This window comes from Marinomonas ostreistagni (assembly GCF_016888445.1).
Lineage (GTDB): Bacteria > Pseudomonadota > Gammaproteobacteria > Pseudomonadales > Marinomonadaceae > Marinomonas > Marinomonas ostreistagni.
Genome location: NZ_JAFEKF010000001.1, coordinates 1,094,269 through 1,151,939, shown reverse-complemented (window position 1 = coordinate 1,151,939; position 57,671 = coordinate 1,094,269). Strand labels below are relative to the sequence as shown.

Sequence of the window (57,671 nt, the reverse complement as noted above, 5' to 3'; positions counted from 1 at the left end):
CTGCGTAAAATATCGACTATTATTGAGCAAAACCCTGCGATCGAGTTTGCCAGTCGTTTGATTGAAGGGCGCTTTTTGGTGATCTACAAAATTCCTGAAGAAGTGGATGTGCATGAGTATGTGCCAAGCCGGATTCAGCATTTAAGAAAGCTGCTCAATAATCAAGTAGTGATTAGCTCTGAGCTGGATGCGGGTTATACCTTATACGATCCGCAATACAGTTTTGATCACGGCGTTGTGCGCGCCAAAATGGCGCTTGCCTATGCTCGAGAAAATGAGTTGGCGTGCTGTTTTTATAATCAGGCTATCCAGCGTGACTATGATCGTCGCAAGCAAGTTGAGCGAGGCGTGGTCAGAGCCTTGGGTTACAAAGACATCGCAGTGCATTTTCAGCCCAAGATCAACCTGCAAACAGGTGAAGTGTGTGGTTATGAGTCCTTGATGCGTTGGCATAGCGAGCAACTAGGTTATGTCTCACCATTGGATATTATCAAAACAGTGTATGAGCTGGACTTGGTAATCGACTTAGATAAATACATTATTATTCAAACCCTAGACGCAATACAGCAGCACCGGGAAGTCTTCAGTGCATCAACCCCGGTATCGATCAATATGTCGGCTAAGAGCTTTGCGCGCCGTGATGTGATTGAATTTTTGATCTTGGCGCTGCAAGAGCGTGATTTACCGGCTGAGATTATTGAGGTGGAGGTGACAGAAGATGCCGTGCTTTCGATCGGCGATGTTGTCAAAGCCAATGCTGAGCTGCTGCAAAATCATCGTATCAATATTTGTTTAGACGATTTTGGTACGGGCTACTCGGCGTTAAGTTATTTGGGTAAGTTGCCTTTAGACAATTTGAAGATAGATCGTTTGTTTATCAACGAAATTAAAACCCATCGTGGCAGGGTGATGCTCGAAGCGATCATTTCGATCGCCAAATCCCTAAATCTTACGGTCACCGCCGAAGGGGTTGAGGACCAAGAGCAAGCGAAGCTGCTTCAAGAGCTTGGTTGTGATTATGCCCAAGGCTTTTTATATGCCAAAGCGCTGGCGCCTGAGACGCTCGAGTCTTTCTTGTTCGAGCGAGCTCAGATGGTGCCTAGAATGGGTGCTTCAAGATCGTTTTAGGCGGCTAATCAGTAGTAGCGCAATAAAATATCCACCGCCGATGATGGACACTAAAGTACCAGCTGCAACTTGGTCGGGATAGAGTATGGTTTGCCCCAGCCAATCTGCCCACAGCATCAAGGTTGTGCCGATCAGTGCAGCGATACAGAGCTGCGCGCGGCCAGACGTAGCGCCAAGCATGATGGCCAAATGCGGCGCAATTAACCCCACAAAGGCCACCGGTCCCATGGTGGCGGTGGCCATGGCGCACATCAATGCCACAATTAACAATAACACCAAGCTGACGCCACTGACGTTAATGCCGCGAGCTAGAGCAAACGCGCGCCCAATAGAAATAACATTGAGCCAGCGCGAGCAGATGAGTGCAACGCCAAGTAGTAGTAACACGCCAGTGGTAAGTGTCACACTTTGCTCCGCACTTGTACGATAAGTGGAACCTGATAACCAAAGCAAAATGCGATAGCTATCAGATGTTCCTTGAGCAAGGCAAAACTGAATCACGGCATCGATTAGAGCGGTGATGGCGATACCTGTTAGGATCAAACTTGAAGGGGTGTACTGGTGCTTACGTGCTAGCAGCAACAAACAAACCAAGACCACTAAGCTACCCGCAATGGCTGCAAGCCAGTTATAGGTCAAAGACGTTTGACCAAGCCAGACGGCTGAAGCCACCATGGCAAGTGTGGCGCCTGCCGAAACCCCCAAAATATCAGGGCTTGCCAGAGGGTTATAAATAAGGCGTTGCAAAATCACCCCTGCGACGGCCAAACCAAGCCCTGTCGCCGCTGCGGTAAGCAAGCGTGGCCAACGAATTTGCCATTGATAAGCGCTCGGCCAATGCCACTGCCAATTGCCTTGCGATAAGTCGATGAAGCCGTACGCCATGATGGCGATCAGTAGCATTGAGCTGATTGCGCCGAGACTTAAGGGGCTTAGATGTCGACGACCGCTGGGTAAAATGAGCGCGAGACTATCTTGCGCCTTTAGTTGGCGGCGACTAAACCAGATCAGCGCAGGAGCACCAATTAGGGCGGCGGTTATGCCGCTAGGGATCAGTTGATCGCTCCACTGGGTAGCAAAAAAGGCCAGTCGGTCTGTTAGCAGCAATAAGATTGCGCCGATGGCGACGCTGAATGTTAGTTCTTGGCGCGGGGTACGGGCCTCCCAAGCGCGAGCGATATTTGGGCTAATCAGGCCAATAAAGCCGATGACACCAACACTGGTGATTGCCGCTGATGCCAGCCAAATGCCGCTGATCATCAAGATAAAAAAGACTGGGATAACGGCTAAGCCACGGCTGCTGGCGCCGTCTTTGCCAAGCTTTAATAGAGCGAGTGCTCTCGGGGCAAACAGCATAAGCGGGATAAATAGCACGAGTTTAGGTAGTAGCCATGTGATCTGATCCCAGCCATTTTGCGCCAAATCGCCTGCGCCCCACATAAAAATATTTTGCGCGTATTGCTCGTTCAGCAAGATGATGCCAGTGGCAATAGCGCCCAGCAAAATATTGACCACCATACCGGCCACGACAATTGGAAGACCGCTTAGATTTTTTAAGCCAACAATGGCCACAATCAACATAAACGCTGAGAGCGCCCCCGCCATTGCAGCGATGGCGCTGTATTGGGCAACCCACTGTGTAAACCAAACATTCATAATGATCAGTGCTAGCCAAGCGCCTGAAGATGTGCCCAATGTAAGCGGCGAGGTCAAAGGGTTTTGAGTCAGTTGTTGCATTAAACTACCCACAAACCCTAAAGTGCCGCCGACAATAATGGCCATGATTAAGCGTGGTAAGTGGCCGTAAAAATAACTGTAGTCAGCGAAACTTTCGGGTGCTGTGCGCTGTAATATTAAATGCCATTGTTGGGGCACAGAGAGATCTGTGCCCAGCATTAAGGCTGCTGCCAAAGCGAGTGTGGTGATCCCAGCCAGGCTTAATGAGCGAAAATGGATCATTGATCGGCGATCTCTAGCAAGCTTTTGACGTACACATCGGCCATATATTTTAACGACATGGCGCCCCCATAACTCCACACAGGGTCAACTGAGTTAACATGATTCTGACGTACAAATGGCATGGCTTTCCAAAGGAAAGATTGTTTCAAATCTTCCTCTTCAGGGTACGGCAAGATATACAGTACGTAGGCTTGCTCAAGGTCTTTTAATGTTTCTAGACGCTTTTGCGTGACGCCCCAAGCTGCATAGGGCAGAAGGCGCGCATTAGGCAGACCTAATTGCTCTAACACCCAGTTTGACATTGAGTGCTCGGTATAGAGGTAAACCGACGTGTCGCTACCAAAGCGTACCGGTAGAACCTCTGGCAGCGTATCACCATAGTGCTGTTGGAGTTGTCCCTTAAGTGCTGCGATATGTTGTTGCAGTGAGTCTAATCTACTCTCGCCAAGCGCTTCTTTATCAAATAGCTTGGCCAGTGTACGAAAATGACGAATGGCATTATCGCCAGCGCTGCTGTCTGGTGAATAGTTTTCTAGTAGCACTACTGGAGCAATGGTAGAAAGCGAATCGACTAAATCACGTTGGCGGTCGCCAGCCAAAATTACGTCGGGCTTTAATGCGGCAATCTTTTCAAGGTTGGGCTCAGCACGGGTACCGATATTGGCGACTTCTTTAGGTGCCAAAGGTTGCGCTACCCAAGTGTTGTAAGCTTCTGGATTGGACGCGCCTACGGGGATGACATCTAATTCGAGGGCTTGCTCAATTAACGCCCAATTCAAGGCCACCACACGCTTAGGCGTATCTTGGAAAGTTTGACTGCCAAGACTGTCTTCAATAGTGATCTCGGCGTTGGCGGGCTGAGCCAGTAATAAGGCCATGCCGACGACAGCGATAAGTTGGCGAACAGAGGTTAAGGACATACGACAGCAACCTTTGGTTTAGAGTATTGAGGAGACATTGGATGTTCTACTAGGCGAACAGGGGTTTGGTAGAGCTCGCTAAGACGCTGCTCATCGAGCAGTAGATCTGCTTGGCCTGCAAACGCCACTTGGCCGTGATTCAGGGCGACAATATGATCGGCATACTGCAGTGCTAGGTTCAAATCATGCAAAATGACGATAATACCGCGTGAATCGTCTTGGCATAGTTCGCTAAGCAACGCCATCAGCTGGTATTGATGCTGAATGTCGAGCGCCGAGGTGGGCTCGTCTAAAATCAAAATAGGTGATTGCTGTGCCAGCAACATGGCAACCCATGCCCGTTGGCGTTCCCCCCCTGAGAGTGTATCTGCTTCAGCGCTAGCGAATTCGTTGATGCCAGTGCGAGCGATCGCTTGATCAATGATTTGTTCGTCTTCTTTGGTCCAGCGCCCTAATAGGCCGCGCCATGGGAAGCGCCCTAGGCGTACCACTTCACGAACATTAAGGCCTGCCGAGGAAGGCAGCTTTTGTGGCAAAAAGGCAATATTACGTGCCAACGTTTTGGCCTTCATATGTGACACGTCTTGATTATTAAGACTGACGCGGCCTTGATCGGGGGGCTGTTGGCCAGCTAATAAGCTCACCATGGTCGATTTGCCTGAGCCGTTATGACCTAAAACAACAGTCAAACCCTGGGTGGGGATTTCAAGTTCGGGAATGTCCAAAATGACCCGTTCAGAGCGGATCATTTTTATATCTTTGAGTGTAAACATGACGTTTGCTATCCATGACAGTCTCTTGCCGTGAATTTATGGTGGCTCTAAGAGACTGTTGTGCTGGCAGTTTCAAGGGGGGCGCGTACCTTACTGTGATAAGCGCCATGTAGTCCAACAAATGATACATAAATAAAATTGTTGTTGCTAATGGTAGCTGTTCGCATTCAATTTGTTTGGCGCTTTGACGTTTTTTTGAGCGCTTATGACAGTGCTGACATATATTTGTTGCCAAACTGTCATCGAATCATCATGCAACTGACATCGTGTGAGAGCTAAATAGATAAAGATTTTTAATAAAGAGGTCATCCCGTGGAAGGGCTGACCTTCAACTATATAAGCAAAATTTGAGGGAATTCAGATGTCAGTAAAGCAAGAGCCAATGCTAGGTTTTGACGAGCATGATGAGCGTGTACGCCCTGCGGTAGAAGTCGTTGAATTTGAAGAGTCAGCTAAGCGCATGGTATCGCGCCGTGGTTTTCTTTCGGGTGGCGCTGCCGTCGGTGCGACAGCATTTGTTATGGGTTCTACTACGTTTGCAGCAGGTAAGGCGCTAGCGGGTGAAGAGGCGAAATTGTCTCGTCTTGCTTTTGAAATGGTGAAAGCGAACACCAAGGATACGGTTACGGTGCCTGCAGGTTACAAGTGGGAAGTATTGGCATCATGGGGTGAGCCGCTGTTTTCTAACGCCCCTGCATTCGATCCAACAACGGGTGGTACAGGTGCTTCGCAAGAGCAAGCGTTTGGTGACCACAATGACGGCATGGCGGTATTTAGTCATAACGGCCGTCAGATCCTAGCGGTTAACAACGAGTACACCAACCTAAATACACTGCACGCTAACCGTGCCGATGGTAAACCTGCTAACGCTGACGACATTCGCAAGAGTAAAGCGGCGCACGGTGTTTCGATCGTAGAAATTGCGCGCCAAAATGGTCAGTGGGGCATCGTTAAAGACTCTGAGTTTAACCGCCGTATCACCGCGGATACCGAAATGGACATCACGGGTCCTGCACGTGGTCATGATTTGCTGAAAACCAAAGCCGATCCAAAGGGTGAAGTTGCCAAAGGGACTTGGAACAACTGTGGTAACGGCCAAACGCCTTGGGGTACTTATCTAACGTGTGAAGAGAACTTCAACGGTTACTTTTCTTCTAGCAATAAAAATATGCCACTCACGCCGCAAATGAAGCGCTACGGTATCAGCCATGATGACTGGGGTTACAACTGGGCGATGGCGGATGAGCGTTTTGATATTTCTAAAAACCCACAAGAACCAAACCGCTTTGGTTACATCGTTGAAATCGATCCAACCAATCCTGATGCTCGTCCGAAAAAACGCACCGCACTAGGTCGCTTCAAACATGAAAACGCGGAAGTGGAAGTGGCGGCAAATGGTCATGTCGTCGTGTACCTAGGTGACGACGAGCGTGGTGAGTTCTTATACCGCTTCGTATCTAAGAACAAATATGTGGTCGGCGGTGACAACACGGATCTACTAGAAGAAGGTACTTTGTATGTGGCCAAGTTTAACGACAATAACACTGGTCGTTGGATTGCGTTAACACCTGAAGCGACAGGTATGAGTGCAGCAGAAATTGCCATCTACACGCGTGAGGCAGCGTCGAAAGTGGGTGCAACCACTATGGACCGTCCTGAGTGGGTGGCATCGAATCCGCATAAAGCAGAAGTCTACTGTGCTCTGACCAACAACAAAAACCGAGGTGTTAAACCAAATGCGGGTGGCGATGAAACGCCAGCCACTGGGCCAAACCCTCGTGTGAAGAACAACTTTGGTCAGATTGTGCGCTGGCGCCCAGAAGGTCAGGATCATACTGCGCCTAACTTTAACTGGGATCTGTTTGTCTTGGCAGGTAACCCAGCGGTCTACGACGATGCGTACGCTGGCTCAAGCAATATCAATAAGGACAACATGTTTAACTCACCAGATGGCTTGCAGTTTGACTCGAAAGGTCTGTTGTGGATCCAGACAGATGGTAACTACTCAAACCAAGAAGGTTTTGCAGGCCAAGGTAACAACCAGATGCTGGTGGGTGATCCAGAAACGGGCGAAATTAAGCGCTTCTTGGTTGGGCCAAAAGAGTGTGAAATCACCGGTTCTGCTTGGAGTGCGGACCGCACGACCATGTTTATCAGTATCCAGCACCCGGGTGAAGACGGCAACTCGACTTGGCCAAACGGCGGAATGCCACGTTCAAGTGTGATCGCCATTTCCCGTGAAGACGGCGCGGTGATTGGCTAAATATAGGCGTTAGATGTTGACCTGCGGCGGTGCTTTCGAGCACCGCTTTTTTTTTGCTTAGCTGTCACGGTCGTGACAGACCTTGGTGACAAACCGTTGACAGCATAAACTAATATCGCCGGTGAAACTCAAAACGTCAGAAACAAAAAAGCCCCGAGGTCAGTAACCGCGGGGCTTTTCACATCTTTAGAAGATGGTACCAGTGGCCGGACTCGAACCGGCACGCTTTATAGGCAATGGATTTTGAATCCATCGTGTCTACCAATTCCACCACACTGGCTTTGAAAAAGGTGAGGCGTATTATGGTGATTTCTTAAAAGGTGTCAACGACTTTCGGTGATTTTTTTATAAAAAAAGCCAAACAAAACCAGATTGATTATAACTTGAACAGTACTAGAGATTTAACCAAGCAGTTAAATGGGAAATGCTCTTATATCGTACCCAAGCGCGTAGAAATTCGCTAAAATGCCGCATCATTTTTCTAGGTAAACAAGATAGCAAATATGCGCGTTTCTGATTATCGCTTTGAGCTACCGGAAGAACTCATTGCCCGCTACCCCATGCCAGAACGAACAGCAAGTCGCTTGCTGACGCTTGATGGCCCGTCAGGTGATTTGTCTCACCGCACCTTTAAGGACGTTTTAGACTTGGTCGAGCCAGGTGACTTGATGGTGTTTAACAACACTCGAGTGATACCGGCACGTTTGTACGGTCAAAAAGAGTCCGGTGGCAAGCTTGAGATTTTGGTTGAACGCTTGTTGTCTGAGCACGAAATTTTAGCCCATGTGCGCTGCAGTAAATCGCCCAAGGTTGGCAATCGCTTGGCGTTAGGCACCGATCGTGGCGCCTCCCATGGCGCTGAGATGATTGGCCGTGACGATACCTTGTTTCACTTGCGCTTTGATGAGCCAGTGCTTGAGGTGCTTGAAAAGGTCGGTCACATGCCTTTACCGCCCTATATCGAGCGCCCCGATGATGAGAGCGATCAAGAACGTTACCAGACGGTTTACAATAAAACCCCAGGCGCTGTCGCGGCGCCGACCGCAGGTTTGCATTTTGATGATGAACTTTTAGCGCAGCTGCAGGCCAAAGGTGTCGACACCGCGTTTGTGACCTTGCATGTTGGCGCTGGTACGTTCCAGCCAGTTCGTGTGGATGACATCAAAGATCACGTGATGCATTCAGAATACGCTGAAGTGTCGCAAGAAGTGGTTGATAAGGTGCGTGCCACGAAAGCTGCCGGTAAACGTGTCATCGCCGTCGGAACGACCAGTGTGCGCTCATTGGAGTCGGCGAGTCAGTCGGGGCAGATAGAGCCGTTTGCTGCAGACACCAGTATTTTTATTTACCCAGGGTATGAATTCAAAACGGTCGATGTGCTAGTGACCAACTTTCACTTGCCCGAGTCGACGCTCATTATGCTGATCAGCGCATTTGCTGGTTACGCCAATGTGATGAACGCCTATCGTGAGGCGGTTCAAGAGCAGTACCGTTTCTTTAGTTACGGCGATGCCATGTTTATTACTCGAAACCCACAGGCCGACGGCCCGATTGCTGAGGAATAAGACGAATGTCAGATAAACGTCCAGAATGTTTTATGGACTTTGAGGTACTTGCGACCTCAGGAAAAGCTCGCCGTGCGCGCTTGAGCTTTCCGCGTGGTGATATCGAAACACCCGCGTTCATGCCTGTAGGCACCTACGGGACGGTAAAGAGTATGTTGACCAAAGACATTGAAGCGATTGGCGCGGATATTATTTTGGGTAACACCTTCCACCTTTGGTTGCGCCCTGGCACCGAAGTCATTAAGGCGCATGGCGACTTGCATGATTTTACTCAATGGCAAAAGCCAATTTTGACCGACTCAGGCGGCTTCCAGGTGTTCTCACTTGGTGATATGCGCAAAATCACCGAAGAGGGTGTAAGCTTCCGCTCGCCGGTCAACGGCGACAAAGTTTTTTTAAGCCCTGAAATCTCGATGCAAGTGCAACGCGATTTAGGGTCTGACATTGTGATGATCTTCGACGAGTGTACGCCGTATCCAGCGACAGAAGATGAAGCGGCGAAATCTATGCGCATGAGTTTACGTTGGGCGCAGCGTTCTAAAGATGCTCACGGTGACAGTCCGTCAGCCTTGTTTGGTATTATCCAAGGCAGTATGTACGAACAACTGCGTGATGAGTCCTTAGAAGGTCTGACAGGCATCGGTTTTGATGGCTACGCTATTGGTGGTCTATCGGTCGGTGAGCCAAAAGAAGACATGGTGCGCATCTTGGATCACGTGGCGCATAAGATGCCACAGGACAAACCACGCTATTTGATGGGCGTCGGTAAGCCTGAGGATCTTGTCGAAGGCGTGCGCCGAGGCGTTGATATGTTCGACTGTGTGATGCCGACACGTAATGCTCGCAATGGTCACTTGTTTACCTCAGAGGGCATTGTACGTATTCGTAACGCGTTCCATCGTTATGACACAAGTCCTCTGGACAAAGAATGTGACTGTTACACTTGTAAAAACTTTTCTCGGTCATATCTACATCATCTAGACAAGTGTCAAGAAATGGTGGGCGCCCAGTTGAACACCATTCATAACTTGCGTTACTACCAGATCTTAATGGCAGGATTGCGTAAAGCGCTCGATGAAGGTAGATTTGATGCCTTCGTAGACGAGTTTTACGCGAAACGTGGTATGGAAACCCCACCTCTGAGCACGTAATTGTCGAAACTATAACCATTACTCGTGGACCGACTTCTACGCGTCGGTCGCGAACCGTTTTTTTAACCATTGGAGAGTAATCACCATGATCGCTTTGATCTCACCAGCTTACGCTGAAGGTGCTGCGCCAGCCGATGCCGGTATTTTTAACCTGGTATTGTTAGTTGGTTTTGTTGTTATCTTTTATTTCTTGATGTGGCGCCCACAAGCGAAACGCACCAAAGAGCATAAAAACTTGTTGGCTTCCCTAGCGAAAGGTACCGAAGTCGTAACTAACGGTGGTGTTCTAGGTAAAGTGACGAAGGTTGATGACAACTACGTTGTACTAGAAGTTGCCGATGACATTGAGATGAAATTCCAGAAGTCTGCTGTTGGCGCGGTATTGCCAAAAGGCACTCTGAAATCTATCTAATGTACCTAAGAAAAGCGCCAGTCGGCGCTTTTCTACTTTCTTGGTTATTTTTTTCTCTCGTTCCAAGGACAATTCATGCTTAACAAGTACCCCTTGTGGAAGTATTTGCTCATTTTGCTGGTAATCGCTTGCGGCGTCATTTATGCGTTACCAAATTTGTATCCTGATGATCCAGCACTTCAGCTATCCACGCAAAAAACCACGACTGTTGTTGACCAGCGCACTCTCGCTACGGCAGAACAAGCCTTAGAAGATGCTGGAATCGAATTAAAGCAAGCAGAGATGACTCCTGCTGGCGGTACCTTGCGCTTCCATAGCGGTGAGGACCAATTGGCGGCGAAGCCTGTGATCGCTGCTGCGTTGGGCGAAAATTACGTAGTCGCTTTAAACCTTGTACCGACAACACCTGAGTGGTTGTCATCGATCGGTGCAGGCCCTGCCAAGTTAGGTCTAGACTTACGCGGCGGTGTGCACTTCTTATTGGAAGTAGACACACCAGCAGCGTTAAAGCAGCGTTTAGATGTCGCTGCCAGCGAAATGAAAACGGCGCTACGCAGTGAGCGTATTCGTTATCGCAGTGTTGAGGTGGAAGACGGTGTACTTTCGGTGCGCTTCTTGCAGGCAGAGGATCAAGCCGCGGCGAGTGAGGTTTTAGAAGATCAGTTTTCTGAATACCTGTACAGCACCCGTGAAGAAGGCGGTGAGTACTTCGTCGATGTGCGCTTTACAGAAGCAGCACGCAACGAAGTGGAGGCTTATGCCTTACAGCAAAACTTGACCACTTTGCGTAACCGTGTCAACGAGCTGGGTGTCGCAGAGCCATTGGTTCAGCGTCAAGGTAGCAATCGCATCGTGGTTGAGCTGCCAGGTGTGCAAGATACGGCGTCAGCAAAACGTATCATCGGCGCTACAGCGAACCTTGAGTTTCGTCTTGAGGCAGGTATGGATGCTAATGCGGGTGATACGGAAACGTTGACGTTCCGCGATGGCAGTGGACGTACCGCTCGTCTTGAGCGCGATGTGATCATTACCGGTGACAGTGTGGCGGATGCCAATTCCTCGTTTGATGAAAACGGTCGCCCACAGGTTAACATCAGTCTTGATGGTCGTGGTGGTTCACAAATGGCGCGTGTTACGCGTACCTCTGTGGGTCGCAATATGGCCGTAGTGTTTATCGAACATAAGAGCCGTAGCCGTTTTGTCGAGGACGAAAATGGTGAGCTCGTTGAAGAGCGTCGCAGCTACAGTGAACGCGGCATTATTTCTTTGGCGACGATCCAGACGACACTAGGTAACTCGTTCCGTATTACGGGCCTTGATAGCCCACGTGAATCGTCTGAGCTAGCGCTACTGCTGCGTGCTGGTGCCTTGGCTGCGCCTATTTACTTTGTTGAAGAGCGTACCATTGGCCCAAGCCTAGGGGCTGAAAACATTCGCTTAGGTGTGCTGTCGGCGCAGATCGGTCTGCTGATCGTTATGGCCTTCATGTTGGTGTACTACAAAGTCTTTGGTATTTTTGCCAACGTTTCTCTAGCGCTTAATATTGTCTTGCTGATGGCGTGTATGTCGCTGCTGTCTGCCACCTTAACGCTTCCAGGTATTGCCGGTATTGTACTGACAATGGGTATGGCGGTGGACGCCAACGTGCTCATATTCTCGCGTATACGCGAGGAGCTCAAGGCAGGTTTGCCTAGCCAGCAAGCGATACATTCGGGCTTTAACCGTGCCTTCACTACGATTTTGGATGCCAATATCACCACTTTGTTGGTGGCAGTGATCCTGTTTGCGGTCGGTACTGGTCCGGTGAAAGGCTTTGCGGTGACGCTTTCTCTCGGTATTTTGACGTCGATGTTTACCGCGATTGTGGTAACACGTGCCCAAATTAATTTGGTGTACGGTGGACGCAAAAACAAACGTTTATTTATCTAGGGAGACAGTGTAACGATGAATATTCCATTTATGTCGATGCGCAAAATCGTGGCAATGTTCTCCATTGCCATGGTCTTGGTATCGCTGGGCTCGCTTGCGGTCAAAGGCTTACAGTTTGGTTTGGACTTTACTGGCGGAACCTTGATCGAGGTGCAATATGGTGAAGCGCCAGCACTAGACGATGTGCGCGCATTATTAGCAGAACAAGACTACACCGATGTCACGGTACAAAACTTTGGTTCGCCGACCGATGTGGTGGTGCGTATGGGCAATGCCTTTACGCCAACTCTAGGTGATGAGGTGCTATCAACGTTGCGTGACAACGGCAATGTGAGCGTAGAACTAATGCGCTCCGAATTTGTCGGTGGTCAAGTAGGTGAAGAGCTACGCGAGCAGGGCGGTCTAGGGATGCTACTGGCGCTGGCGATTGTCATGATTTACGTGGCGGTACGCTTCCAGTTTAAGTTCTCTGTGGCCTCTGTTGTGGCATTGGCGCACGATGTGATTATTACCTTGGGTATCTTCTCGTTGTTTGATTTCGAGTTTGATCTAACGGTATTAGCCGCGTTGTTAGCGGTGATTGGTTACTCCTTGAACGATACTATTGTTGTGTGTGACCGCATCCGTGAAAACTTCCGCATCATGCGCGATACCACGCCGACAGAGCTGATTAATGAGTCAATCAACCAAACTCTGGGTCGTACGATTATTACCTCGATGACTACTTTGTTTGTATTGTTGGTGTTGTTTTTCTTTGGTGGTGAGAGCATTCATAATTTCTCACTGGCGTTGTTGGTCGGTATCATTATCGGTACTTACTCGTCTATTTTTGTGGCCGCGAATTTGTTGTTGGCGCAGAATATTTCCCGCGAAGATTTGATTCCAGCGCCTAAAGAAGAGCTGGAAGATGAAATGCCCTAAGTACTAAAAAGTCTTAGGCTAATAAAAAGCCCCCAGCACTTGATGCTGGGGGCTTTTTTGTGTCTAAAAGTTGGTGCGCTAGAGGTAAGGATCTAAGCAAAAAAAAGCCTGCTAGATCGCTCTAGCAGGCTTTTTATCAAGAAGAGTCTCTAGATTAGCCACTGGTTTAGCTGGGCAATATCCTCTTCATTAAGCTCACCCGTTAGCTGCTGCAAGGTGATTTGCTGTAGCACAAAGTCGTAGCGTAGCTGCTCGTAGGTATTCTTGGCATCAAAGAAGATAGATTGAGCATCGAGTAGCTCAACAATGTTACGTGTACCGACATCGTATCCTGCTTGAGTGGCTTCTAGGGCACTTTCGGCAGAAGTGATGGCTTGTTTCTGAGCTTTCACCTGAGCGGCTAGAGTGCGAAGTTGAAGTACTGCGTTACGAATGCTTAGCTCAATGTCTTGGATCGAATCTGCACGTGTTTCCATGGCGGCTTCAGCGCTGGCGGCAGCTTGGCGAATCGAAGCGTTAATGGCACCACCACTGTACAGTGGGATAGCCACGCCTAAACCGATCGAAGAGGTATTGGTTGCACCATCACGACGGTTGGCGGTTTCACGATCGTAGTCGTTGTCGGTACGCGATACGGCACCTGTGATCGAGACCGTTGGCGTGCGACCGCTGGCTTTTTGGATATCGATATTGTTTTCAGCCAGTTCAACAGAAAGATCCAATGTTTGGATGTTTTTGTTGTTCATCATGGCAACACCCAATAGCTCGCGGGCATCTAAGTTTTCTGCCACCTTGATAGGGTAGTCTTCAGAGAGGCTAGGAATCATAGTGATGGTGCGGCCAGTACGCTGGCGCAATGTTTCAAGCGCGATCGTTAGCTGTGCTTCCGCGTTTAGTTCTGTCACCAAGATAGAGTCGTAAGCCGACTGAGCATCTTGCTGATCTGTGATGGACACTAGACCGACTTCGTATTGTTTTTTCACGCGGTCAAGCTGACCAGCATAGCTTTTTACCTGTGAGCGAATCGTATCAAGGGTCGCTTGTGCCGTCAGTACGGCAAAGTAATCAGATAGGGTTTCGTAGATCAGTGTTTCTTTGGCTTGCTCTAGGGCGACGCCTGAGCTCTTTAAAGAAATTTCTGTCGCATCGACACCGTAGTTCAGCGCTGGTGAGTAAATCGGGTAATCCAGATTTACAGCCAGCTGGTTCTGTGTGTTGTCAAAAGACTCAGCTTCTTCTGGGTCGGTTTTGGTGTAACCAAGGCTCCCGCTAAAGCTAATATTTGGGTACAAGTTACCACGAGTCACGTCGACTTGCTCTTTGTCGGCGCGGTAGGTCGCTGCCGCAGCACGCAAGCTTGGATCGTGATTCAGTGCTAGGTTGTAAACTTCAAGTAGTGTTTCTGAATGGGCTGGTACCGCTGCAGCGGCAGCCACTAACGATGCAATGATGTGCTTTCTCATGGAGTGTAATCTGGCCTTAATATGAAATAAATTTATATTACCCCACGCCGCAAGGCGTGGGTACCACCCATATCGGTATATCTTGTATGACTTAAGACAATATCATACAGATTCTCTAGGTGTACTAAAGCCATTGTGTAAATAAACAAGGTTGCGGACTAAGTCATGTGTCTTGAGCGTTAATCCGCAACTGAATTGGCTACTTTTCTAAGTCAACTGTATAGCGTATCTGGTAATCGCTGTTGGCTGCCAGTGTGCCAGATAGCGACACTTGATTGGCTGCCGTTTGCTCAAGGGAGCGTAATGAAACGTCTGTAATGGTGCCCTGAAGCTGATGGTTAATCTGATACGCTTGATTCTGGCGCGATAGGTTCTCTAGGTTAAGCTCCCACGTCTGAGTGATGTGGTCGCCCTGTTTTGATTCGGTTACTAGAGTAAGGTCACCTTTGATATCTAAGCTGCGATTTAGCTGTACAGTAATTTCGGCGTTTTCGCGGGTATGCTGCAGGCTCACGCGATTACCCTGTACATAGTAAGGTTCTTTATACCAAAGCGTCTGATAGTTGCCAGGGATCAGATCTTTGGGGCTTGAAAAGCGAATTTCCTGATGAAAACTCAGGGGCAATTTAGAGGCCGAAGCATAGCTGTAGACACTGGTGACATTACGGCTCTGTTCAATGCGGCTCGTGGTTTTGCCAAGATCCACTAGCGTTTCCGAGGCGGCAGGCAAGGCCAGCTGCTGCAGCTCTAGTGTGATTTCATTATTGCTGTAATCCGTGCTTGGTGCAGCGCCTTCAACGCGCATATCGCTGGCCATAGCATTTTTCATCATCGGACGGACATTGCGATTTTGACTGTAATGCAGCAAAACCTTGTCTAGCTCAAGATCACTAGAGGCTTGGTTATCGATACTGGCTTGCTGAATTAAGGTGACGTCTCGATCATTAATGATCATGGATAGCTCAGGCTGCCAAGTTAAATCGCCCGTCTGATAGGTTAGAGTGCCTTGATAATTGACTGAGCTGCGGCTGTTGGCCGCAGCAAGTTTGGGCACTAAGTAGAAGTCCGACAGTGGGTAGCTTGCGGCAACGCGTTTTACGCTCAAGGTAAAGCTGTTACCCGATACCGCATCCAAAGTGCCTTCAAGAGAAAAATCGCGCTGTTTGTGTTCTACGCGCACCGGTTGGCCAATGTGATCGGTCCAGTTGCGGCGCTCTGATGAGTCAAAGTTAGGTAATTGAAAAGGGCTGTAAGATTGCCCAACTGGCAGTAGGGTGCCACGCATGGGGGTAAAACTGAGTGTGTCTTGTTTGCCTAAGGTTTCTGTGACCTGACTGCTGTTTTGGTCAATGACGATCGCGTCGGGCGCGGCCATAGTATTTACTGATGTGAGGAGCAGTCCTGCGACTGTCGCGTGGGTCAGTGCCGTTTTAGTATCCATAACCTATTCACCTTATTCTCTATGGGCGACGAAGCTTTACCCTGTTACCAATTAGGCTTCAGAATAACGTAGAATAGAGACAACAGGTAGGATGCAAAGTGGAAGGTAACCGTGCGCCAAAGGCTTTTACTCATTGATGGCTTAAACTTGATACGACGCTTACATGCGGCACTAGAAAGTGAAGCGGATGCGACTAGACGCATTGAGCGCACGCAAGGGTTGTGTGTCGATGCGATGGCAAAACTGGTGCAACAGTTTGCGCCTATGTACGTGGCCATAGTGTTTGATTCGCCAGCCAAAACTTGGCGCCATGAGCTGTTTCCGGAATACAAGCTTGGTCGTGCGCCGATGGACGATCAACTGCTTGAGGCAATGCCAGATTTTGCCAAACTGTTTCGCTTCAATGGTTGGCCTTGTTTGCGGCTTAATGGCTGGGAAGCGGATGATCTAGTCGCCACATTAGCCTATAAGGCCAGTGAGCACGGTATTCAGAGCATGATTGTGTCCACTGATAAAGGCTACACGCAGTTACTTACTGAGCCAAATATCTTGCAATACGACTATTTTGCTAAGCAAGGTTACGATGTGGAGTGGGTAGAGCAGAAGTATGGCGTGCGGGTAGCTCAATTGCCGGACTATTGGGCACTCGTCGGTGATACGACCAATCATATTCCAGGTGTGAAAGGCGTTGGGCCGAAACTGGCGACGCAAGTGCTAGCGCAAGCGGACACGCTGGAGCAAGTTTATGCCGATTTATCACGTTATACACCACGTTTGCAGAATTTGTTGTCAGGCCACTTAGAGCACTGCTTGTTTGCTCGTCAAATGGTGACGTTGCGCACCGATGTCGATATTGGCATTCGTTTGTCACAGCTAAAACAGTCGGTATAAGCTGAGCGGTGCCCCATAATCCTTATTTCATGCATTTCCTCGCATAAAAGGTGTGAATTGACCCTTACTGATAGCGTCTAACAGGCATATAATAGCCCGCATCACTAACCCGATTAATGAGATAGGATATGTCTGAGGTAAGAACTCGTATTGCGCCTTCTCCAACTGGCGACCCTCACGTTGGTACTGCATACATCGCACTGTTTAATATGGCCTTTGCCAAAAAAATGGGCGGCGAATTTATTTTACGTATCGAAGATACTGACCAAACCCGCAGTACCCCAGAATCGGAGAAGATGATCCTTGATGCATTGCGTTGGTTAGGATTGGATTGGTCTGAAGGTCCTGACGTTGGCGGTCCACATGGTCCATACCGTCAAAGTGAGCGTGGTGATATTTATAAAGATTACGCCCTTGAGTTGGTGGAAAAAGGTCATGCGTTTTACGCGTTTGAAACCGCGGAAGAGCTAGATCAAATGCGTGCCGAGCAAAAAGAGCAAGGCTTGCCACAAAAATACGACGGCCGCGCTCTGAAGCTTAGTGCGGAAGAAGTGCAGGCGAAAATCGATGCGGGTGTACCGTACGTGATTCGCATGAAAGTGCCAGAAGAAGGTACTTGTGTCGTACAAGACATGCTGCGCGGTGAAATCGAAATCGATTGGGCGCAAATTGATCAGCAAGTACTGCTTAAAGCCGATGGTCTACCAACTTACCATTTAGCTAACGTAGTAGACGATCACCTGATGAAGATTACGCACGTAATCCGTGGTGAGGAGTGGATCAACTCAGCGCCGAAGCACATTTTGCTGTACCAATACTTTGGTTGGGACATGCCGACACTGTGCCACATGCCTTTGTTGCGTAACCCTGATAAATCGAAGTTGTCTAAGCGTAAAAACCCAACGTCTATCCTGTACTATCAGCGCATGGGATTCCTGCCAGAAGCCGTGATCAACTATCTAGGTCGTATGGGCTGGTCAATGCCAGATGAGAGCGAAAAATTTGCCCTAGCTGACATGATCGAGAACTTCGATATTCAGCGTGTTTCACTAGGTGGCCCAGTATTTGATGTTGAAAAACTGAAATGGCTAAACGGTCTATGGATTCGTGAAGATTTATCACCGGCTGATTTTGCGCAGAAATTTGCCGAGTGGGGTCTGAACAGTGAGTATGTTAATGCGATCTTACCGTTAATTATCCCGCGTATTGAGACATTCTCTGACGTCGCCGATGTCGCTGGTTTCTTCTTCAAAGGCCAGCTAGATGTGACGGCTGAGTCGTTTGCTGAGATCAAGATGGAGCAGGAGACCTTACGTAAGGCACTTCAGTTCGCTCTTTGGAAGCTGGAAGCACTACGCTCTTGGGAAAAAGATAAGATCTTTGCTGAAATGAAATCCCTAGCACAAGCTATGGAAGTGAAGCCCAAAGACTTCTTTGCGCCATTGTTTGTTGCCGTTGCTGGTACCACAGCGTCAGTGTCAGTGTTTGATTCCATGACGATCTTGGGGCCAGATATGACGCGCGCACGTCTGCGCCATGCAGTTAATGCTGTTGGCGGTCCTTCTAAGAAAGAAGCCAAACGTTGGGAAAAAGAGTTCGCTGAGCTATAAAAGCACAGTAAGCGCTACGAAAAAGGCCGATCACTTCATCAGTGATCGGCCTTTTTTTATGGTCCAAATACATCTTTAGGAGGTAGTGAACACCTTGGTTTTGTCGTCCAAGGCAGAAACCTGGTCATGGATATGACGTGTGCTGCTTTCAATGCTGCCAATGTCGCTGCTGTCACGTTGTAGTTGTTGCGCGATACGGTCCATCTCTTCGCTCATATGCACCGCCGTTTTCGCTACTTCTTGAATGGAGCGTGCCATATCGACAGAAGACAACGAACTGGTTTGTGCATGTTGCTCAATTTCGCGAATCGCATGGGAGGCTTTTTCGCTGTATTGCTCAATCGAATGCAGGTTATCTTGGCCGCTGGCCATGGTGTCGATTGCCGTTTGAGTAGAGCTTTGGATCGTGCCAACAATGTCAGTAATCTTCGCTGTGGCGTCCACAGTTTTCTCAGCGAGCGAGCGTACTTCATCGGCAACCACTGAGAAGCCACGACCCGCTTCGCCTGCACGAGCCGCTTCGATGGCAGCGTTTAAGGCAAGCAGATTGGTTTGATTGGCCAAGTCATTGATCATGCCAATCACATCATCAATGTCTTTTGATAGGCGGCCAAGTTCGTTTAATTGGCGACCTGTTTCATTGACTACTTCGATCGTCTGACCAAGATTGGACAGCGCACCATTAATAGTTTCTGCGCCAAGTTTGGCGGATTCGTAAGTGTGTTTGGATTGTTCACTCAGCTCTTCAGTCGTGCTGGAAATACTGCTGATGGTGGTAGAGATTTCCTCTGTCGCGGCTGCCAAAGAGTTTGTTTGCTCAGTCACCGAACGGTTACTGCTGGCAATATTAGCGACGGCACCATTTAGTTCACCCACGCGGCCACTGACATCACGAGTCGTGTGCACGACATCACCGATGACAGAACCCAAGCCAGAAGTCATTTCGTTAACCGAACTGCACAGTGAGTCGAATTCATCGTTGCGTTTATGATTGATGGCTAAACGAGCACTTAAATCGCCATCTTTCACTTTACCCAAGTCACGTATGATTTGGCTTAAGGAACGGTTTACGCTACGACCAATGGCCATCATCATTAGAGCGGCCAACACCGCAACAATCACACTGACGACGATGACGCTAATCGCGGCTTGATCGGATTGCGCTTCTGCCTGCTGTCGAGCATTGCGTACAGCTTGGCGAAGTTGTTCTTGCGCCTGATTAGTCGTGGCATTGTACTGATCACGAATGTTATCAAACTCGCGCTCCAGAGCCGTTAGGCGAGCGACGACCTGACCATAGTCTTGTACTTTAGCGTAGTAGGCTTGAATCACCTCACCAAAGCGCTCTTCGAGGCCGAAGTTAACGACGCGCTGGTAGAATTTCTCATAGCGGCTTTCGAAGGCTTCTTTGTTTGCCGGCGTTGGTTCAAATAAGAAGTTTTTTTCTGCTTCACGTACTGGTAAAAACTCTTGTTTGACTAAGCTTAGGAACGATACTTTTTCGACCACTTCATCGCCGAGGACTAATAGCTCGCCTTTCATGCCTGAGCTGGCGGTAAAGCCGATTTGCTGTTTAAGCGTGACTAGGTTTTTTAGGGTATTGGAATATGTGATCAGTTGTTCACGCAGTTGCGTCAGCAGTTTCTTAGTTTGAGGGTCTTGTGCCAGTTCGATATCCTTTTCGACAATGGTTTTATATTCTTCAGACGTGGCGGCAAGAGTGGTTAAAAAGTCTTGATAGCTTGTATCGTCTAGTTGATCCAGTTGCTCGTACAAAGACATATTGGAGATCACTAGGGTAGACAGATCATTTTGAACTTTTGCGGTTGCTTCGAAGCGCTCCGAAGCTGAGGTTTGTGCATTCATGCCGTTCAGTGCGACGACCGTGACAATGATGAAGCCGAGAATGGCGCCACCAAGAAGGATCATCAGCTTGGCTTTAAAACTTAGGTTTGCCAACATTACATTCACCTACTTACGTTTTTGTTTTTTATAGTAATGACTAGGTATTTCCGATGTTACTCCCTGAGTATTTAGTCTTATGTAAGTTTTGTAAATAGCTAAGCGTCAGAAATGTGTAAGTTTGTAAGTCGAATAACGGTTTAATCGATGCGGTGAGGATCGACGCTGATATGAGTTTGATGGCGGCCGATCATTTCTAACTCGCCGTGATAACGTTGCTCTCCGGTGGTGGTAAAAGTAAAGCGAAAGCGACGACGTATACGCGGTTGGCCTTTATAGAATACCGGGCGCCAGCTAATGCCATAGACGGCATCGTCTAATATTTGCAAGTCGAGTTTTTGACAATATTGCTTAGCTCGCGCTAACGCCAGCTCGCGAATTTTGAAGTTTTGCCAAAGTAGTAGTGCCAAGGCGATCAATGAAAAGCCAAGAGTAAGATCGGGTAAGGTTAGGTTCATAGCGCTTTGTCTAACAAAAAGAGTTAGCAAGAGTAACAAAAGGGCGGGAAAAAAAGAAACACGCTTCCCCAAAAGCAGGAGAGAGAAAGAGGAAGCGTGTTTTATGCAGAAATTAACCTTCGGTCAATCACTTATTTGCACGAATTTGGTCATTCGGGGCAGCGAATGAGTGGAAGCCAAACGAGTCGTGTGCAAAACCGTGAGCCAGTCTATCTAACCTTAGGCGGCTGCCAGTGCCTGCTCTGCATAAAGTTGTATGACCCACTGCTCAACACGTTGATCGGTTAGGTCAAATTGCTGGTCTTCGTCGATCGCAAGGCCGACAAACTCTGTTTTGTCGGCGTTTACGCCACGAGACGCTTCAAAATCATAACCTTCAGTCGACCATTGGCCGATGAAGGTTGCGCCGGTATTGGCGAGTTTTTCATGGAGCCAACCGATCGCATCAACAAAGTAATCGCCGTAACCGAATTGGTCGCCTAGGCCGTATAGGGCGATAATTTTGCCTGATAGGTCCAGCTCGGAAAGGGCGTCACCGACTTCCTCCCAATCTGCTTGGATACCACCAAAGTCCCATGTAGGAATTCCGAGGATTAAAAAATCGTACTCGAGTAGCTGGCTGATATCAGAGTCTTTGATATCGTGCATCTCGACGGCTTGATCCAGTTCGGCAAATTGTTGCTGGATCTTTTGGCCGACCATTTCGGTGTTAGAAGTATCGGTGCCGTAAAAAAGTCCGATGGTGTTCGTAGTGCTCATAGTGTCCTCAATGTTACTGCATACTGCCTAGTTGGTGGCTTAATACCCCAAAGCGCTTAAGGCAGGCCTTTTCAATGTCTTGTTTCGCAAGGCCAGTATCAGCGTTGATACGCTTTGCGAGTGAAACGCCTGAGCCTTGCTGACTCAGGGCTTTACGAATTGCAACTTCAATTTGGTATTCGGGTACTGTCATGTTGGCAATGATCGGGAAACCGAGTTCCAGTGCCGTAAGTGTTAAACCGACTTCTTTCGCCAGCTGCTGGGCACTGTATTTAGTATCTGATTCCAACAGGTTTTGGCTGTTAAATAACTTCTTTTGGCAGCCTTCGCATTTAGCAAGATGGCTACGAATCTGAATGTGTTCAATAAACTGAAAAATGACACTGTACAACTTGCCGATTAAAGCGAGCTGCTTGCCTTCTTGAGCGAGCAGATGATGCAGATCTTTGCTGAGCGCTTGAGTCTGAGGCAAGGCGAGGGAAGCGCCTGTTTCTTGGCCCACATGGCGAGCGAAGAAGCTTTGCGCTTGTGCCACCGGTTCGCCAGTGACAGTGGCTAATTGCTCCCAGCTAATGAATAGCTGAATCCAGGCGAAATTTTTTGGCTGTGCCACTTCCCAATCGACCACTGAGTCTTGAAACACAGGTTGCACTTGAATAGCGGTCACTTCATCGGTGTGATGTTCAGAGTGAGCAGTGTTAAACGTAAAGTAAACGCCTGCTGAAATATGCTCTTGTATGGTGACGGGTTGGCTGATTTGAAGGGTCTGCTGAATAAGCTTTAAACCACTTAAAGGCGCTTTGACACGCTGGTAACCGGACAGCCAGCGAGCACAGGTAGAAACAATAACGCCTGCCTCATCAAATAATTCACTCGCTTGTAAAATCATGTCTAATCATCCGTCAATCCTGAGAATGATTACTATTTAATAGCTTCTTAGATTTTAATGCAAGTGCTTCTCATTTAAATTTACAAAAAAATTTAAATCAGTTGTAACGAACGTAATAAGGTGACGCCAATACTGGTGCTCAGCAGCGATAATAAGGTGGTAAGCACAATGATGTTGGCCGCTAACACGGCGTTGCCATTCATGGCGCGCGCCATGATATAGCCTGCCGATGCAGAGGGTGAAGAAGAGAGCAGGAATAATACGCCAAGCTCAATGCCTCTAAAGCCAACTAAGTAACCGCCAAGTGTTAAGGCAACAGGCACTAAAGCTAACTTGCCAATAGTGGCATATAAAGAAGGCATTAGATCTTGCTTCAAAGCTTGGAAGCGCAGTGAGGCGCCAGCACATAACAGTGCTAATGGTAAGGTCATGCGCGCAAAATAATTGCCCGCTTGGGTGACTATCTCCGGGAGTTGCACATTTAGCTGATTTGCAAGAAACGCAGCAACAATGGCTAAAATAAGTGGGTTCTTGGCAATCGAGATTAGGGAATCACGAATGCTTTTGTTGGCGCTCATGGAGCGATTGATCGTGATGACAGACAGCACATTGTAAAGCACCATCACGCCGCCAAGATAAGCAGATGCCACCGCTAATGCTTCATCACCATAGGCATTCATGGCATAGGCCAAGCCAATAATGGCCATATTGGAGCGAAACGCGCCTTGCACAACAATACCGCGATCGGATTTGTTGCGGATGACTTTCGCTGCGACCAGTTCTAAAAATAGATAACTGATAAAGGTGGCAATGATACCGTAAACCATCAAGCCCACATGGCCATCAGGGTCGGTATTGTTTTGCGTAATACTGATAAATATTAAGGCAGGCATGGCGACGTTGAAGACAACTTTGGAAGCAACGCTAACGAAGTTGTCGTTAATCATGCCGACTCTTTCTAAAATGACCCCGACGATCAGTACTAAAAAGATTGGCGCCGTGATGGAGATCGAAAACTCCACCACCGATAAAAAGTCACCCATGTGTCTGCCTTAAATATTATATGAGCTAATTAATCGTTGTTTTCGAAACGGTAGCCCGCGCCGTAAACAGAGTGGATAACATTAAGCTCAGGTGCCACAACGGCGATTTTCTTACGTAGTTTCTTAATGTGACTATCGATCGTACGGTCACTCACCACACGGCTGTCGGTGTAGATGCTCTTCATGATCATGTCACGGCCAAATACACGGCCTGGCTCTTTGATCAAAAGTTGTAGCAATTGGAACTCAACAGTCGTTAGGTCGATTAGCTCACCTTTATAAGTGGCACGTAGGCGATCTGCATCCAAGTCAAAGCCATCTGTCTTAGGTGCTTCTGTCTGGTCAAGCTCGACACGACGTAGGTTAGCTTTAACACGCGCAACGATTTCACGTGGGCTGAAAGGCTTACAAACGTAATCATCGGCACCCATTTCTAGACCGATTAGACGGTCAATTTCTTCAGCTTTTGCTGTCACCATGATGATGGGCATGCCACTGAATTGACGTACTTGCTTACATACTTCGACACCATCAAGGCCTGGAAGCATTAGGTCGAGCAACATCAAGTCTGCTTGATTATTTTTTAGGTAATCGACAACTTGATCACCACGGTCGATGTGGTGATATTCATAGCCTGCTTGCTCAAGGTAAGCGGCCATCAATTCTGCCAATTTTGGTTCGTCTTCTACAATCAGTACTTTGCTCATAGTTTCAAGTCCATATTAATTTAGAGGGAATTCGACGCGTATCCCCAGACCACCATTAGGAGAATGGTAGGCGGAAATAGAGCCTTGATGTCCATCAACAATGCTCGTACAAATGGCAAGCCCTAGGCCGCGCCCACCTGTTGCACGATTACGTGAGTTTTCCACACGGAAAAACTGTTCAAAAATTTGTTTAATGTCTTCATCGCTTACACCAGGCGGTGTGTCTTCAAACAGCACGACCGCTTTTTTGCCTTCACGGGTGAGTGTGACGGTCAACTTGCCTGGGGCATTGGTGTATTTAAGTGTGTTATTCATTAGATTGGCAAACAATTGATGCAATCTGTCTTGGTCGCCAGTGATGTTAATTGGTGCTTTTTTGGCGAATACAAGTTCTAAATCTAACCCAGCTTCATCAAAGGGTAAACTCATTGATGATGCTGTTTGCTCAATAATATCGTTTAGGGTGACGTCTTCCATGGTGTAGTTCAAACTGCCCATGTCATGCATTGACAGTTGGTTTAAGTCGTCAATCAAGCGTGCAATGTGCACGGCCTCTTGTTGTAGCGAGCCTAATGAGTCTGGCGTGACCTTGATAATGCCATCTTGCATGGCTTCGATTTCGCCACGCAGAATCGCCACTGGCGTACGTAATTCGTGGGCGGTATCCGCCACCCACTTTTTGCGGGCCTCTCGCATGTGCTCAAGCGTCGAAGCCAAGTTGTTAAAATCTCTACCTAGGTCAGCTAATTCATCTGTCCCTTTGATTTTAATACGCGTATCAAATTGTCCCGCAGACAAGCGCTTGGTGGCTTGACGAACGGTACAGATAGGGCGACTCAGCCACTGCGCCAACGGCCACGTTAATAAGGCGGCAATGGTTAGCATAAAGGCTGAAATCAATAAGAAAGCCTCACCTTGTTGGCGCACGAAACTTAAAGTTTGATCCTGTACTAAAGCACGCATTGAGCGCAAGCCGACATAACCTACTAACTGATCGTCAACGCGTACTGGTTGGGTTTCCGCGTCAGTAAAAGGCACATCACCGATTAAATTTTGTTTGTCAGCGCCAAATAACAAAAAGCGCTGGCGGTAATATTGCGACGGATAGATAAGGTCAAGATTTGGGGTGCTCGGTGGTGGAATCAAGTCGCGAATATTTTCAAGCTTAGCCTGCTGCCAATCTTTTTCTAGGCGACTTTCTTGGACCAAAAAGTACCAATCGTCGTAATAAATGTATAGGTTGGCCGTACGGCTGGCCATTTGTTGTAAAAAGTCACGGTCGCGCTCGGTCGCGTAGGTAACAAAGCCACGGTCAAAACTCCATTGGAAAACTTGCCACATGGAGACAATCAAAAGAATGTTGCTCAGCACAAATACTAAAAACAGTTTGTGCCGAATCTGGAAGCTTTTTGAGCCAAACATATTGGTTATCGCTGTGCCTAAGTTATTGGTTGGAATAATTTTGATCGATCAATCAAACCATATTACAACGAACTTTCAAACAGCGGGAGAGCGAGTCTGTCACATTGTCAGCAAATAATGAGGAATCACTATCAACTCTGGTCGCTTGATAGTTGATCTATTGCGATCAGTGCTTGGCCTTTTTGCTTACGTGCTTGGCATTCCCAAAAAACGTTCTTATTACAACGAGCGCATTGACCTAAATCCATATCCTTTTCAATCTGCTTGATAGCGATGCCTTTGCCTGGGTAGGTGTGTGCTGCACCGATGTGATCAAGGACTCCAAAGCGCCTTAACTGCTCTAGTTGCCACAAGTAACGCACGACTAAATGTACTTCGGTGCCCATGGCACGACGTTGGTCCGTCAGTTGTTTTAAAAAGTGCGCACCCTGAATATCGATTGCCGACAAGCCGCGGCATAAAATGACCCAGTGGTCTTTGTGAGGCATGGAGTGCTCGATGTCTTGAAATTGTTTAGCCATCGAATCCACTGAACCAAAATAGAGTGGGCCATCTAAGCGAATGAAATGAATCTGAGGACAGGTCTCTAAATCGAAGTGCATGATGTTGTGAAAATAGCGCCCTTCATCCGTTTCCATTGGCGCCAAGATACGCACATTGGGTTTGGCTGTTTGATTTAAAAACAGCGCCAAGCTCAGCCCGACACCCACCAAAATGCCAAACTCTAGACTAATGCCAACCGTACCAACAAGCGTCACCAGTGCAATAACAAGCTCGCTACGACTGGTTTTGCCATAATGAATTAATTCTTTAAACTCAATTAAGCGCCAGCCTACCAGCATAATAATGCCTGCCATAGCGGGGATTGGTAGGTGTGAAAACAACGGCGCAATTAAACTTAGAATGAGCAGTAAAAATACACTGGAGAAAATAATCGCCAGCGGTGTTCTAGCGCCTGCTTCGACATTGATGCCGCTACGAGTAAACGAGCCGGAGCTCATGTAGTTAGAGAACAGACTGCCGACGATGTTGGACATGCCTTGGCCGACAAACTCGCGGTTGGTATCTACTTCTTGTTGGGTTTTAAGGGCAATGGCTTTTGAGATGGAAGCGGCTTCTAGCAAGCCAATTAATGCCAGCACAACCGCGCCAGGGGCCAGCTCACGCAAGGTGGCTGATGAAAATTCAATAAGCGCAAACGGGGGAATGGCTTCATTAAGCTCACCCACTAGAGGCACACCATGAGCGCCAGCATTCAAAAAATAGCCCGCCACACTGCCGATAATTAAAGCCAACAAATAATGCGGCAGCTTGGGCATAATCGCCCTGATGAGAATGGCCGAGCCTATGGTGACCAGCGTAATGGTGAGTGAATACATGTTGACTGCAGGTGTGACGCTAAAGAGTGCGCCAATGAACTTGGGCAGTTGCTCAGGTCTTGGCAGCTCTGCGGTCAGCGCATGTTGTACTTGGCTTAGCATGATTAAAAATGCTGCGCCGGTAATAAAACCTACCATTACCGCATGGGAAACAAAGTTAGTAAGATTACCAAGCTTGGCAAGACCCAGTGCCAGCTGAATTAAGCCAGCCAAGAAGGTGATGGCTAAGGCTGCCTGAATAAATTCTGCCGAGCCTGGTGCATAGAGGCCAGAGAGGGTTGAGAAAAGCAGTGCAGAAATAGCGGTCGCTGGGCCACAAACCATATGCCAAGACGAGCCAAATAGTACGGCAATGATGGGCGCCACCATGGCGCTGTAAAAGCCATACTCTGCTGGTAGGCCTGCAATCGCGGCAAAGGCGATCCCTTGTGGAATAGACATTGAGGCACATGTTATTCCTGCAATGACATCGGCTTTTACAGTTGCGCCATTAACGAACGTTAGCCAAGGTAGCCATCGGTGCAGGATGCGTGACATGAATGTCTCCTCAAGAGATAGGGTAAAATAGCATTATAATTAAACGTTCGTTTAATAAAAACCATTTAACCAAATTTAACAACTTCTGTGGTTCGCTGTGCGAAAGCGCAACAAAGGCCTGCATTGTAACGTGTTATAGCTAGCTCTGTATGAAAAGGGCGTCATTTGTTAATGAAAAAGTCACAAGGTTGTTTCCTAACATGGCACTTAGCGTTAGAATTTTGTTTTTTCTAAATGACCGAATAGTAGGAAGATGTAATGGGCAGAGCCTATCAGAACCGAAAAGAGTCCATGGCGAAAACCTCGGATCAAAAAGCCAAGGTTTACAGTAAGTACGGACGTGAAATTTATGTATGTGCGAAATCAGGCGGCATCGATCCAGATGGTAACCTTGCGCTACGTAGTTTGATTGACCGCGCCAAGAAGGATCAAGTACCGACCCACGTAATCGAAAAAGCACTCGACAAAGCCAAAGGTGGCGGCGGTGAAGATTTTGACACGGCTCGTTACGAAGGTTTTGGCCCTGGCAACACCATGGTCATCGTCGATTGTTTGTCGGATAACCCAAACCGTACCTTCGGTGATGTACGTACTTGCTTTAACAAAGTGAAAAGCAAGATCGGCACCCAAGGCAGTGTTTCGCACATGTTTGATCACTCTGCGATCTTTGTATTTGCTGCAGAAGACGAAGACACTGTGATGGAAGCTTTGCTGGAAGCAGACGTTGACGTTACTGACATTGAATACGATGAAGGTAAAGCAAGCGTATTTACGCCTAACACAGAGTACGGCAAAGCGCGCCAAGCCATCGTCGACAACTTCCCAGGCGTTGATTTTGATGTGGATGAGATTCAGTTCATCCCGCAAATGACGACTGAAATCTCAGGCGAAGATGTTGAGCAATTCGAGCGTTTCCTAGATCTATTAAACGATCTAGATGATGTTCAGCGTGTTTACCATAACGCTGAATACTAAGCGCTAAGAAATAATCCCTCTTTGATGGCGAGCTCATGTAAATGAATCGTGCTCAGGAGGGATTTTTTTATGTGAGGAAAATATGGATCAAAGGCCCGAGCCACCTGAAGATTGGGAATGCTGCGAAAGCGAGTGTTCACCCTGTGTTTGGGATACCTATTATGAAGAGCTGCGCGAGTGGAATGCTCAGCAAAAAGCCTTGAAGGAAGCCCAACAAGCTAACGCGTCAAAGGCTAATAATGAAAAATAAAAACCGCAAAAAAGCCTCAGCTAAACAAAAAGCCGTCCGTTCTCCGTGTATCAATATCTGCGAATTGAATGATGAGAACGTGTGTATTGGCTGCTACCGCACCGGCAAAGAGATTAGCCGCTGGGGCAAAATGACTCGCGATGAGCAGCTGGCCGTGGTAGAAAAAGCCCAACAACGGGAAGCGGCCAGCCCTTATGTCAATTAAGGTCTAAGAGTCACTTGGTTGTGCATTTTTCAGTGCAATCCATTGTGACATATACTGCGTGCTTTTCATCGAATGATGGCGCGCCAGTCGACCCAAAAAGAAATTGTTGCGCAAACGGTCTTTGAGCTGCAATTGAATCTTAAGTCGACCGATAAGGCTGTCTTGCCAAGTGCTTTGCTCGTAACGTTGCGTGATGATTTGATGGCCATTATGCTGCATGAGCGCGTAACTTTTGGTGTCTTGGTATAAGCTGACTGCGGCCGCAACAAATTCCTCTACATCGTCTGTTACTATACCGTTCCAAGGTAGTTTACCGGCCATCGCTTCAGCGCCGACCGTCGTAGTAATGCTTGGGGTGCCAACCTGCATTGCCTCCACCAATTTACCTTTAATGCCAGCACCGAAGCGTATCGGGCTTAGCATGATGCGTGCGTCTTCAATGACTTCAAGCGCATTATCAGCCCAGCCTTTTACTAAAAAACCTTCTTTTTCATTGTGTAACTGCGTTGCTTTAGGTGGTGGGTAAGCGCCATAAATATTCAGCTTAGCTTGCGGCAATTGCGCGCGGATCTTGGGCCAATACACTTGCTTTAGTTGTAGCACCGCATCCCAATTAGGTGCGTGGCGAAAGTTGCCGATAAATACAAAATCTTGGCGCTCAGCAAAGCTCTTTGCTCGCAGAGATTGCGTATCAAGCATAAAGGGTAAGTGCATAACGTGTGTGTCGGGGACTTGAAAGCTGTCTTTAAGTAGAGCGGTCTCGAACTCTGAAATCATCAAGGTTAAGTCGCTACGATAAATGGCCGCGATTTCGCGCACTCCCAAGTCACTGTGCATGTCACTCAGTTCAAACGCTCGATTTTGCTTGATAGCTGTATGACGTGCGTCACGTAACGAATGCAGGTCTTCGGTATTAAGTACGCGTAAGGCATTGGGTGCGTATTTTTCGACGCGCCAACCGAACTGCTCTTCCATCATGAAGCGATCAAACACGACGATGTCGGGATTGAGAGAGGCAATGTAGTCATTGAAACTGTCATGATTGAGTTCAATGGCTTGACTGGTGACGCCATAAAGCTTCAGGTCTTCCATGTGCTCGCCTGTCTGTGCGGGGGAGGCAAACTCCACGTCCCAATCTTGTGCGCGAAAGGTTTTGATCAGTTGCATCATGCGGCTGCCTGCAGCCGAGGAGTTGGGCTCTGGCCAGACATAGCCAATAATTAAAATTTTCATAAAGGAGGCGTAATTGATTTACCGAGCAAATAAAGAAAAGGGACAAGTATTGCTGGGTATTGTATCATGTGCGCCAACTTTGTGTTGTCGGCCTATGACGGGCCGAATGACATGTGATGGAAACATGACGTTGAGACTTAACTATGATCATTAAGCCGAAAATTCGTGGATTTATTTGTACAACGACACACCCAACCGGTTGTGAGCAAAATGTCCTAAACCAGATCGCTAAAACAAAAGCGAATGGCGAAATCAAAAATGGCCCTAAAAAAGTATTGGTAATCGGTTCATCAAGCGGTTACGGCCTATCTTCTCGAATCGCAGCAGCCTTCGGCTCTGGTGCGGCGACTATTGGTGTGTTCTTTGAAAAGCCAGCGACTGAGAAGAAACCTGGCACAGCGGGTTGGTACAACGCTGCAGCATTCGATAAAGCAGCTCACAAAGCAGGTTTGTACGCGAAAAGCATCAATGGTGATGCGTTTTCAAACGAAGCGCGCGAGAAAGCTATTGAATTGATTAAAGAAGATCTAGGTGAGATTGACCTAGTGGTTTACTCATTGGCATCACCCGTGCGTAAAATGCCTGAGTCAGGTGAAGTGATCCGTTCAGTACTTAAACCTATCGGCGAACCTTACCGTTCTACTGCCATCGATACCAACCGCGATGTCATCATCGACGCTGAAATCGAGCCTGCAACTCAGGAAGAAGTAGAACAAACTGTTACGGTTATGGGTGGCGAAGACTGGGAGCTTTGGATGTCGGCGCTGGCTGAAGCCGGTGTATTGGCCGAAGGTGCGCGTACCGTTGCTTACTCTTACATTGGCTCTGACATCACTTGGCCGATTTACTGGCACGGTGCCCTAGGTAAAGCCAAAGAAGACCTAGACCGCGCAGCAAAAGAAATCGATGCTAAGCTTGCTCTGCAGGGCGGTGGCGCCAACGTAGCCGTTCTTAAATCTGTTGTAACGCAAGCGTCTTCAGCGATTCCTGTGATGCCTCTATACCTATCTATGGTATTCAAGGTGATGCGCGAAAAAGGTCTGCACGAAGGTTGTATGGATCAAATCTACCGTATGTTTGCTGAGCGTTTATACAACGACAATAACCCAGCAGAATTAGTAGATGATAACAATCGTCTACGTCTTGATGATTGGGAATTGCGTGAAGACGTGCAGCAGGCGTGTCGCGACCTATGGCCACAAATTACCGACGCAAACCTATTCGCTGAAACCGATTACCAACTGTACAAGGATGAGTTCTTGAAGCTGTTTGGTTTTGGTGTTGAAGGCGTTGATTATGAAGCGGATGTGGATCCTCAAGTTCCGTTTGATGTGATTACACTTTAAGACATTTGCTTACATGCTTTTGTAAAAAGGAGACCTAGGTCTCCTTTTTTTTGTGTCAAGATTCTTCTATGATGGTGTAACGATTAGGAGAACAAACATGCCCTTAAAAAAGTTTATCATCGTGACGGCAACGTTCGCGTCACTGCCGGCATGGTCGCAAACCATTACCCGTGAACCGGTAGAAGTGCTCTACGGTAATCAGGTTTACAGCGGCACACACCAAGTCGTTCACAATACTCCAGAAGGTGTCACTGTCATTCCGCCAGAGCAGCCAAAGAACAATGTGCTAGCCAATATGGTGGTCTCCGCTAATCCCAGTCAATTGTCCTACCTAGAAGAGTCTAACATCGCTAAGCGTGAGCAAGAGATTTATCGAGAGGTCAATCAGCGTACTGAAGAGGCACCGTTTACGGTGTTGTTTACAGGTCATATTCCTGAAGAGATTCAACAGCGTCGTTTAAGTATGATGCCAGAAGTCGGTATTTTTGGTGATCAGCTTGAAAAGTTAGAAGCAGACCAAGCAGAGATTCATGGTACACCTGATGAAGGTGAGTTTACCGAAGTTATTCCAGGTAACCGTGTAATGGGAGAGGCACCGCAAGGCAGCACGCCAGTAACGCCTGAGAGAGAGCAAAATGCAGAGGCGGAGACGCTAAGCAATGAAGAAAAGCTTGAGCGTCTCATCGGTGGTTAATTATTGAATCGCCACCGATTGCCAAATATCTAAATCCTGCCATTTGTTGGTGATAAGAAGTCGAGCGGCTTGGTCTTGCTCGACTTTTTCATTTACGTAAGCCAAAAACGCCTCACGATCTAGCCCTTCTAGAGCAGCAATCCAGTTGTCACGATCGTCAAATTGATGTTCTGGTTCGACAATGTGAGGCCATTCACGTAGGGCTTCTTCTTTGAGGCTAGTGGGAGGTTTTTTGAACGCTGCCAGCAATGCCTCTCTTGCTTGATCAAAGTCTTGTTGGGAAATGTTGTCGCCCCATTCTTGCTCATCAATGAAGCGTTCAATTTCGTTGACCAGTTTCTGTGTGCTGATTTTGGGTGATTGCACCAAAAAACCAATGGCTGGCGTTTTTTCAATGGTCTGATTGGTGACCGCCACGATGTAGCCATACTGCTTTTCGGTGCGAAATTCATGATAGAAACGCGCACTGAGAAGTTGGCTTAAAATACGTACGTATGCACGCTCTTGGTAGCTGGCATCGTTGGTGTCTGCGGCAATTAAATTGTACAGCACTGTACTGTCGGAGCTGCTGGTCTCGAATGGGAAAATATAACGCTTAGAGGGCTCAAACTCATTTAGCTGGACGTATTGATAGGCGTGTTCCCCAAGTTTAGGTGCTAGGTTTGTCTGCATGGTTTGTGACAGCTGTTGCGCTTGTGTTGCGGTGAAGTTACCTGTCATGTAGCCAGTGAAGTGGAACGTTTGTAGCTGGCGCTCAATAAACTGGTTAATCTCTTCTAGACTGATGTCGGCCAACTGCTGTTGCATGAGCTCTATACTTGAGTTGCCCTTAACGGCCACTTGGCTGAAGTAATGACGCGCTAGCGCGTAGGGGGGTTGCGAATCCAGATTTCTTAGGCCTTTGGCAACTTCTTCGCGCGCCAGTTCTAAACGCTCAGGTGTGGCGCGAAATGCCATGAGTTTTTCAATCATCTGCTCAAAGAATTCGGCCTGTTTGTCACTGTAGCCATTGGTACGAAGTGTCAGACCGTTGCGATGGGGGTAAAGTTGGTAACCCAGTCCGGCCATAAACGGTTGATAGGTACTTTCACTGGTGGCATCGCTAAACAGTCGTGCCCACAGTTGTAAGGTTAGGCAGTCGCGGCGGCTGGGATCTTCAAGAAAACCAAAATAGCCAAAAATCATGCCGTTGGGGTTTTGGTATTGGCCATTAGCTCGGTACCAGAAGTCAAAACCAGATTGCTCGGTCAAACGTTGCGGTTGTGCATCGGTTTGGCCTAACAAGCTTAAATCTTTAGGTATAAAGGGATTGCTGTCAGGGAGTCCATATCGATCAGAAAGCGGCTCAGTGAGTTGGCGGTAGGGCCAGTCCTTGGTGAGAAGAGACTGGCGATACTGGCCATTATAAAGTGGCTCGGTGCGCCATTTACTTTCGTTTTGTGCCCAGTTATCTGGAAATAGGCGATCGCTTTGCCATTGGACAATGACTTGATCCGGATCGAGCTGCTGTAACAGTCTTTCAATGGCTGCGTCAGGGGCGTGCTGAGTGATATGAAAACTGTTAAGCAGTTCAGTGGCGCTGACGTCTAAGGCTCGGCTCGATAAAACTTGTGCTAAGCGCATTGGGGCAACGTAGTCGCGGTGCTCAAAATTGAGCGCGCTTAGGGTTTGAATTTCGTCTAAGTAGTCGCTGGAAATATCTGCTTGGCGTAGATTGTTAATGGCCTTGAAAAGTCTAGCGATGACTTGGTCGCGTTGTGTTACGCCGGCTTCGGTAAGGCTTAGCGTTATAGCAAACATGGCTTGCTGGCCATCGTCTTGCTTCAGGCTGACATGTAAAGATTGCGCCCAGCCATTACGTTTAAGATCAGCAAACACGGAATTTTGTGATTCGTCACCAAGTACGTACGACAAATAGCGCGTCGGCTGACTGGCGTAGTTTTGGGTTTGGCTATCGATGGGGAAGAGCAGTTTTACGACGTTCTTTTCGGTGTTGGTCTTAAAAAATTGGATGGTCTTAGGCTGCGTCACCAGTGTCGGGAGTGCTGCGGATGAGCTCGCTACGTGGTGGTTGGTGATGCCATCAAAATATTGTCGGGCGTAGCCTTCAAGTAACTCAAGCGGCTGTTTTGCGACCAGTGTCAGCACCATGTTATCAGGCGTGTAATGTGCCTGATAAAACTCCTTGAGGCTTTTTCTAAGCTCGCTGGTCTCTAGATTGCCTAGCGTGTCTAGATTGCCCACGGTAAAGCGGCTGGCAGGGTGTTTGGGATTGTATAGTTGCTTTAACGACTCATGACTACGGCGATTTTCATCGTTGAGTTTTGCACGATACTCCGCGTCGACGGCGTGAATTTCACGTTCAATGTACTGAGCATCGAGTGTCGGTGAGATGAAAAATTGCGCAAAGCGATCCAACGCCTCACTGTAGTGATCAGGCAATATGTCAAAGTAGTAATTGGTTAGCTGTGCACTGGTGTAGGCGTTGTGTGAGCCACCTTTGGCGCGGATGAAGGCTTGATAAGCGTCGGCTTCAGGGTATTTTTCGGTGCCTAAAAACAGCATGTGTTCTAGTAGGTGGGCAATGCCTGCGTGTTCGTTAGGGTCCTGATAATTGCCCGCGCCAACAGCTAACGAGGCGGCGGAGCGCTCAGCATTTGGATCGGACACTAAAATGACTGTTAGGCCGTTGTCGAGTGTTAGGGTGGCGTACTCATTAGAGTCGCTAAGGCTTTTACCATGAATGGTTTGCATAGATTTGGCTACGGCTGAAAAACTCACTAAAACTACGCTAGCGATGATGGCTAGCGAGACGAGAAGGGGGCTGAGTCGGCTAATAAATAAAGTCATGGCATCAGGCTAACCTGATGCCATGTAAGAGTGCAAGCTTGGTGCACAAAAAATAACCAATCGCTACTATTTGGGTTGGGCGTCGATGGATTGACCATTAACTTCTAGGCTGTCGTCGCCCATTAGATATAAATAGAGCGGCATGATGTCAGCCGGTGTTTTAAGGGTATTTGGGTCTTCGGCTGGATAAGCAAAGGCGCGCATGCTGGTTCGAGTCGCACCGGGGTTGATAGCGTTGACACGAATGTTGGAGATATTTTCCATTTCATCAGCAAGCAACTGCATCATGGCTTCGGTAGCAAACTTAGATACTGCATAGGCGCCCCAGTAGGCTTTGGCTTTGCGGCCGACACTTGAGCTGGTAAAGACGATAGAGGCGTGTGGTGCTTTTTGTAGCAGTGGCATCAATGCTTGGTTTAATAAAAACGGTGCGTTGACGTTGACGCGCATCACCTGCTCAAACGTGCTTGGCTCGAAGTTGGCAAGAGGGGTGCGTGCTCCGAGCAAACTGGCGTTGTGTAAAATACCGTCTAAGCGTCCAAATTCACTCTCGATGGTATTGGCGAGCTCGATGTAGTCATGTTCGGCTGCAGTGTCTAGATTCAGAGGAACGATGGCGGCTTGAGGGTACCCTTGGGCATCGATTTGGTCGTAAACCTGCTCAAGCTTTTTGGTGGTGCGCCCAAGTAAGATAACGGTGGCACCATGAGCGGCATATTGTAAGGCCGCTTCTTTACCAATGCCGTCACCAGCACCCGTTACCAGTATCACTTTATCCTGTAATAAGTCGTTTGCTGCTTGATAGTCTAGCATCACAGCCTCCTGAGCTTAGTTCGGTTTTTGGGTGTGCATCATGTAGTTTACAGATACATCTTTATCGTTCAGCTTGTATACTTTTGTCAGTGGATTGTAGGTCAATCCAGTCATATGGGTGACATCAAGGCCTGCTTTACGAGCAAATTGACTTAGCTCGGCGGGTTGGATGAATTTGGCGTAATCATGCGTGCCTTTAGGTAACATTTTTAGTACATATTCCGCCCCCACAATGGCAAATAGGTAAGCTTTAGGGTTGCGGTTAATGGTTGAGAAAAATACGTGGCCGCCAGGCTTGCAAAGCTTCATGCAGGCTTGAATCACTGAGGCTGGGTCGGGGACGTGCTCCAGCATTTCTAGGCAGGTAACCACGTCGTATTGCTCAGTTTCGCGCTCAGCAATTTCTTCGGCTGTGATGCGCTCGTAGTCGATCTCAAGACCGCTTTCTTCAAGGTGAAGCTTGGCGACAGCAAGTGGCGCTTCGCCCATATCAATGCCTTTCACTGTGGCGCCCATTTGCGCTAAAGCTTCGGACAAAATGCCACCGCCACAGCCAACGTCGATGGCTTTTTTGCCGTTTAGGTTGGCACGCTCATTGATGTAGTTGGCACGTAGAGGGTTGATGTCATGCAAAGGCTTAAATTCGCTGTTTTTGTCCCACCAGCGGCTTGCTAGGGCTTCGAATTTAGCAACTTCATCCAAGTCTACGTTGGTGGTTTTGTTTTGCTCTGAGGTCATCTCTCGTTCCTATTCTTGCGTGGCTACAGGCGAAAAATCTCTGCTTACACTGATTATTCGAGCGATTTGCCTGTTTGGATTACCGCATTATAGCGATTCTAGGGCAGGCAACAAACTAATGTATTGTCCTAAGTTACGGATTTTTCTTATATTGTGATGCTTGCCTGCGTGTGATTCTGCATTTTTTGCTGAATTAGGGCGTTTTATCTGACACGCATCTGAGGGTTTGCCTGATAAGTAAATAAAAGCACCATTGATGATGGGTGTTAATGAAATGCTTGTGTTATAATGCCGCGCTTACAAAAAGTGGGTCAAAGCGCTTGTTAAGCAGTGATTGCATGCTTGATCTACTCCAAACATAAGGAACGGTAGTATCTATGGGTGAATTAGCCAAAGAAATTATTCCCGTCAGTATCGAAAATGAGCTGAAAGGTTCTTATCTTGATTACGCCATGAGTGTAATCGTTGGGCGAGCACTTCCCGATGTGCGTGACGGCCTAAAACCGGTGCACCGTCGCGTACTTTACGCGATGAATGAGCTTAAGAATGATTGGAATAAGCCCTACAAAAAATCGGCGCGTATCGTCGGTGATGTCATCGGTAAATATCACCCACACGGTGATTCTGCTGTCTACGAGACCATTGTTCGTATGGCGCAGCCTTTCTCGATGCGTTACACGCTGGTAGACGGCCAGGGTAACTTCGGTTCTGTCGACGGTGATAGTGCGGCAGCCATGCGTTATACCGAAATTCGTATGGCGCGTATTTCGCACCATATGCTGATGGATCTAGAAAAAGAAACAGTGGATTTCGTACCTAACTACGACGGTACGGAATACATGCCAGAAGTACTGCCGACGCGTATTCCAGGGCTATTGGTTAATGGCTCAGCGGGTATTGCGGTCGGTATGGCGACCAACATTCCGCCGCATAACTTGGGTGAAGTCATCGATGGCTGCCTGAATGTCATTGATAATCCTGATGTCACCATTGATGAGTTGATGGAGCACATCCCAGGGCCAGATTTCCCAACGGGCGCCTTCATTAATGGTCGTGCAGGCATAGTTGAAGCCTACAAAACTGGTCGTGGCCGCATCTACATGCGTGCCCGTCATCATATTGAAGATATGGAAAAGGGTAATCGCCAAGCGATTATCTTTACTGAAATCCCTTACCAGCTTAACAAAGCCAAAGTGATCGAAAAAATCGCTGAGTTGGTTAAAGAGAAGAAGTTAGAAGGCATTAGCGAGCTGCGTGACGAATCCGATAAGGAAGGTATGCGTATCGTTATCGAGCTGCGTCGTGGTGAAAACCCAGATGTAGTGGTCAATAATATCTTCACCCAAACACAGCTACAGACGGTGTTTGGTATCAACATGGTGGCGCTGGTTGATGGGCGCCCTGAATTGTTGAACCTTAAGCAGGTGCTAGAGTGCTTTGTGAAGCACCGCCGTGAAGTAGTAACACGTCGTACCATTTACGAATTACGCAAAGCGCGTGAGCGCGGCCACGTATTAGAAGGTTTAGCGGTAGCGCTGGCTAATATCGATCGTGTTATCGAGCTGATTCGTCAGTCACCGACGTCAGCAGAAGCCAAAGAGAAGTTGATTTCTGAAACCTGGGAGCCAGGCAACGTTATGGCGATGCTTGAGCGCGCGGGTGCTGATGCATGTCGTCCAGACGATTTAGATGCTGCTTACGGCTTCAATGAAGGCGTTTACCGTTTGTCACCTGAGCAAGCGCAAGCGATTCTAGATTTGCGTCTACACCGTCTAACGGGGCTTGAGCACGAGAAGCTGCTGGGCGAATACAAATCATTGATCGATTTGATTGCTGATCTTTTAGACATATTGGCCAACCCAGATCGTTTGATGCAAGTGATTCGTGATGAGCTTGAAGATGCTCGTGACCAATTTGGTGATACGCGTCGTACTGAGATTCTTACGTCTAAGCAAGATTTGACCATCGCTGATTTGATTGATGAAGCGCCGATGGTGGTGACGATCTCGGATACTGGTTATGCCAAAACGCAGCCACTTGAAGAGTACAAAGCGCAGCGCCGTGGTGGTCGTGGTAAATCTTCGTCAGGCATGAAAGATGAAGACCACATTAGCCACCTGTTAGTTACCAGCAGTCACGATACTGTCATGCTGTTCAGTAACTTCGGTAAAGTGTACTGGTTGCGCGTATTTGAAATTCCAGTGGGCAGTCGAGCTTCTAAAGGTCGCCCGATTGTGAACTTGTTGCCGTTGGCTGAGGGTGAGCATATCTCCGCCTTGTTGCCATTGACTGCGCCAGAAAAAACAGATGCAGACAGCGATGTGGACACCGAAGTTGAAGACGGCGAAGACGTAGCGGCTAGTAGCTACATCTTTATGGCGACAGCGAACGGTACTGTGAAGAAAACGGCGATGGAGCACTTTGCTCGTCCACGTTCAAGCGGCTTGATTGCACTGAAATTGGATGAGACGGATGCCCTAGTGGGTGTTGCGCAAACCAGTGGCAATGATGACATTATGCTGGTTTCAAGTGCGGGTAAAACGATTCGCTTTAAAGAAACGGATGTGCGTGCTATGGGCCGTACTGCGTCTGGTGTACGTGGCATTAAGTTGGCGGATGACGCGAAAGTGGTGTCCCTGATCGTGCCAAGTGCCGAGACTGAAACAGCGGTGCTGATGGCTTGTGAAAACGGCTATGGCAAGCGCACTATGATCGATGAATTCCCCGTTTACGGTCGTGGTGGTCAAGGTGTTAAAGGTATTCAGGTGTCCGAGCGTAATGGCCCAGTAGTGGGTGCGACGCAAGTTGAAGAGTCGGACGAAGTGATCTTGATTACCGACATGGGTACGTTGGTGCGTACTCGCGTTTCTGAAATCTCATGCCAAGGGCGTAATACCCAAGGTGTGACACTGATTCGCTTATCTAACGATGAGAAATTAGTGGGTGTTGAGCGCGTGGTAGAGGATGATGATGCAGCGGTAGATCCAGACGAGGAGCTAGCTGATGATGCAACATCTGAAACAGGCGACGAACTGACGAGCACTCCCCCAAGCTCAGAAGAGTAAAAGCCCGATAAGGCGCACCTAGGGTGCGCCTTCTTTTGTGCCATTCGGCACGCCATTAAATGAGGTTTAAGGCAGATGAGCCGAGTTTATAATTTTTGTTCTGGTCCCGCTGCGCTTCCTGAAGCTGTGTTAAGTAAGGCTCAAGCTGAGCTACTTGATTGGCACGGTAAAGGCGTATCGGTCATGGAAATGAGTCACCGTAGTGACGAGTTTGTTTCGATTTTAGCGTCCGCAAAGAGTCGCCTGTCGAGCCTGCTTGGCATTTCTGATGACTACGAAATAGTCTTTACGCAAGGTGGTGCATCGACATCATTCGCCCAAATTCCAGCCAACTTAACCCACGGTTTTTCGTCCGCCTGCTACTTAGACACTGGCGCTTGGTCAACCAAGGCCATAAAAGAGGCGCGTAAGTACGCTGATGTTATTGTTGCGGGTTCTTCTAAGGCAGAGGGCTACACTACAGTGCCTGATTTCGCTAGCCTTGAGCTGGATGAACGTGCAGCTTACCTTCACTTGACGCCTAATGAAACCATTGGTGGGGTGGAGTTTGCAGACTTGCCTGAGACAAATTTACCTATTATTGCTGATCTGTCGTCGACTATTCTGTCGCGTCCTCTGGATGTGTCAAAGTACGGCATGATCTACGCTGGAGCGCAGAAAAATATCGGCCCTGCTGGTGTCGTGGTGAATATCATCCGTAAGGATTTATTGGCGCGCAGCGATAATGCAAACCTGCCAAGCGTTTGGTCTTACGCTAACTTGGCTGAGCAAGATTCCATGGTGAACACGCCGCCGACATTTGCTATTTATCTGGCTGACTTAGTATTTGAGTGGCTAGAAGCGCAAGGTGGTGTGGCGGCGATGGAAGCCATTAATATTGAAAAAGCAGCATTGTTGTACGATGCCATCGATGCTAGCGATTTTTATTCTAACCCAATTGACTCGCGCTACCGTTCGCGTATGAATGTGCCATTTATTTTGGCAGATGAGTCACTTGAATCCCTTTTCCTTAAAGAGTCAGAAAAAGCCGGGTTGCGTACCCTTGCTGGACACCGTTCAGTAGGCGGAATGCGTGCCAGTATCTACAATGCTATGCCAAAAGCAGGCGTGCAAGCGCTGGTAGACTTCATGCAGGCATTTGAGAAACGCTACGGTTAATTTGTAATTAGGACACACGCTCTATGACGACAAAAAACGAAACCATTCCGATGACGTTGCCACTGCTACGTGATCGCATCGATGCTATTGATGCCCAAATCCAGGATTTGATAAATGAGCGCGCCGCTTGTGCGCAAAAAGTAGCGGAAGTGAAACTTGCTGAGCAAGGGGATCAGGATGTTGTTTTTTATCGACCTGAACGTGAAGCTCAGGTGTTGCGTCGCGTCATGGAGCGTAATAAAGGGCCTTTAGGTCACGAAGAGATGGCGAAGATTTTCCGTCAAGTGATGTCTTCTTGCTTAGCGCTTGAGCGTCCTATGCGTATTGCTTTCTTAGGGCCTGAGGGCACTTTTACTCAGCAGGCAGCGTTGAAGCACTTTGGTAAATCCATTATCAGTGCGCCGATGGCGGCGATCGATGAGGTGTTTCGTGAGGTGGAGTCTGGTGCTGCAAACTATGGTGTGGTGCCGGTTGAAAACTCTACCGAAGGTGTGGTGAATCATACCTTGGATACATTTCGTGGCTCGCGCTTAAAAATCTGTGGTGAGGTAGAAGTTCGCATTCACCACAATTTGCTCGTGGCGCCGAATATTAATGCGGACGATGTCACTCACATCTATTCACATCAGCAATCACTAGCCCAATGTCGTGCCTGGCTGGATCGCTACTGGCCACATGCAGAGCGCATCGCGGTAAGCTCAAATGCTGAAGGTGCACGTCTTGCTTCTGAAGCGGGTAAAAATGGTAAAGCCGTGGCAGCCATTGCGGGTGAGATCGCTAGTGAGTTGTACGACCTGACGGTTGTATCAGCGAACATTGAAGACCACCCTGAGAACACCACGCGTTTTTTGATTATTGGCAATGAAAAAGTACCGGCCAGCGGTAAAGATAAAACATCGCTGTTAGTCAGTGCTAAAAATGAACCTGGTGCTTTGTACCACTTATTGGAGTCATTTGAGCGACATGGTGTGGATATGACGCGCCTTGAAACACGCCCATCTCTCATTAGTAAGTGGGGTTATGTGTTCTACATCGATTTTGTTGGCCACTGCGAAGATGACGCCTGTAAGGCTGTCATTGCTGAGCTGCGTGAGCGTGCCTCAGAAGTGAAAGTGCTTGGGTCTTACCCAGTCGCTGTGCTGTAAACGAGACAACGAGTAGAAGGCACTTGCTATGCAAGACAAGACAAAAGAGTTTGGTAATGTACTGATCGTCGGTTTAGGGATGATTGGTGGCTCCTTTGCAAAGAGCCTAAAACAGCAAGGCTTGGCGACACTGTTTGGTGCAGATCGTCGCGACGGTGAGCTAACGCTTGGGGTGTCTGCTGGGGTGATTGATCATCCTGCGAAGCTTGATGAACAGACCCTAAGTCAGATCGATATTATTATTTTGGCGACACCTGTGCGAGCGATGGCTTCGGTGTTGAGTGAAATTAAGCCTTACTGGCGCCCAGATATGTTGATCACGGATGTGGGCTCTACTAAAGGTAGTGTAGTCGAGGCTGCGGCGCAGGTATTTGGTGAGGTGCCAGCTAATTTTATTCCTGGGCATCCGATCGCGGGCGCTGAGAAGAGTGGGGTGCTAGCTGCCAATCCACATTTGTTTGAAAAGCATATGGCGATTGTGACGCCATTGCCGGATTCGGACCCTGAGCAGTTAGATCGATTGCATCGCCTTTGGCGAGCGGTCGGAGCAGATGTGGTCAGTATGGATGTGGATCATCATGATCATGTGTTGGCAGCTTCTAGTCATTTGCCGCATTTGCTGGCCTATACCCTAGTTGATGCGTTGGCCAATGCTGATCGCAGCCAAGATATCTTTCGCTTTGCGGCGGGAGGTTTCCGTGACTTTACGCGTATTGCTTCAAGTGACCCGGTAATGTGGCGCGATGTGTTTTTGGCCAACAAAGAGGCAACGCTGTCGACGTTAGATTTGTTCACTGAGCGCCTTGCTGATATGCGCCAAGCGATCGTTGATGCGGACGGCGCATCCATGTATGGCGTATTTACTCGTGCCAAATCTGCACGTGACCATTTTTTGCGTTTATTGGAGCAGCGTACGCTGGGTAAGCCACAAGCTAAGCAGGTGGCTATTCAGGTGTCGCCAGCCTCTGCTATTCAAGGTGAAATTTCTTTGCTGGGTGACAAATCTTTGTCACATAGAGCGCTTATCATGGCCGCCCTGTCCGAGGGCGTTAGCGAATTGGCTAATATTGATTTGGCTGGCGATGTCAAAGTAACGCTGCAAGCGCTGCGTGACATGGGCGTTGTGATCGAAGAATTTGCACCCGGTTATGTGCGTGTGCATGGGGTGGGGCGTCAAGGATTACGGGCACCGATTGCGCCGATCAACGTGCATAACTCAGCCACTAGCTTATATCTCTTGTTGCCTGTTTTGGCAGGTCAAGCCTTCCCAGTTGAGGTGATTGGTGAAGAGGCGTTAACGAATACACCTTTCACACAATTGTTGGCTCTGCTCAGTGCGGCTGGGGCTAATGTGACGAGCGCGCCGGCAGACTGTTTACCGTTTAAAGTGCAGCCTTCTGCGATTCAGCCGTTGACACAAACGTTGCCAGGACAGCCTTCGGCAAGGTTGGTGTCTGCTGCGATTTTGTTGAGCTTGTTCAGTGGTGGCGTGAGTCGTTTTACCTCCGAAGAAACCCTAGATGCGCCCATGGCGGCCTTATTTAATTGTTTTGGTGTCTCGCTAGACACTGATGCCAAAAGTGGTGAACTGAAGGTTGAGTCAGGTTGTCTCAAAGGCGCAAGCCTAACGTTACCTGCAGATGCGCAGCAGGTGGTTTGGGTGGCTTTGCTGGCGACGCTATTACCAGGCTCTAACGTTAAGTTGACGGGGGTGGCGCCAGAAGGACGTTTGGCTGCGTTGTTTGCAGTGCTGGAGGGCGCTGGAATGAAGCTGCACTGGTCTGAGTCAGTGGAGTCGGTATTTGCAGCGCGTTCATTAACCGTGTCTTTCGCTAAGTTGCAAGCTTGGAGTCTTGATACTCAGCAAGTGCGCTTATTGCGTGGATTTTTGCCGTTGCTTACGGCAGCGGCCGTGTATGCAGAAGGGACGAGCCAATTCGAAGGGATCGCTCATCTGCCATACTTTTATGAAGATCGCATCACGACGCTTATCGATGGTGTGAATCATGTTGGCGGTGCTTGCGAATGGCACGCCGGAACTTTATTTGTACAAGGACGGACCCCTGAGGGAGGGGATCTAGACAGTGCTGGTAACGACTTGGTGGCGTTGGCATTTTTATTGCTGTCATCGCGCTGCCGTAGCGGGGCAACCGTAAGGGATTGCCAGAACCTGCTAGAGCAAATTCCAAACTTAGAAGAAATTGCCGCGCAGCTGGGTCTTAAAGGCTCAGTGGACGGCTAAATAAGAGGAACAGTTATGATGAATCAAGCCCCAGTTATTACGATTGATGGCCCAAGTGGTGCTGGTAAAGGCACTGTCAGTCAATTAGTCGCAGAGAAGCTGGGTTGGCATTTGCTTGATAGTGGTGCCTTGTATCGCCTATTGGCGTTGGCAGCAGAGCACCACGGTATTTCAACGGATGATGTAGGTGCGCTACGTGTTTTAGCAGAGCATCTTGATATCCAATTCCAGCAAACAGCTGATGGGTCAGTGGATATTATTTTAGAAGGTGAGGTGGTTACTCAGGCTATTCGCAATGAAGTGGTCGGTAATCAAGCGTCTAAGCTTGCCGCGGTGCCACAGGTGCGTGAAGGCTTGTTATTGCGCCAACGAGCCTTTGTTGATGAGCCAGGTTTAGTAGCAGATGGTCGCGATATGGGAACGGTAGTTTTCCCTGAAGCATCGATTAAGGTGTTTTTAACCGCCAGCGCAGAAGAGCGCGCGAAACGTCGTCAGCTACAGCTTGAGCAGAAAGGCGAAGTAGTAGATTTTGAAGAGCTTGTGCGCACCATTAAAGAGCGCGATGAGCGCGATGCCAATCGTCCGGTTGCCCCTTTGGTGCCGGCGGTCGGTGCACTAGTGATCGATAGTACTGAGATGACCATTGAACAAGTGGTCGAAACCATCTTAGAGCAAGCAAGCAAAGCTGCCTATTGCTAAGATACAGCTGTATTTATGCTTAAAGATTGTGCTAAAATACTCTGATAAGTCGATTTTGGGGCCAGTTAAAACCAAATCGCAATTTAAGTAAATTAACCCCACATAAGCTGGCGATGTGGCAGGGAACATTTAGTTGTTCCGTATTTATAGGAATCACAATGACTCAAAGCTTCGCAGAACTGTTTGAAGAAAGCCTTAAAAGCGTAGAAATGGCGCCAGGCTCGATTGTTACTGGTATCGTTGTTGACATCGACAGCGACTGGGTAACTGTTCACGCAGGTCTTAAATCAGAAGGCGTTATCCCACGTTCTCAATTCCTTAACGAGAGCGGCGAATTCACTCTAAACATCGGCGACGAAGTTAAAGTAGCGCTTGACGCTGTTGAAGACGGCTTCGGTGAGACTAAACTTTCTCGTGAGAAAGCTAAGCGCGCTGAAACTTGGGCTGTTCTTGAGAAAGCCTACGAAGAAGGTGAAATCGTTAAAGGTATCATCAACGGTAAAGTTAAAGGTGGCTTCACTGTTGACATCGCTAACATCCGTGCTTTCTTGCCAGGTTCTTTGGTAGATGTTCGTCCTATCCGTGACACATCTCACCTTGAAGGTGTTGAACTTGAGTTCAAACTTATCAAGCTTGATCAGAAACGTAACAACGTTGTTGTATCTCGTCGTGCCGTTATGGAAGCGACTAACAGCGCTGAGCGTGAAACTCTTCTTGCTAACCTTGAAGAAGGTCAAGAAGTTAAAGGTATCGTTAAGAACCTTACTGATTACGGTGCGTTCGTTGACTTGGGTGGTGTTGATGGTCTTCTACACATCACTGACATGTCTTGGAAACGTATCAAGCACCCAAGCGAAATCATCGCTGTAGGTGACGAGATCGACGTTAAAGTTCTTAAGTTTGACCGTGAGCGTAACCGCGTATCTCTAGGTCTTAAGCAACTAGGTGAAGATCCATGGGTAGCAATCAAAGCTCGTTACCCAGAAGGTACGAAAGTAACTGCACGCGTTACAAACCTAACTGACTACGGTTGCTTCGCTGAGCTTGAAGAGGGCGTTGAAGGTCTAGTACACGTTTCTGAAATGGACTGGACTAACAAAAACATCCACCCTTCTAAAGTTGTTCAAATCGGCGACGAAGTAGAAGTTATGATCCTAGACATCGACGAAGAGCGTCGTCGTATTTCTCTAGGTATCAAGCAGTGCACTCCAAACCCATGGGAAGAGTTCGCTACATCATTCAACAAAGGCGACAAGATCTCTGGCGCAATCAAGTCTATCACTGACTTCGGCGTATTCATCGGTCTTGACGGTGGTATCGACGGCCTTGTACACCTATCTGACCTATCTTGGGATGAGACTGGTGAAGAAGCAGTTCGTCAATACAAGAAAGGTGATGTGCTAGAAACTGTTGTTCTTTCTATCGATGCTGAGCGTGAGCGTATCTCTCTAGGTGTTAAACAACTAGAGCAAGATCCTTTCGTAGCATTCGTAGCTGAAAACGACAAAGGTGCGATCGTAACTGGTACTGTATCTGAAGTTGATGCGAAAGGTGCGACTGTTACTCTAGCTGAAGGCGTTGAAGCTTACTTGAAAGTTTCTGAAATCAGCCGTGAGCGTGTAGAAGATGCTTCTTCTGTACTGAAAGAAGGTGACTCTGTAGAAGCTGCGATCACGAACGTAGATCGTAAAGCTCGTACAATTGCTATCTCTGTTAAAGCGAAAGACGCTTCTGAAGAGAAAGCTGCACTGAAATCTCACACTGAGAAACAGCAAGCTGAAGCAAATGGCCCGACTACAATCGGTGACCTAATCAAAGCTCAACTTGAGAACCAAAACTAATTCTGATCTCAGAATAATGTTTTAAAAAGCGGGCCAATTTGGCCCGCTTTTTTTATGCTTTTTTTTAGTGATCGATTGACAAATAAACTATACACAGAAGATGTGGATAAACGTGGGTATAGCTAGAATGCTAGCGAAATAAGGCCAACAATCTCTGCACATCCTCATCACTCCATTCCGCTTTTTCCAACAGCTCGGTCAGTTCTGGATTGTGTTGTATTTGATCTAAATTCTTCTGAAATTTCGCGAAATGATACTCTTTGATCAGTTTCTCATCGTAATCTGAGCGATACAGTTGTGGCTCGGCAGATTGCGTGTCTGATTCAGGTTGTGATGCTTGCTTTAACTTATTCACAGTCTTGTAAGCGTTGAGCATTTTGGATTTGTTCATCGGCTAATCTCCAAATGGGTAATCGATGTACAACACATGAAACTGGCCATTTTCTGCTACCCATTTTACATCGGCATTCCAAAGTGTGTTGGCGTGTGTGCGCCCTTGTTGCTGGGTCATATGTGATGGTCTTGGGTCTTGGCCAATGACTTGCTCGATGAGAGGCTTTAAGTCGCGCTGATAGGTTTCTTTATAGTCGTTAAGTTGTGATAGTGCGAGCTCTGAAAAAAATACGGGTTTCAGTTCGGTACGTTCTGGGGCAAAGCCACCTTGCGCATCGGTAATGGCATCAGCGTAAGGTAGGTAAGGCTTTATATCGACCACTGGCGTTTGATCAAGCAAATCGGCACCAGCAATGTCGATGAAGACTCTGCCATCCTCTTGGCGGATGCTGAGTAGTTCAACCACGGATAACCCTAGTGGGTTAGGTCGGTGGGTAGCCCTAGTTGCGAAAATCCCCATCTTCTTTTTGCCGCCTAAACGTGGCGGTCGAATTTTTGCCTTCCAGTTATCGTTGATGCATTGATGAAAAATAAAGTGCACCCAAATATGAGAAAAGCCCTCAAGGCCATCAAGCGTGTCGAGTCGATTAAAAGGGGGTAGCAATTCAATGCTAGCCGACGCTTGTTTGACTAATCCAGGTTGGCGCGGGATGCCAAATTTTTGTTTGTAGCAAGAATGGACAACGCCGATCTGTTGGAATTGAAACTGTGTCATGAGAAATTATCGGTTCGGCTATCAATATTTGAGAATGACGATCTGTAAGTTGTGATAGTATAACGGTTATCTGTAGAAATGGCGTCCTGTAGGGCGCGAAATCGCTGGTTAAATAAGAGAGTATAAAATGTCCTTAGAATCCTACATGAACGAAGTCGGCCAGAAGGCGCGTGCAGCGTCACGTCTTTTGGCGCGTGTCTCCACTGAGCAAAAAAATAATGCTTTATATGCAATGGCTGATGCGTTGGAGCAAGCACGACCTCGACTCAAAGAGGAGAATGCTAAGGACTTAGAAGCCGGTAAAGCGAAAGGGTTAGACGAAGCAATGCTAGATCGTTTGGCTCTGACCGATGCTCGTATCGATGGCATGATCGAGGGGCTTAATCAAGTCGCTTCGTTGCCAGACCCAGTAGGTGAGGTCACCGATATGGTGTATCGCCCTTCAGGTATTCATTTAGGTAAGATGCGTGTGCCGTTGGGGGTGATCGGTATTATTTATGAATCGCGCCCAAACGTAACTATCGATGCTGCAAGCTTATGTCTAAAGTCAGGTAACGCGACGATTTTGCGTGGCGGTAGTGAGGCTTACTATTCTAACCAAGCCATTGCTCAAGCAGTGCAAGCGGGTTTAGCGGCAGCAGATTTGCCTCAAGAGGCGGTGCAGGTGATCAATACCACTGACCGCGAGGCTGTAGGCTTGTTAATTGCGATGCCAGAGTTTGTTGATGTCATTGTGCCGCGTGGTGGTAAAAGCTTAATTGAACGCATCAGTAACGATGCACGTGTGCCAGTGATTAAGCACTTAGATGGCATTTGTCATGTGTACGTAGACGATGAAGCGGACTTTGATAAAGCGTTTGCTATTGCAATGAATGCGAAGACTCGCCGCTATGGTGTTTGTAACGCGATGGAAACCTTGTTGGTACATGAGCAAGCGGCCGCAACGTTTTTGCCGCGTATTGCCGTTGCCTTGGCTGAAAAGGGTGTTGAGTTAGTGGGCTGTGAGCAAACTCGAGCGGTGATTGAGGCCGGTGAAGCCACAGAAGAAGATTGGCAGACTGAATACCTTGCACCAAAGCTTTCTATAAAAGCTGTAGCGGATATGGATGCTGCTATTGACCACATTAATACGTATGGTTCGCATCACTCAGACGCAATCGTAACGCAAAATTACAGCAAGACGCGTGTGTTCATGGCGGCCGTCGATTCATCGTCGGTCATGGTGAATGCTTCTACAGCTTTCGCTGACGGCTTTGAGTACGGTTTGGGGGCTGAAATCGGCATCTCTACGGATAAAATCCACGCCCGTGGTCCCGTTGGGCTTGTGGGCTTGACCAGTCAAAAGTACATCGTACTTGGGGACGGCCATACACGTGACAACTGAGTTGCAATCGCAAGCTGAGCAACTCGGAACGGTGGTGATGGGCGGAACGTTTGATCCGATCCATCACGGCCACTTGCGCTCAGCGGTTGATATTCTAGATTATTTTCAATTTAAAAGTCTGCGTCTTATTCCTTGTTATCAGCCGGTTCATAAGGGTGAGCCGACCGTGAGTGCTGAACAGCGTTTACATATGGTGCAATTGGGGATTACTGGCGATCCACGTTTAACGGTCGATGCTCGAGAAATTCTGCGAGCAGGTCCTAGCTACAGTATCGACACACTGATAGAGCTGCGTGAAGAGCTAGGTCCGAATGAGCCATTGATTATGGTCGTTGGCATGGACAGCTTTTTGTCACTACCGACTTGGGGACGTTGGCAGGAGCTTTTGGACGTGGCGCATATCTTGGTGATTTCAAGGCCCGGCTGGGAACCAGACTTGATTTCGACACTGGCAGCATTTTACGAAAAACATCGAGCTGAAAGCCCTGCTGAGTTACAATGCGCGCCTTCAGGTAAGATTTGGATGGAAAGTTTCACACCGCTTGCCATTTCTTCTAGCCAAGTACGAAACCTTTGCCGCAAACAGGCGTCTATAGCGTACTTGGTTCCGGAAACAATACAACGCTTCATTGAAGCGCATTCTTTATATAAATAGGGTTATCCAAAACTATGAGCCAAAACCAATTATCTGCTGATCAAATTCTTGAGCTTGCTGTTGAGTCACTTGAGGATGTAAAAGGCGATAACATCACGGTACTTAACGTGAGTGAACTGACTGACATGATGGACTTTATGGTGATCTGTACCGGTACATCAAAGCGTCACGTTAACTCGCTTGGGCAAAATGTCGTAGAGCACGCGAAAAGTAAAGGTCTGCAACCACTAGGCAGCGAAGGCCGTGAAATGGGCAGTGACTGGGTGCTGGTTGATCTATACGATGTCGTTGTACACGTGATGACAGAAGAAGCACGTTCGTTCTACGACCTTGAAAAATTGTGGGACATCACTCCTGAGCAACGCTAAGGCCAAGCCATAGATGCGAGTTAAGTTAATAGCGGTTGGCACAAAAATGCCGAAATGGGTAAGCGAAGGTTACGATGAATACGCCAAACGCTTACCAAGAGATTTTGCCTTAGAGCTAGTTGAGTTGCCAATGGCGCCACGTGGCAAAAATACTGACATTAGCAAAGCCGTGCAAAAAGAAGGGGACGCGATGCTAGCCGCGATCCCTAATGGTGACAAAGTGATTGCCTTGGAAGTACTAGGTAAATCATGGTCGACCGAGCAGTTAGCCGAGCAAACCGAAAGCTGGCGCATGGATGGCTACAATATTTCATTGCTGGTGGGCGGCCCTGATGGCTTAGATCCACGCTGTACAGCACGGGCTGATCAGGCATGGTCATTGTCGAAGTTGACCTTGCCTCACCCGATGGTGAGGATTCTCTTGGCTGAGCAAATCTACCGTGCTTGGACACTAATGAACAATCACCCCTATCACAGATAGAGTTTCGTTTTGGGCAAGCATCAACAAGTTTTTCGTAATTACCGACAAGAGCACGCTTTAACCCGCCGCCGGATCATTGTGGCGGGGGTTGTCGTTTTGATCATGATAGGCGTGCTGATGTCGCGCCTTTTCTATTTACAGGTCGTGCAATACGATTTGTATCAAACCAAAGCCAATGAAAACCGAGTGATGCTTGTTACTGAGCCACCGCCTCGCGGATTGATTTACGACCGCAATGGCGTGGTGTTAGCGGACAATCGTCCGATTCACAGTTTGACGGTTATTCCCGAGCGCGCCGCCAGTTTGCCTGAGTTGAAAGAGCGCTTGGATAAGCTAATCGATATCTCTGATGAAGACTGGCGCAATTATGAACGCAAGCTAAAAGAGTATCGTCGGCCCTATCAGTCCATCACTCTAAAGCCTCAATTGACCGACAAAGAGTGGTCAAAAGTCTCGGTAGACCTATACAAACTGGATGGTGTGCAAGTCGAGGCGCAGCTGACGCGTTATTACCCTTACGGTGAAGCATTTGCCCATGCAGTAGGATACGTTGGTCGTATTACTGCAGCCGATCTTGAGCGTGTGGATCGTATGGCGTATCAAGGCGCATTGTTTATCGGTAAAACGGGTGTCGAGAACTATTACGAAAGTACCTTATTTGGTAAGCCTGGTATCTCCAAGGTAGAAGTGAATGCGCGTGGACGCATCATGTCTGAGATTGAGCGCCAAAATCCAGAGCCAGGTAAAGATCTACATCTTTATATGGATGCACGGTTACAGCAATACGCCTACGATTTGCTTGGGGATTACAAAGGTTCCGTCGTCGCCATTGACCCTAATAATGGCGGCGTATTGGCGATGGTCTCCAAGCCAGGCTTTGATCCGAACTTATTTGTGCGTGGTATTTCGGTCGATAACTACGCGCGTTTGCGTGATGATAAACGCTTACCACTGTTTAACCGCGCTTTACGTGGGGGCTATCCGCCAGCGTCAACCATTAAGCCTTTCATGGGGCTTGCGGGCCTAGAACATGGCTTTTCCTCTTGGACTGAGCGGTATTACGCTCGAGGCTTTTATCAAATTAATCCTGATGGTCGCCGCTACCGAGACTGGAAGCGGGGTGGTCATGGCTGGATTGATCTAGAGCGTTCTATCATCGAATCCGTGGATACCTATTACTATCAGTTGGCTCATAAAATGGGGATTACGCCGATCCACAACTTTTTGTCGAAGTTTGGTTATGGCAGCACCTCCATTCTGGATTTAAATGGCGCCAGCGCCGGCTTGCTGCCTTCTAATGAGTGGAAAAAATCCCGTTACAAAGAGCCTTGGTACCCAGGAGACTCGGTCAACGTAGGGATCGGACAGGGCTTTATGGTGGCCACACCGATTCAGATAGCGACCGCCAACGCGGCGTTGGCTGCTCGTGGCCATATGTATTATCCGCGCATGGTCGATGCCGTGAACGATCAGCCCGCCACCTTTGAAGACAATGATGGTGTGGAGCACAAAATTACGCTCAAAGATCAGCGTAACTGGGAGCGCATGGTCAAAGCGATGGAAAAGGTTATTACCGACGATCATGGTACCGGACGTCGTCTACAGGGCACTGAGTATCGGATTGCGGGTAAAACTGGTACGGGGCAAGTATTCAGTCTGCAAGACGATGAAGAGTACGATGCGTCTAATCTAGATAAACGTCTGCATGACCATGCGTTGTTTATTGGTTTTGCGCCTGCCGAAGATCCTAAAATTGCCGTGTTTGCGATTTTTGAAAACGGTGGCAGCAGTGCCAAACCCGCGGATCTAACCAAAGCACTATTTGATGCGTATCTGTACGATGACTATCCAGAGCGTTATGACTACTTTGAGGAGCAAGCGCGATGAATTCACAGTTCTATTATCGAATTCTCAAGTTTACCAATGCGCGTTTGTTTCACCTGACTCACGTTGACGTATTGTTGCTACTGGCGCTGTTGCTGTTGATGAGCGGTGGTCTGGTGATTTTGTACTCTGCCTCTGGGCAAGATGTGGCCATGGTTGAGCGACAAGTAGTACGCTTAGGATTAGGGATGGCCACTTGTTTGGCCTTGGCGCAGTTGCCACCAAAATATATGCGTCGTGCTTCGCCATTTTTGTTTGCCATTCTAGTGGGTTTGCTGGTGGCGGTTTTGGTGGCCGGTGTCGGTGCCAAAGGGGCGCAGCGTTGGTTGGCGCTACCAGGTGGGTTGCGTTTCCAGCCATCTGAGATCATGAAGATTGTCATGCCGATGATGGTTGCTTGGTACTTTGCTAACCGGCCACTGCCGCCGACGCTAAAAGAAATCATTACGGTTTTAGGTATTATCGCGGTGCCGTCATTGATGGTTGCGAAACAGCCAGATTTGGGGACCGCGCTGTTAGTGGGTGTCTCGGGTATTTTTGCTTTATTTTTGGCAGGCCTTGGCTGGCGTTATATTTTAGGCGCTGCTGCTGCCGTGCCTGTGGCAGCATATGGTTTGTGGCAGGTGATGCGTGAATACCAAAAGCAACGTGTTTTGACGTTTTTAGATCCAGAAAGTGATCCTCTTGGTTCTGGGTGGAATATTATCCAATCGAAAACGGCCATTGGTTCTGGTGGATTACACGGTAAAGGTTGGTTAGAAGGGTCGCAAGCGCAATTGAACTTTCTGCCAGAAAGTCACACTGACTTTATTATTGCTGTATTGGCCGAAGAATTTGGCATGATCGGCTGTGCACTTTTAATGTGTGCTTATTTATTGGTGGTAGCACGAGGCTTATTTATTGCCGCTAATGCGGAGGATAACTATGCACGTTTGTTGGCGGGTAGTATCACTCTGACATTTTTTGTTTATATGTTTGTAAATATTGGCATGGTCTCTGGGATCTTGCCGGTAGTCGGTGTACCGTTACCTCTAGTCAGTTATGGTGGAACATCAATCATTACCATCATGGCGACGTTCGGAATTTTAATGTCAATACAAACCCACAAAAGGGCGAGATAATGTTGATGAGACTTATAGCCATCGGAGTGGCGCTTGGTTTATCGGGCTGCTCAGTTACACAAAACAATGCGCAAGCGGATACACAAGCAGCGGCTAATGCGAGTCAAGAGGCGCCAACACTTACACCGTATTATCAATTACCAGCTGTGCGCAGTTTTGTTGAGCGCATGGTGAATGAACATGACTATGATCGAAATGTGCTAGTCAGTGTCTTCTCGAGTACTTACAAACGCGAACAAGTGATCACTAAGTCGGACAACCAGCCGGAAGTCATTACACCATATTATGCATACCGCGAGCGCTTTTTAGACCAAGCGCGTGTTAGTCAAGGTGCGCGTTTCGCTAAGCGCAATCAAAAGTGGTTAGCACAAGCAGAGCAGCAGTTTGGTGTGGATCGCCATGTCATTGTAGCGCTGTTGGGGGTAGAAACCGCCTACGGCAACATCACCGGCAATCGCGATGTCTTTACGTCGCTTACTACCCTTGCCTTTGATTATCCACGTCGCGGTCAATACTTTCAGAGCGAACTCGAGGCGTATTTGTTATTAGCGCGTAAAGAAGGCTGGGAAATCGGCACAACTAATGGTTCGTACAGCGGCGCTTTAGGTATGGTGCAGTTTATGCCGAGTAATTACCTGAAGCTTGCGATCGACTTCGATAAAGATGGCCACATTGATCTATGGGGCTCAGAAGCAGATGCCATTGGTAGTATTGCTAATTATATGAAGCACCATGGCTGGCGCTACGGCGAGCGAGTTGCGATCCCGGCACGCGTGGCGGATCGTGATAAAGTAGACGATTTGGTTAATAAGGGGCGCAGTCCTTTACACAGCATGCAAGAGTGGGCGCAAAAGGGCGTTTGGGTGACAACGGATTACAGTGCGCAAACCGCCGGCTTAATTGGACTTAGGGAACAAGAAGAACAGCCGACTTATTGGTTGGCGTTTGAGAACTTCTTCACCATTATGGATTACAACCCTAGTCGTCGCTATGCCATGTCAGTTTGGGAGTTAGCCAATAGGATTGCGCAATATGAAGACAGTTAAGTGGACACTGTTGTTTGCAACCGCCAGCTTGACTGGCTGTATGAGCTCTTCGCATATTGGTGGCGGCTCAAGTAGCGATATTGATTACGATAAGGCATCAGGTGGTGGGCGTTATAGCATTTTGCAAGACCACGCACCAAGTGGTGACATCAAAGTGGATCATTTGCCAGAGCTGGTTCCTAAGTATGAGCCCAAGAGTCGTGGTGGCAATAAATCCCCTTATGAAGTCTGGGGCAAGAAATACTACGTAATGGATTCAGCTGAAGGGTACACTGCGCAGGGTACTGCTTCTTGGTACGGGCAAAAGTTCCACGGCCATAAAACTTCAAATGGGGAAACATATGATATGTATACGTTTTCCGCTGCACATAAGTCATTGCCTCTACCGACCTATTTAAAGGTTACTAACCTAGATAACCAGCGTACAGTTATTGTCAGGGTGAACGATCGTGGACCGTTTCACGGGGATCGATTGATAGACTTATCTTATGCTGCCGCAGCGCGTTTGGGGTACCACAAGAAGGGGCTTGCGCGCGTACGTATTGAAGCGATTACACCGAAGCCTGGTGAGCGTTATCGTGCTCCTGCTAGCGCAGTCGCTACACCAGTGAGTACCGCGAAAGCGCCAGTAGCACCTACTGTGACCACGCCTAAAGCGGTTTCTCCGGCCCCCAAGGCACCTGCAAATGACTTGCTGTTCAGTCACTTACAATTGGGTGCATTTTCTAAGCAGGCCTCGGCTGAGCAATTAAAGCAACGCTTGTTTGAGCGCTTTGATACAGCGATCAATATCGAGGTGCTGCATGCAGATGATGGCTTGTATAAAGTGCTGGTTGGGCCCTATAAAGCCGACGCAGAATTGCTTCAGTGGCAACAAAAATTAGAGTCAGCTGGCTTTGGCGAAAGTGTAAAGGTAGCGTTAGCGCCATAATGGGAACTTTTACAAGGCTAGAGATTCCAATCTCCCTTTAGTATTATTCCCCCACACGTATCAGACTTAGACGTTAATAATATGAAACGATTGTTCTCCCTATTTATTTTTGCAATTTCTCTATTTACTACTGTGGCGTCAGCTGCACCTTCTTTGATCCCAGCACCGCCACAACTTGCGGCGAAAAGCTATGTGTTGATGGACGCTTACACAGGTGATGTTCTGGTTGAACATAATAGCCGTGAAGAGCTGCCACCAGCGAGCTTGACTAAGCTGATGACCGCTTACATTGCAGAATATGAGCTGGCCAAAGGCAATATTTCACTGGAGGATAAAGTAACCATCAGTGAAAAAGCATGGCGTATGGAAGGGTCGCGTATGTTTGTCCGCGAGGGCACTCAGGTACGTCTTGAAGACCTAATGCGCGGTATTATTATTCAGTCTGGCAACGACGCCAGCGTTGCCGTTGCTGAGCACATTGCAGGTGGTGAAGCAGCGTTCGCGGATTTGATGAATCAGCATGCGCGTCTTCTAGGGATGAACAACTCTCACTTTGTTAACTCTACAGGTTTCCCTGCAGAGGGGCATTACTCTAGTGCGCATGACATTGCTTTGCTGTCACGTGCCACGATTGTACATTTTCCTGAAAACTACAAAATGTACGAAGAGAAGTACTTTACTTACAACGATATTCGCCAACCAAACCGTAATAAGCTGTTGTGGCGTGATAAGACCGTTGACGGTTTGAAAACAGGTCACACGGAAGCGGCGGGTTACTGTTTGGCTGCCTCAGCGGTTCGTAACGGTACGCGTTTGGTAGCTGTGGTAATGGGTACCAATTCGACTGAAGCGCGTGCAGCCGAAACTCAGAAGCTGCTAAACTACGGCTTCCGCTACTACGAGACTCGTAAGCTATACAGTGCTGGTCAGGTATTAAACGACGCTCGTGTTTGGGGTGGTGAAGCAGATTCTGTTAAGATTGGTTTCCTAGATGATGTGTTGGTGACGATGCCACGTCAGAACGCTGATTCTATTCCAGCGTCGCTAGACCTTAAATCTGAAATCGAAGCTCCGATCGCAGCGGGTGATGTACTAGGCAAAATCGTTGTTGGCGGACCTGATAATGTATTGCTTGAGCGTGATGTTGTAGCGCTGGAAGCGGTCGAAGAGGGCGGTTTCTTTAAGCGTCTATTTGATAAGATTAAATTGTTCTTTATGAACTTGTTTTAAACGGTGATACCACGAAATGGCTTTGATTAATAAAAGCGGTAACGTTGCCAAGGATGCGCAAGATGCCCCTAAGATTGAGTTTCCTTGTGCCAACTACCTAATTAAAGTTGTGGCGTTAGACAGTGATCACGGTCACACTGAAATCTTTGAGTGCGTGCGCCTGCACGCACCAGAGTTTGACGAAAGTTCTGTACGCAAAAATGTGTCTTCAAAAGGCCGCTTTGTTAGCTACAGTCTTCGTATTGAAGCGCAAAGCGAAGCCCACCTTGCAGATCTGCATAAAGGATTAATGGCGGTAGAAGTCGTTAAGATGGTTATGTAACGCATGCCAGACACTCTTTTGTGCCGTGATTTAGGTGTCGTGCCTTATGAATTGACCTGGGAGCAAATGAAGCAATTCACCCAGACTCGTGATAAGGCCGACGCCGATCAAATTTGGCTCCTTGAGCACGCCCCTGTGTTTACCCAAGGCCAAGCTGGTAAAGCTGAGCACCTCCTGAATGCCGGTGATATTCCTGTCGTACAAGCTGACCGCGGCGGCCAAATCACGTATCATGGTCCTGGGCAGCTTATTGCTTACATCATGATTGATCTTAAGCGCCTAGGTATTGGGGTGCGTGATCTTGT

Annotated in this window: 50 protein-coding genes and 1 tRNA gene (2 of these 51 only partly in view); 31 read left to right on the top strand and 20 right to left on the bottom strand. The window is 48.1% G+C overall.

Annotation, left to right across the window (positions count from 1 at the left end):
* Positions 1-1,128, top strand: the 3' portion of a protein-coding gene (locus tag JQX58_RS05445) for an EAL domain-containing protein (RefSeq protein WP_204145783.1). It extends 942 nt beyond the left edge of the window; 1,128 of the gene's 2,070 nt are visible here — the last part of the coding sequence; its start codon lies off the left edge, out of view; the stop codon is at positions 1,126-1,128.
* Here JQX58_RS05445 and fhuB read toward each other — a convergent pair.
* The 3 genes from fhuB to JQX58_RS05430 are packed head-to-tail and all read right to left on the bottom strand — an operon-like array spanning position 1,114 to position 4,756.
* Complete coding sequence (gene fhuB / locus JQX58_RS05440) at positions 1,114-3,087, bottom strand: Fe(3+)-hydroxamate ABC transporter permease FhuB (RefSeq protein WP_204145782.1); 1,974 nt, start codon at positions 3,085-3,087, stop codon at positions 1,114-1,116. The genes JQX58_RS05445 and fhuB overlap by 15 nt on opposite strands.
* On the bottom strand, positions 3,084-4,007 hold the full coding sequence (locus JQX58_RS05435) for an ABC transporter substrate-binding protein (RefSeq protein ID WP_204145781.1): 924 nt from the start codon (positions 4,005-4,007) through the stop codon (positions 3,084-3,086). The genes fhuB and JQX58_RS05435 overlap by 4 nt, the downstream gene beginning before the upstream one ends.
* Positions 3,998-4,756 carry an ABC transporter ATP-binding protein gene (locus JQX58_RS05430; protein ID WP_239090146.1) on the bottom strand — a complete coding sequence of 253 codons (759 nt, stop codon included), beginning with the start codon at positions 4,754-4,756 and terminating at the stop codon, positions 3,998-4,000. Before JQX58_RS05430 ends, JQX58_RS05435 begins: the two co-directional genes overlap by 10 nt.
* Positions 4,757-5,141: 385 nt before the next feature.
* Between JQX58_RS05430 and JQX58_RS05425 the strand changes: the two genes are divergently transcribed.
* Positions 5,142-7,043 carry a PhoX family protein gene (locus JQX58_RS05425; RefSeq protein WP_204145779.1) on the top strand — a complete coding sequence of 634 codons (1,902 nt, stop codon included), beginning with the start codon at positions 5,142-5,144 and terminating at the stop codon, positions 7,041-7,043.
* Positions 7,044-7,237: 194 nt separating this feature from the next.
* Here the strand turns inward: JQX58_RS05425 and JQX58_RS05420 are convergent.
* Positions 7,238-7,323 (bottom strand) — tRNA-Leu (locus tag JQX58_RS05420).
* A gap of 223 nt (positions 7,324-7,546) precedes the next feature.
* Here JQX58_RS05420 and queA point away from each other — a divergent pair.
* The 5 genes from queA (at position 7,547) to secF (ending at position 13,021) form a co-directional block, all read left to right on the top strand.
* Complete coding sequence (queA, locus tag JQX58_RS05415) at positions 7,547-8,608, top strand: tRNA preQ1(34) S-adenosylmethionine ribosyltransferase-isomerase QueA (protein ID WP_204145778.1); 1,062 nt, start codon at positions 7,547-7,549, stop codon at positions 8,606-8,608.
* A 32-nt stretch (positions 8,609-8,640) separates the two neighbouring features.
* The gene (tgt, locus tag JQX58_RS05410; RefSeq protein WP_204145835.1) at positions 8,641-9,759 is read left to right on the top strand and encodes a tRNA guanosine(34) transglycosylase Tgt; all 1,119 of its coding nucleotides are present in this window, start codon (positions 8,641-8,643) and stop codon (positions 9,757-9,759) included.
* A gap of 85 nt (positions 9,760-9,844) precedes the next feature.
* Positions 9,845-10,171: a preprotein translocase subunit YajC gene (gene yajC, locus JQX58_RS05405; protein ID WP_204145777.1), complete on the top strand. Its 327-nt coding sequence runs from the start codon at positions 9,845-9,847 to the stop codon at positions 10,169-10,171.
* A 75-nt stretch (positions 10,172-10,246) separates the two neighbouring features.
* A complete protein-coding gene (secD, locus tag JQX58_RS05400; protein WP_204145776.1) occupies positions 10,247-12,100 on the top strand; it encodes a protein translocase subunit SecD in 1,854 nt (617 codons plus the stop codon).
* Positions 12,101-12,115: 15 nt separating this feature from the next.
* Positions 12,116-13,021, top strand: coding sequence for a protein translocase subunit SecF (secF, locus tag JQX58_RS05395; RefSeq protein WP_204145775.1), 906 nt, complete (start codon positions 12,116-12,118; stop codon positions 13,019-13,021).
* 149 nt (positions 13,022-13,170) lie between these two features.
* Here the strand turns inward: secF and JQX58_RS05390 are convergent, their stop codons facing one another.
* Together JQX58_RS05390 and JQX58_RS05385 are read right to left on the bottom strand one after the other, a co-directional pair.
* Positions 13,171-14,484 carry a TolC family outer membrane protein gene (locus JQX58_RS05390; RefSeq protein WP_204145774.1) on the bottom strand — a complete coding sequence of 438 codons (1,314 nt, stop codon included), beginning with the start codon at positions 14,482-14,484 and terminating at the stop codon, positions 13,171-13,173.
* Positions 14,485-14,683: 199 nt separating this feature from the next.
* Positions 14,684-15,925: a hypothetical protein gene (locus tag JQX58_RS05385; protein WP_204145773.1), complete on the bottom strand. Its 1,242-nt coding sequence runs from the start codon at positions 15,923-15,925 to the stop codon at positions 14,684-14,686.
* Positions 15,926-16,036: 111 nt separating this feature from the next.
* Here JQX58_RS05385 and xni point away from each other — a divergent pair, with 111 nt between their 5' ends.
* Positions 16,037-16,816 carry a flap endonuclease Xni gene (xni, locus tag JQX58_RS05380; RefSeq protein WP_204145772.1) on the top strand — a complete coding sequence of 260 codons (780 nt, stop codon included), beginning with the start codon at positions 16,037-16,039 and terminating at the stop codon, positions 16,814-16,816.
* A 128-nt stretch (positions 16,817-16,944) separates the two neighbouring features.
* Entirely contained in the window at positions 16,945-18,426 is a 1,482-nt protein-coding gene (gene gltX / locus JQX58_RS05375; protein WP_204145771.1) for a glutamate--tRNA ligase, read from the top strand.
* A 75-nt stretch (positions 18,427-18,501) separates the two neighbouring features.
* On the opposite strand, the gene JQX58_RS05370 is transcribed toward gltX, so the two are convergent.
* From JQX58_RS05370 to JQX58_RS05335, 8 genes are all read right to left on the bottom strand, one after another.
* Complete coding sequence (locus tag JQX58_RS05370) at positions 18,502-20,388, bottom strand: methyl-accepting chemotaxis protein (protein ID WP_204145770.1); 1,887 nt, start codon at positions 20,386-20,388, stop codon at positions 18,502-18,504.
* Between the two features lie 140 nt (positions 20,389-20,528).
* Positions 20,529-20,846 carry a DUF3301 domain-containing protein gene (locus JQX58_RS05365; protein ID WP_204145769.1) on the bottom strand — a complete coding sequence of 106 codons (318 nt, stop codon included), beginning with the start codon at positions 20,844-20,846 and terminating at the stop codon, positions 20,529-20,531.
* 219 nt (positions 20,847-21,065) lie between these two features.
* Complete coding sequence (gene fldB / locus JQX58_RS05360; RefSeq protein ID WP_204145768.1) at positions 21,066-21,605, bottom strand: flavodoxin FldB; 540 nt, start codon at positions 21,603-21,605, stop codon at positions 21,066-21,068.
* 13 nt (positions 21,606-21,618) lie between these two features.
* On the bottom strand, positions 21,619-22,494 hold the full coding sequence (locus JQX58_RS05355) for a hypothetical protein (protein ID WP_204145767.1): 876 nt from the start codon (positions 22,492-22,494) through the stop codon (positions 21,619-21,621).
* 92 nt (positions 22,495-22,586) lie between these two features.
* Positions 22,587-23,537 (bottom strand): AEC family transporter, encoded by a 951-nt coding sequence (locus JQX58_RS05350; protein ID WP_204145766.1) that lies wholly within the window; start codon positions 23,535-23,537, stop codon positions 22,587-22,589.
* A 29-nt stretch (positions 23,538-23,566) separates the two neighbouring features.
* Entirely contained in the window at positions 23,567-24,244 is a 678-nt protein-coding gene (locus JQX58_RS05345; protein ID WP_204145765.1) for a response regulator, read from the bottom strand.
* A 15-nt stretch (positions 24,245-24,259) separates the two neighbouring features.
* A complete protein-coding gene (locus JQX58_RS05340; RefSeq protein WP_204145764.1) occupies positions 24,260-25,666 on the bottom strand; it encodes an ATP-binding protein in 1,407 nt (468 codons plus the stop codon).
* A 131-nt stretch (positions 25,667-25,797) separates the two neighbouring features.
* Positions 25,798-27,582, bottom strand: a complete 1,785-nt coding sequence (locus JQX58_RS05335) for a SulP family inorganic anion transporter (protein ID WP_204145763.1) — start codon at positions 27,580-27,582, stop codon at positions 25,798-25,800.
* A gap of 258 nt (positions 27,583-27,840) precedes the next feature.
* Between JQX58_RS05335 and JQX58_RS05330 the strand changes: the two genes are divergently transcribed.
* From JQX58_RS05330 to JQX58_RS05320, 3 genes are all read left to right on the top strand, one after another.
* Complete coding sequence (locus JQX58_RS05330) at positions 27,841-28,557, top strand: YebC/PmpR family DNA-binding transcriptional regulator (protein ID WP_204145762.1); 717 nt, start codon at positions 27,841-27,843, stop codon at positions 28,555-28,557.
* 82 nt (positions 28,558-28,639) lie between these two features.
* Positions 28,640-28,807: an oxidoreductase-like domain-containing protein gene (locus tag JQX58_RS05325; protein ID WP_204145761.1), complete on the top strand. Its 168-nt coding sequence runs from the start codon at positions 28,640-28,642 to the stop codon at positions 28,805-28,807.
* On the top strand, positions 28,797-29,012 hold the full coding sequence (locus JQX58_RS05320) for a DUF1289 domain-containing protein (RefSeq protein WP_204145760.1): 216 nt from the start codon (positions 28,797-28,799) through the stop codon (positions 29,010-29,012). Before JQX58_RS05325 ends, JQX58_RS05320 begins: the two co-directional genes overlap by 11 nt.
* A 3-nt stretch (positions 29,013-29,015) precedes the next feature.
* On the opposite strand, the gene JQX58_RS05315 is transcribed toward JQX58_RS05320, so the two are convergent.
* Positions 29,016-30,245, bottom strand: coding sequence for a glycosyltransferase family 4 protein (locus JQX58_RS05315; protein ID WP_204145759.1), 1,230 nt, complete (start codon positions 30,243-30,245; stop codon positions 29,016-29,018).
* 143 nt (positions 30,246-30,388) lie between these two features.
* On the opposite strand from JQX58_RS05315, the gene fabV reads away from it, so the two are divergent.
* Positions 30,389-31,591 carry an enoyl-ACP reductase FabV gene (gene fabV / locus JQX58_RS05310; RefSeq protein ID WP_204145758.1) on the top strand — a complete coding sequence of 401 codons (1,203 nt, stop codon included), beginning with the start codon at positions 30,389-30,391 and terminating at the stop codon, positions 31,589-31,591.
* 97 nt (positions 31,592-31,688) lie between these two features.
* A complete protein-coding gene (locus JQX58_RS05305) occupies positions 31,689-32,285 on the top strand; it encodes a hypothetical protein (RefSeq protein WP_204145757.1) in 597 nt (198 codons plus the stop codon).
* Here JQX58_RS05305 and JQX58_RS05300 read toward each other — a convergent pair whose 3' ends face one another.
* The 3 genes from JQX58_RS05300 to ubiG all read right to left on the bottom strand — a co-directional run bounded on the left by JQX58_RS05300 (position 32,286) and on the right by ubiG (position 36,686).
* Entirely contained in the window at positions 32,286-35,066 is a 2,781-nt protein-coding gene (locus JQX58_RS05300; protein ID WP_204145756.1) for an insulinase family protein, read from the bottom strand. It abuts the gene before it with no gap.
* 135 nt (positions 35,067-35,201) lie between these two features.
* On the bottom strand, positions 35,202-35,948 hold the full coding sequence (locus tag JQX58_RS05295; protein ID WP_204145755.1) for a YciK family oxidoreductase: 747 nt from the start codon (positions 35,946-35,948) through the stop codon (positions 35,202-35,204).
* Between the two features lie 15 nt (positions 35,949-35,963).
* Positions 35,964-36,686, bottom strand: coding sequence for a bifunctional 2-polyprenyl-6-hydroxyphenol methylase/3-demethylubiquinol 3-O-methyltransferase UbiG (gene ubiG, locus JQX58_RS05290; protein WP_204145754.1), 723 nt, complete (start codon positions 36,684-36,686; stop codon positions 35,964-35,966).
* 377 nt (positions 36,687-37,063) lie between these two features.
* On the opposite strand from ubiG, the gene gyrA reads away from it, so the two are divergent.
* From gyrA to rpsA, 6 genes are all read left to right on the top strand, one after another.
* Positions 37,064-39,751 (top strand): DNA gyrase subunit A, encoded by a 2,688-nt coding sequence (gene gyrA / locus JQX58_RS05285; protein ID WP_204145753.1) that lies wholly within the window; start codon positions 37,064-37,066, stop codon positions 39,749-39,751.
* Positions 39,752-39,826: 75 nt separating this feature from the next.
* Complete coding sequence (gene serC / locus JQX58_RS05280; RefSeq protein WP_204145752.1) at positions 39,827-40,909, top strand: 3-phosphoserine/phosphohydroxythreonine transaminase; 1,083 nt, start codon at positions 39,827-39,829, stop codon at positions 40,907-40,909.
* A 23-nt stretch (positions 40,910-40,932) separates the two neighbouring features.
* Complete coding sequence (pheA, locus tag JQX58_RS05275) at positions 40,933-42,054, top strand: prephenate dehydratase (RefSeq protein WP_204145751.1); 1,122 nt, start codon at positions 40,933-40,935, stop codon at positions 42,052-42,054.
* A 28-nt stretch (positions 42,055-42,082) separates the two neighbouring features.
* On the top strand, positions 42,083-44,296 hold the full coding sequence (locus tag JQX58_RS05270) for a prephenate dehydrogenase/arogenate dehydrogenase family protein (RefSeq protein ID WP_204145750.1): 2,214 nt from the start codon (positions 42,083-42,085) through the stop codon (positions 44,294-44,296).
* A gap of 15 nt (positions 44,297-44,311) precedes the next feature.
* Positions 44,312-44,995 (top strand): (d)CMP kinase, encoded by a 684-nt coding sequence (gene cmk / locus JQX58_RS05265; protein ID WP_204145749.1) that lies wholly within the window; start codon positions 44,312-44,314, stop codon positions 44,993-44,995.
* 158 nt (positions 44,996-45,153) lie between these two features.
* Complete coding sequence (rpsA, locus tag JQX58_RS05260) at positions 45,154-46,836, top strand: 30S ribosomal protein S1 (RefSeq protein ID WP_204145748.1); 1,683 nt, start codon at positions 45,154-45,156, stop codon at positions 46,834-46,836.
* A gap of 130 nt (positions 46,837-46,966) precedes the next feature.
* On the opposite strand, the gene JQX58_RS05255 is transcribed toward rpsA, so the two are convergent.
* Both JQX58_RS05255 and tsaA read right to left on the bottom strand, forming a co-directional pair.
* On the bottom strand, positions 46,967-47,227 hold the full coding sequence (locus tag JQX58_RS05255; protein ID WP_204145747.1) for a hypothetical protein: 261 nt from the start codon (positions 47,225-47,227) through the stop codon (positions 46,967-46,969).
* Between the two features lie 3 nt (positions 47,228-47,230).
* Entirely contained in the window at positions 47,231-47,944 is a 714-nt protein-coding gene (gene tsaA, locus JQX58_RS05250) for a tRNA (N6-threonylcarbamoyladenosine(37)-N6)-methyltransferase TrmO (protein WP_204145746.1), read from the bottom strand.
* A 127-nt stretch (positions 47,945-48,071) separates the two neighbouring features.
* Between tsaA and JQX58_RS05245 the strand changes: the two genes are divergently transcribed.
* The 11 genes from JQX58_RS05245 to lipB form a co-directional block, all read left to right on the top strand.
* Positions 48,072-49,328 (top strand): glutamate-5-semialdehyde dehydrogenase, encoded by a 1,257-nt coding sequence (locus JQX58_RS05245; protein ID WP_204145745.1) that lies wholly within the window; start codon positions 48,072-48,074, stop codon positions 49,326-49,328.
* Positions 49,318-49,983, top strand: coding sequence for a nicotinate-nucleotide adenylyltransferase (nadD, locus tag JQX58_RS05240; RefSeq protein ID WP_338040675.1), 666 nt, complete (start codon positions 49,318-49,320; stop codon positions 49,981-49,983). Before JQX58_RS05245 ends, nadD begins: the two co-directional genes overlap by 11 nt.
* A gap of 14 nt (positions 49,984-49,997) precedes the next feature.
* Positions 49,998-50,351, top strand: a complete 354-nt coding sequence (gene rsfS, locus JQX58_RS05235; protein WP_204145744.1) for a ribosome silencing factor — start codon at positions 49,998-50,000, stop codon at positions 50,349-50,351.
* Between the two features lie 13 nt (positions 50,352-50,364).
* Positions 50,365-50,832, top strand: coding sequence for a 23S rRNA (pseudouridine(1915)-N(3))-methyltransferase RlmH (rlmH, locus tag JQX58_RS05230; RefSeq protein ID WP_204145743.1), 468 nt, complete (start codon positions 50,365-50,367; stop codon positions 50,830-50,832).
* A 117-nt stretch (positions 50,833-50,949) separates the two neighbouring features.
* Positions 50,950-52,719 carry a penicillin-binding protein 2 gene (gene mrdA, locus JQX58_RS05225; protein WP_239090145.1) on the top strand — a complete coding sequence of 590 codons (1,770 nt, stop codon included), beginning with the start codon at positions 50,950-50,952 and terminating at the stop codon, positions 52,717-52,719.
* Entirely contained in the window at positions 52,716-53,837 is a 1,122-nt protein-coding gene (gene rodA, locus JQX58_RS05220) for a rod shape-determining protein RodA (RefSeq protein WP_204145741.1), read from the top strand. The genes mrdA and rodA overlap by 4 nt, the downstream gene beginning before the upstream one ends.
* Positions 53,837-54,883: a lytic murein transglycosylase B gene (mltB, locus tag JQX58_RS05215; RefSeq protein ID WP_204145740.1), complete on the top strand. Its 1,047-nt coding sequence runs from the start codon at positions 53,837-53,839 to the stop codon at positions 54,881-54,883. The genes rodA and mltB overlap by 1 nt, the downstream gene beginning before the upstream one ends.
* Positions 54,870-55,814, top strand: a complete 945-nt coding sequence (locus JQX58_RS05210; RefSeq protein WP_204145739.1) for a septal ring lytic transglycosylase RlpA family protein — start codon at positions 54,870-54,872, stop codon at positions 55,812-55,814. The genes mltB and JQX58_RS05210 overlap by 14 nt, the downstream gene beginning before the upstream one ends.
* 81 nt (positions 55,815-55,895) lie before the next feature.
* Positions 55,896-57,044, top strand: coding sequence for a D-alanyl-D-alanine carboxypeptidase family protein (locus JQX58_RS05205; RefSeq protein WP_204145738.1), 1,149 nt, complete (start codon positions 55,896-55,898; stop codon positions 57,042-57,044).
* A gap of 16 nt (positions 57,045-57,060) precedes the next feature.
* Positions 57,061-57,366, top strand: coding sequence for a YbeD family protein (locus JQX58_RS05200; RefSeq protein WP_204145737.1), 306 nt, complete (start codon positions 57,061-57,063; stop codon positions 57,364-57,366).
* Between the two features lie 3 nt (positions 57,367-57,369).
* Positions 57,370-57,671, top strand: partial view of a lipoyl(octanoyl) transferase LipB gene (gene lipB, locus JQX58_RS05195; RefSeq protein ID WP_204145736.1) — the 5' end (the start) only. The gene runs 337 nt beyond the window's last position; 302 of the gene's 639 nt are visible here — the first part of the coding sequence; its start codon is at positions 57,370-57,372; its stop codon lies off the right edge, out of view.

Excerpts from the sequence above, each read along its gene's own strand:
- fhuB (WP_204145782.1), bottom strand. The coding sequence starts at position 3,087 with ATGATCCATTTTCGCTCATTAAGCCTGGCTGGGATCACCACACTCGCT.
- JQX58_RS05435 (WP_204145781.1), bottom strand. The coding sequence starts at position 4,007 with ATGTCCTTAACCTCTGTTCGCCAACTTATCGCTGTCGTCGGCATGGCC.
- JQX58_RS05430 (WP_239090146.1), bottom strand. The coding sequence starts at position 4,756 with ATGATCCGCTCTGAACGGGTCATTTTGGACATTCCCGAACTTGAAATC.
- JQX58_RS05425 (WP_204145779.1), top strand. The coding sequence starts at position 5,142 with ATGTCAGTAAAGCAAGAGCCAATGCTAGGTTTTGACGAGCATGATGAG.
- queA (WP_204145778.1), top strand. The coding sequence starts at position 7,547 with ATGCGCGTTTCTGATTATCGCTTTGAGCTACCGGAAGAACTCATTGCC.
- tgt (WP_204145835.1), top strand. The coding sequence starts at position 8,641 with ATGGACTTTGAGGTACTTGCGACCTCAGGAAAAGCTCGCCGTGCGCGC.
- yajC (WP_204145777.1), top strand. The coding sequence starts at position 9,845 with ATGATCGCTTTGATCTCACCAGCTTACGCTGAAGGTGCTGCGCCAGCC.
- secD (WP_204145776.1), top strand. The coding sequence starts at position 10,247 with ATGCTTAACAAGTACCCCTTGTGGAAGTATTTGCTCATTTTGCTGGTA.
- secF (WP_204145775.1), top strand. The coding sequence starts at position 12,116 with ATGAATATTCCATTTATGTCGATGCGCAAAATCGTGGCAATGTTCTCC.
- JQX58_RS05390 (WP_204145774.1), bottom strand. The coding sequence starts at position 14,484 with ATGAGAAAGCACATCATTGCATCGTTAGTGGCTGCCGCTGCAGCGGTA.
- JQX58_RS05385 (WP_204145773.1), bottom strand. The coding sequence starts at position 15,925 with ATGGATACTAAAACGGCACTGACCCACGCGACAGTCGCAGGACTGCTC.
- gltX (WP_204145771.1), top strand. The coding sequence starts at position 16,945 with ATGTCTGAGGTAAGAACTCGTATTGCGCCTTCTCCAACTGGCGACCCT.
- JQX58_RS05370 (WP_204145770.1), bottom strand. The coding sequence starts at position 20,388 with ATGTTGGCAAACCTAAGTTTTAAAGCCAAGCTGATGATCCTTCTTGGT.
- JQX58_RS05365 (WP_204145769.1), bottom strand. The coding sequence starts at position 20,846 with ATGAACCTAACCTTACCCGATCTTACTCTTGGCTTTTCATTGATCGCC.
- fldB (WP_204145768.1), bottom strand. The coding sequence starts at position 21,605 with ATGAGCACTACGAACACCATCGGACTTTTTTACGGCACCGATACTTCT.
- JQX58_RS05355 (WP_204145767.1), bottom strand. The coding sequence starts at position 22,494 with ATGATTTTACAAGCGAGTGAATTATTTGATGAGGCAGGCGTTATTGTT.
- JQX58_RS05350 (WP_204145766.1), bottom strand. The coding sequence starts at position 23,537 with ATGGGTGACTTTTTATCGGTGGTGGAGTTTTCGATCTCCATCACGGCG.
- JQX58_RS05345 (WP_204145765.1), bottom strand. The coding sequence starts at position 24,244 with ATGAGCAAAGTACTGATTGTAGAAGACGAACCAAAATTGGCAGAATTG.
- JQX58_RS05340 (WP_204145764.1), bottom strand. The coding sequence starts at position 25,666 with ATGTTTGGCTCAAAAAGCTTCCAGATTCGGCACAAACTGTTTTTAGTA.
- JQX58_RS05335 (WP_204145763.1), bottom strand. The coding sequence starts at position 27,582 with ATGTCACGCATCCTGCACCGATGGCTACCTTGGCTAACGTTCGTTAAT.
- JQX58_RS05330 (WP_204145762.1), top strand. The coding sequence starts at position 27,841 with ATGGGCAGAGCCTATCAGAACCGAAAAGAGTCCATGGCGAAAACCTCG.
- JQX58_RS05325 (WP_204145761.1), top strand. The coding sequence starts at position 28,640 with ATGGATCAAAGGCCCGAGCCACCTGAAGATTGGGAATGCTGCGAAAGC.
- JQX58_RS05320 (WP_204145760.1), top strand. The coding sequence starts at position 28,797 with ATGAAAAATAAAAACCGCAAAAAAGCCTCAGCTAAACAAAAAGCCGTC.
- JQX58_RS05315 (WP_204145759.1), bottom strand. The coding sequence starts at position 30,245 with ATGAAAATTTTAATTATTGGCTATGTCTGGCCAGAGCCCAACTCCTCG.
- fabV (WP_204145758.1), top strand. The coding sequence starts at position 30,389 with ATGATCATTAAGCCGAAAATTCGTGGATTTATTTGTACAACGACACAC.
- JQX58_RS05305 (WP_204145757.1), top strand. The coding sequence starts at position 31,689 with ATGCCCTTAAAAAAGTTTATCATCGTGACGGCAACGTTCGCGTCACTG.
- JQX58_RS05295 (WP_204145755.1), bottom strand. The coding sequence starts at position 35,948 with ATGCTAGACTATCAAGCAGCAAACGACTTATTACAGGATAAAGTGATA.
- ubiG (WP_204145754.1), bottom strand. The coding sequence starts at position 36,686 with ATGACCTCAGAGCAAAACAAAACCACCAACGTAGACTTGGATGAAGTT.
- gyrA (WP_204145753.1), top strand. The coding sequence starts at position 37,064 with ATGGGTGAATTAGCCAAAGAAATTATTCCCGTCAGTATCGAAAATGAG.
- serC (WP_204145752.1), top strand. The coding sequence starts at position 39,827 with ATGAGCCGAGTTTATAATTTTTGTTCTGGTCCCGCTGCGCTTCCTGAA.
- pheA (WP_204145751.1), top strand. The coding sequence starts at position 40,933 with ATGACGACAAAAAACGAAACCATTCCGATGACGTTGCCACTGCTACGT.
- JQX58_RS05270 (WP_204145750.1), top strand. The coding sequence starts at position 42,083 with ATGCAAGACAAGACAAAAGAGTTTGGTAATGTACTGATCGTCGGTTTA.
- cmk (WP_204145749.1), top strand. The coding sequence starts at position 44,312 with ATGATGAATCAAGCCCCAGTTATTACGATTGATGGCCCAAGTGGTGCT.
- rpsA (WP_204145748.1), top strand. The coding sequence starts at position 45,154 with ATGACTCAAAGCTTCGCAGAACTGTTTGAAGAAAGCCTTAAAAGCGTA.
- JQX58_RS05255 (WP_204145747.1), bottom strand. The coding sequence starts at position 47,227 with ATGAACAAATCCAAAATGCTCAACGCTTACAAGACTGTGAATAAGTTA.
- tsaA (WP_204145746.1), bottom strand. The coding sequence starts at position 47,944 with ATGACACAGTTTCAATTCCAACAGATCGGCGTTGTCCATTCTTGCTAC.
- JQX58_RS05245 (WP_204145745.1), top strand. The coding sequence starts at position 48,072 with ATGTCCTTAGAATCCTACATGAACGAAGTCGGCCAGAAGGCGCGTGCA.
- rsfS (WP_204145744.1), top strand. The coding sequence starts at position 49,998 with ATGAGCCAAAACCAATTATCTGCTGATCAAATTCTTGAGCTTGCTGTT.
- rlmH (WP_204145743.1), top strand. The coding sequence starts at position 50,365 with ATGCGAGTTAAGTTAATAGCGGTTGGCACAAAAATGCCGAAATGGGTA.
- mrdA (WP_239090145.1), top strand. The coding sequence starts at position 50,950 with ATGTCGCGCCTTTTCTATTTACAGGTCGTGCAATACGATTTGTATCAA.
- rodA (WP_204145741.1), top strand. The coding sequence starts at position 52,716 with ATGAATTCACAGTTCTATTATCGAATTCTCAAGTTTACCAATGCGCGT.
- mltB (WP_204145740.1), top strand. The coding sequence starts at position 53,837 with ATGTTGATGAGACTTATAGCCATCGGAGTGGCGCTTGGTTTATCGGGC.
- JQX58_RS05210 (WP_204145739.1), top strand. The coding sequence starts at position 54,870 with ATGAAGACAGTTAAGTGGACACTGTTGTTTGCAACCGCCAGCTTGACT.
- JQX58_RS05205 (WP_204145738.1), top strand. The coding sequence starts at position 55,896 with ATGAAACGATTGTTCTCCCTATTTATTTTTGCAATTTCTCTATTTACT.
- JQX58_RS05200 (WP_204145737.1), top strand. The coding sequence starts at position 57,061 with ATGGCTTTGATTAATAAAAGCGGTAACGTTGCCAAGGATGCGCAAGAT.